Raw genomic sequence first — 54,615 nt, forward strand, 5'->3', positions numbered from 1 at the left:
CATCGTATGATGAGGGAAAGGTCTATCGGCACCAGCTGGACAATGGCCTGGTCATTCTCACGATGGAGCGGCACGTTGCCCCCCTCATCTACCATCAGCTCACCTACCGCGTGGGTTCGCGGAATGAACGCCTCGGCATCACCGGGATATCGCACGTCGTGGAACATATGATGTTCAAGGGGACGCCGGCATACGGCAAGGGCAAAGCTTCCCGTGCGATCACCGACAATGCCGGCGTGTTCAACGCGTTCACGGCGAACGACATGACCAGCTACTATGAGTACCTGCCTGCCAACCGGATCGGCCTGGCCATGGAGATCGAGTCAGACCGGATGCAGAATGCCATCTTCGATTCCACGGAATTCGCTTCCGAACTCGAAGTGATCAAGCAGGAACGCCGGATGCGCACGGAGAGCTCTGCACAGGGTGTGATGGCGGAGGCGATGAACAGCGTGGCATACCAGAGCCACCCGAACCGCGACCCGATCATCGGGTGGCCGGCGGACCTGAGCAGGATGACGCGTGCGGAAGCGTTCACGTACTATCGCACCTTCTATACGCCGAACAATGCGTTCCTGGTCCTTGTGGGCGATTTTGCCACGGATGAGATCGTCGCGATGGCGAAGAAGTACTACGGCAGGATCCCGCGGGGGCCGGCGGTCCCGGCAACGTGGGGCGTCGATCAGCCCCAACGTGTGCGAAAGACCTTCACGCTGCAGCACAGCGATGTGTCCTCGCCGTCACTCCGCATGGCGTTCCACGTTCCGACGTACGCCGATACCGATGCGGCACCGCTCCGGCTGGCCGGCATGATCCTCTGTGAGCGAAGCCGCGATGCGCGGCTCCACAAACGCCTCATCGAGCAGGCGAAGATCGCCACAGGGGCGGCCGGCGGTATGGGCATGACGAAAGATCCCGGTCTGTTTTCGATCAGCGTCAGTGTGCTGCCGGACAGCAATGTGGATCGTGCCGAAGCGATGGTGTGGGAGGAGATCGAGAAGATGCAGCGGGAGCCGGTGAACGGCCATGAACTCCAGAAGGTGAAGAACCGCTACCGTTTCACACAGGTCACGGAGTACGTGAAGAACCCGGATATCGGCACCCGCCTGAGCAGGTACGAAGCGTTCTTCGGATGGGATCTGTATGATGTGTTCGACGCAAGGATCAAAGGTGTGGCGCCGTCGCAGATCCAGGATGTGATGACCAAGTACTTCCAGCGGAACCAGGTCACCGTCGGTTTCCTGCAACCCAAACCCGGCGCGAAGAAGCCTGTCAGAAAAGCGGCACAGGAAGGGGAGGAGGGGGCTGATGGCACCGTTCCCGATCCCGGCTGGCAGGAGGTCTGGAACTACCTCAACCCTCCCCCGGCAGTCCGGCTGGCAACTCCCCTCCCGGTAGCGGATGACTTCGTGAGGCCCAGGCCGATCGCCCCCCAGGTGCACCGGATGCAACTGGACAACGGGATCCCGGTGTACGTCATCGAGAATCATCTCACCCCGGCGGTATTCATCGGCGGGTTGATCGAGACGGGGAACATGCCGGAAGCCAACCCGGGCGGCAAACCCGGCATCGGCACGCTGCTCACGGATGCCATGAACCGGGGCACGACATCGCGCACGTATGAGGAACTCACCGGCCGGATGGCGTTCCTGCCGTTCAGTTTCACGGTCGCGGGAACATCGCGCAGCTTTTCCTTTCAGGGATATGCCCTGAATGAGAATGCCGCCGAGATGATGGAGACCGGTTTCGATGTGGTGACGCAACCCGGATTGAGGGCTGGCGATATCGAATATCTGCGGCATCGTCATATGATCTCCGCCCGCGACAGGTTCAAAAAGACCGGTATGGCCGCATTCTACCATATGTTCAACGCCCTGTTCGCCGGCCATCCATATGCGGAAACCAACAGCACCGAAGCCTCCCTCCGCAGCATCACGCGGGAGGACCTTGCGGACCTCCACGCGAAGTACTTCCGGCCCGACCGGACGACCCTGGTGGTGATGGGCGACATGCCGGCCGCGGCACTGCGTGACCTGGCGAACAAGAATTTCGGCGCCTGGCAGGCCCATGGGTCCCCACCTCCCGTGCACCTGGTCCCCCCGGTGGCAGAATTGACAGGCAACGAGATCACTGCTTTTCCGGAGAAGGACTACACCGAGTGCACCATCAATATCGGGTTCGCACCTGTCAATACCGTGCTGCCGGACGAGCGCGAGGGCATTGCCATGCTGAATTCGATCCTCGCTTCCAGCGCGCTGACCTCGCGTATCGGCGTGGAACTGCGGGACAAGCAGGGACTGATCTACGGCCTGAAGAGCGAGGTCTGGTGTCCGTCCGGAACGATCGGCTACTGGAAGATGAATACCAAGACCGGCCCCAAGAACGTTGAACGCGTCATCACCGGCATCTTTGCGGAGATCAGGAAGCTGTTCGCCGGCGGATTGAAACCGGAAGAGATCGAAGCGGCACGGAACCGGCAGCTGGGACTGTTGCCGATGATCGTTGAAACGCCGGATGACGTCGCAACACAGGTCTTCACGATGCTCAGGGAGAAGCAGCCGTTGGATATGTTCGACCGGAAGGCAGACCGGCTGAACGCGGTGACGGGTGAGGACCTGATGCGCATCGCACGGAAGTATCTGACCCTGAACAGGTTCCGGATCGTCGTGGATGGACCCATCGATCAGACAACATTGGATGCGATCAAAGCGAAGTTGTGACCCGGGCGGTTCGAGCGGGGGGATGCCCGCCCAACGATGCACATGAAAGGACAAAGGACGCATGGCAACAAAGTGGAAGTACCGTAATCCCATCAGGACCGGGTTTCAGATCCTCATCCTGGCCCTCATCGGCTATGTCGCCGTCCGCCCGCTCTTTGGCGGCGGGTACGTGGCGGATTTTGAGGCGTACTGCCCGTTCGGCGGGCTCTCGTCCCTGGCGAGTTATCTGAACATTGGTTCGATGTCGTGTACGATGAATGAAGTGCAGATCGCCGTGGGCCTCGGCCTGCTGCTCGGGGTGGTCCTGATAGGGAAGTTGTTCTGCAGCTATCTGTGTCCCATCGGTTCGGTCACCGAATGGCTTGGCCTGCTGGGCGAGAAGCTGAAGATCCGGCGGGAGATCCCGGCGAAGGTGGACCGTCCGCTGCGCGCCCTCAAGTACGTGCTCCTGTTCCTCACCATCTACTTCACCATGACCTCGAGCGAGCTCTTCTGCAAGGAGTTCGAACCGTATTTTGCTGTGGCGAACCTGTTCAAGAACACAGACATCAATCTGCTCTATGCGATCCTGGCGACCGTCATCACCATTAGCGGGACGGTTGTCTACCGCCTGTTCTGGTGCAAGTATCTCTGTCCGCTGGGCGCGCTGAGCAACATCTTTCTGAATGTCGTCCCCGTCGCGGCTCTGATCGCCGTGTTCGTCGTGGCGAACCTGCTGGGTGCCGGTATCGGGTACGTCTGGCTGCTGGCCGGGATCGTCCTTGTTGGCGCCCTCACCGAAGTGGTCAAGCTCCGCAGCTACATTCTTCCGTTGCCGAAGATCGAACGGGTTGCAGAGGTATGCACGGACTGCGGACTCTGCGATGACAAGTGTCCACAGGGCATTGAGATCTCATCGTATACTGCCGTCCGCCATTCAGACTGCAACCTGTGTATGGATTGTGTCTACGCGTGTCCGATGAAGAACGCGTTGACGATCTCACGGCGGCAGCGTTCCTGGATGAAGTATCTCGCGCCCGCGTCGGTGGTGCTGCTCGTTGGCCTGAGCCTGGGTGCCTCATCGTATTTCGAACTCACGACCGTCACGGAGCGGTGGGGGGGGATCGATTCCCTCGCAACGGTCAGGACGTTCGAGATGTCGGGTCTCAAGAACGTGAAGTGCTACGGCAGTGCGATGTCCGTGAAGCAGAAACTCGCGACCGTGCATGGCATCTATGGACTTGACGCGTATGCCAGCTCGCATTCCGTCCGTGTGTACTACAACCCGGAAGAGATCAGCGAAGCCGGGGTGCGGGCATCGTTGTTCACGCCGACGCGGCAGAAGGTGCGGGAGCTCAAGGGAGCCATCCCCGATTCCCTCGCGGTGATGGAGATCGGGATCAATAAGCTGTTCGATCTGATCGATTTCAACAATCTGGTCTACGCGCTACGCGACAAACCGGGTGTCTATGGTTTTGAAACGCGGTATGGCGAACCCGTGATGACGACGATCTTCTACGATCCCTCCAAACTGGACCGCCAGGGCATCCGTGGGCTCATCGAGGCGGACGAGATCACGGTGAAGAAGCCGACCGGCGAGGAGAAGTTGTCGCTTCCGTTCATCTGCGAGGACGAAGGGACGGAGGCGGGTTTCATCGGGATCCCTGACTACCGCAAGCGGATCTTCCGCCCGTACGATCGTGAGTTCAACGATTATGAGACCTACACGCCAGCCCGGTTGAAGGTATGGGTCTTCCCGATGCCCGAGGCTGATGCGGCGCCGTTGCGCCGCTATCTCGGTTCGCTGTCAAGCCATCTGTCGGCCGACAGTGGCATCGTGCGGCTGTCCACGCGCTATCTGGATGTTCCTTCCGGTCTCGTGTACTTCGATCCGGGGAAGACGAGTGGAGAGAAGATCGCGGCGGCACTGACGAAGCCGGAGTTGACCGTCTTCCGTAATGAGACTGAGACGGAGTCCTTCGCGAACCCGTTCCATCTTACGACGGAAGGGAAGGTTGTCGAGGCCGAACAGCTGGAGGAACAGGAGTAGGGGAGCGGCAAGGGAGAGGGACGACGGAGAACGGGGGAGGGTGGTATGCCACCTTCCCCCGTTTTTCATTTTTCTTTCAACACCCCCGGACGTGTGTCTGCGGGCCCGGCAATTCCGGCCCGACCTCGGTCATCGTGTTCGCGCTGTCCACGAAGACCACGGTGGGGCGGAAGGTGGCAACCTGTGATTCGGGGACGTCAGCGAAGGCGGCGATGATCACGAGGTCGCCGGGGCCAGCAAGATGTGCGGCGGCGCCGTTGACGCAGATCGACCGTTCGCCTTCCTCGCCGAGGATGGCATAGGTCTCAAACCGTGTCCCACGGGTGACGTTCCAGACGTGCACTGCCTCGTATTCGGCGATGCCGGAGATACGGAGGAGGTCAGGAGGGATGGTGATGCTTCCCTCGTAGTGGAGGTTCGCTTCGGTGACCGTGGCGCGGTGGATCTTGGCCCGGAGCATTCTGCGGTACGTTTCGTTCATCAGCCTCTCAACACGCTCCGTTCTGGCGGAGTTCCCGGCGGCGCCGGGGCCCTCCTCCGTCGGCGACAGAGCCCCTGATCAGTTCGCCATGGCCCGCAGGGTGAAGCGGGGGACGACGACATAGAATAATTCCCCGTTGGGGCGGCGCATCAGGTAGGTCCCTTCCATCGTTCCTTCGAACGTGTCCAGGACGCAATAACTGTTGTACTCGTGTGCCTTGCCCGGATGGATCACCGGCTGCTGGCCCACCACTCCTTCGCCTTCCACTTCGCGCAGGGCCTCGACCGCATTCCGGATGAACCAGTGGCGCCGGAGAAGCTGCACGGGCTGGGTGCTGTTGTTCTCGATCCGGATGAAATAGGCGAAGACGAATTTCTTGCCGATGACATCCGACTGTCCGTCGAGATAGATCGGACGGACCGAGATGGTGATGCGCTCGGTGGTTGCTTCATACGGCTGCATGGAAAACAGGTGTTCCATCGGGTTGCCCGTGTGATGTCAGATGCGGATGTCGATCATCGGCGGGATCGCGCTGGTGATCGCCCGCGCGAACCTGTCGTACATGGTGGTTCTCCGGTGCTGCCTGCTCTGCAGCTGCCGCACTTCCGTTCCCTTCCCGCGCTCCTGGCGGTCGTCGATGATCGTGACCGTGAAGACCTTCATCATCTGACGGCCGGAAGAAGAATACCCTCCAGCAAACGACGGTCCTGGTGTGGAGACCGGGAGCATAGTCACCTGAATGTGTAACAGCCTGGAATGGCGGGGAGTTCACAACGTGTCACCAGAAAGATACAACTCCGAAGGACGAAACACAACAGAAAGCAATCGAAATTGAAGGCGTGTGCGCTGTGTCACGTTTTGTGATGGGTGAAGGCTCGTGCATTTTCGCACGGTGACGTCGGTCAGGGTGCGACGGCGACCTCCACCGGGACGGGGGAGAGTGTTGCCGCAAGGTGCTGTGGGAGGATCTCGACAAGGAACCCTCGTTTACCACCATTGATGAACAGGCGGGGCAGAGCAAGGATGGTGCTCTCGGCGTACACCTGCAGTCGCGTACGTGTCCCGAACGGACTCACACCACCGACCATGTACCCCGTCAGCCTCGTCACCGTGGCCGGATCGCATGGTTCCACACGCTTCGCACCGATCGCCCGGGCAAGCTGCTTGGTCGATACCTCCCGGTCGCCGTGCATGAGCACCACGAGGGGCTTCCGTTCTTCGGTCTGCATGACCAGGGTCTTGATCACACAGTGCTCGTCCACCCCCAACGACGCTGATGCATGGGCGGTGCCCCCATGCTCTTCGAATGGATACAGGTGTGGCGTGTGCGGGATCTTCAGATCGCGCAGCATGCGTATCGCTGTCGTGACAGGAACGTCGGTGCCAGCCATGGTCAGCGCATGATAGGTGATGATTCCGGAGAAAGGACGCCGGTACGGAGGACCTCCTGGATCCGGTAGAGCCCGAGTTTCCGTGCCCGGAGGAAGCCCGACCAGGCAAGCCCGGCGAAGATGCCGTCCCGCAGTTTGTCGAAGATCCACTCGTCCGCGAAATCCGGATCCTCCTGACGGATGCCTGCCCCGATCTCCTGGAGCCATCGCCGGTTGAACTTCTCCTGCGATCCGAGTGCGGGGGTCATGATGATCGGCAAACCGAGTGCGGCGTAGAAGGAGAGTTCGCTCGGCTTCGTCCAGAGGATGTCCGTTTCCTTGAGGGTCTCCGAAAACCGGGTGAAGTATTCGTCGAGGGTGTCCGCGAAGATCACCTGAAGTCCGGGTGCGCCGGGCGCATGGGCATCCTTCACGGCATAGAAGTAATCGCGTACTTCCGGCCGCGTCCCTGCCAGAAGGTTCAACCGGAGTCCGCCTGCCTTGATGCGGTTCCGGAGGCTTGCAACGATGCGTGCGCCGATCTCTTTCTGTGCCCCCGCGCCGCCCACGGCGAACGTGATCGTCAGAATGTGATGGGGGTCTGCCTTGCAGTTCTCCGGCCCGAGGTAGTGCTCGAGGTTCCGGTCATGCATCGGCCAGAAGCGCGACGCAGGGTCGAGCGCCCGCAGCCTCCGCCCCAGTATGCTCCGGAGTGCGGTCATGTCGCGTCCGCCGACCAATTCGTCGGGGAGGGGGAACCCGGTGAGGAGGATGCGATCTTCCGGGACGCCATACGCGCGGAGGCGGCGTGCGGCCTTGCCGCAGGGCGCAAAGTAGACGATGCGGCTCTTCCACGGCTGCGCGGCGACCCACACCCGGTTCAGATCCGCATCGCAGATGATACAGAATATCCGGTGGTCCGTTCTGGAATCCACGGCGATGGCGGGAGCAAAGAAGGATGTGACCACCGGGAGCTTTCGTGCTCCGATCCTTTCCAGCATCCCCTGGCAGAGCCCCTTGTCCACCAGCGACGTGAGCAGTTGCACCTGGAAGGTCCGGTGCGACAGATTGCGCATCGGGTATAAGGAAGGGATCCGCAGCAGGCTGTCGAGAAGGCTGAAGATCGGTTTACCGATCACCGGTATGCCGTGCGCGCGCGAGAGGCCTTCGTAGGCCATGAGCATGCGCGACCACAGCCGTCGTTCGGTTCGCGACGCGGCATCATTGCGGCCGACCGTCATGATGCCTCCCTCCGCGATGCCACGGAGCGGATAGACCGCGCGCTGGTGGCCATAGCCCATATCGGCGGCCACTACCCATGCGCGGCCGGGCGTATCCTCCTGGTTTGGAGTCCCTTCGCTCATTTCTTCTCGTAGGCCTGGTTGCGGATCATTCGTGTCATATCGTAGGGCGCCGGCTCTCCACCGAGGTACGTGTGGAACCAGTCGAGGTGTGCATTATAATAGAAGGGCATCGACTTCACCGCACCCGGCCAGTGCCCATCGTTCTTGAACACGATGAGGCGCGACGGAACACGGCGTCGTTGCAGGTCGGTGAAGAATTCCAGGCTCTGGGTGTACGACACCCGGTAATCGCGCTCACCGGTGATGACGAGGCAGGGGGTTGCGAAGTCCTTGACAAAATTGTTCGGCGACCACCGCTGATACAGCGGTGACTCCCAGGGGAGCCCTCCGAGGTCGTACTCGGGGAACCAGAGTTCCTCGGTGGTGCCGTGCATGGCCTTCAGGTTGTAGACCCCCATCATCGACGCGAGTGCCTTGAAGCGCGTGGTGTGCCCTTCGAGCCACATCATCATGTAGCCACCATAGGACCAGCCCATGGCGCCCATCCTGTCCGCATCCACGTACGACAGTCGCGCGAGCGAGTCACTCACCGCCATCACGTCCTCATACACCTTGCCGCCCCAGTCCTTCGAGATCGCCGCGGTGAAATCCTGTCCGTAGCCCGTGGAGCCGTGCGGGTTCGGGAATGCGACGACATACCCGGACCCGGGATAGACCTGCCAGTCGCCACGGAACGCATCGGCCCACTGACTCTGCGGCCCGCCATGGACATTCAGGATGAGCGGGTACTTCTTCGTGGGATCGAAATTGTGGGGCTTCACCACGAACGTGTGGATCTTCCTTCCGGTCGGCGAGGGGATCCAGAGTTCCTCGGCCGGGCGGATGTCCACTTCTTCCTCGATCGCCTTGTTGAATGTGGTCAGTCTCTTCGGATTCTTGCCGTCTGTGCCGCAGGCCCAGAGCTCGGGCGGTGCACCGATCGCGCGGCGGACGAATGCGATCCGGTCGCCCGTGGGAGCAATGGCATAGCTATCGATGGTCTTCACATCGATCACCTGCTTGTACGCGCCCGACGCCACGTCCAGCCGGTACAAGGGTACATGCCCCTGCACCTCGGCGGTGAAGAACAGGCTCTTGCTGTCGGGTGCCCACTGTACATCGACGACCCAGTTGTCGAAGTCGTCGGCCTTCCGGGTGATCGCTCCCGTGGCGCGATCGATCACCGCGATCGCAAAACGGTCAGCTTCATATCCTGGAACACTCTGGGTGCGGAACGCGATGCTCTTGCCATCCGGGGAATAGGATGGGTCGCCGTCATATGCCCGGTTCGCTGCGGTGATGTTCTTCAGAGGGCCGCCGCCGGTGGGAACCACCCACAGGTCCTTGTTGGTCGTTTCGGCTTCGAACTTCTCATGGTTCGCTACGAAGCACACTTCCTTGCCGTCGGGGGAGTAGGTGAATCCGGTGCCGCCCAACGCGAACGTCGGCGCGTCATGCGTGCCGGGCGTGAGATCGGTGTAGGTCTTTGCTTCCACATGGAACGCAAGGAGATGCGAGGTCTTCCCTTCTTTCCAGGAGGTCCAGTGACGATAGAGAAGGCCGTCCGCCATATATGCCTGCAGCGGTCCGGTTTCCGCGGACTTCGCCGTGGCCTTGTTACAGCTATCGCTCGCTCCGCAATCCGGGTACACATCGCTCGCGAACAGGATCTGTGTGCCATCCGGGGACCAGATCGGATCGCCGACGCCGGCCGAGAACTCCGTGAGCTGACGCGGTTCGCCGCCGCCGACAGGGAGAGCCCACGCCTGCGCGCCGTTCTTCCTGGTGGAGACGAAGAGCAATGTCGTTCCATCCGGTGACCATCGGGGATGGTTATCCGATGCGGGATCGTTGGTCATCCGGCGCAACCCCGAGCCATCGGTCCGGATAAGGTAGATCTCGCTGTTCGTGGTCCCCTTCGCAAGGTCGCTCTCCCGTACCACGAAAGCGATCTGGCTGCCGTTCGGCGAGAATTGTGGGTCTTCGATCCCTTTGAGGCGGTAGAGGTCCGCGATGGCAAATGGCTTCCTTTGCCCGGGGGCCGGGGCAACGAGAATGATGATCGCGATACAGGCTGCTGCGAAGCGGCGCATACGATATCCTTCACACAATGGCACAGAAGAGAGTCTATGGTTCTTCGTACGGGTGAAAACTTACGCAACCGGGGCTACAATAGCAATCGCTTGAAAGTCATACAATTCCTCTCGATATTTCCCCATGGAACCACTCATGAACGCTCTTCCCGCCCCCCGCGCAGTCGTGGACTGCGCCTCTTTCCGCCACAACCTCGAAGCGGTCCGTTCGTACATCGGCCCGCGCGTACGTATCATGGCGGTCATCAAGGCCAATGGTTATGGCCATGGGATGCTCCATCTCGCTCGCGAAGCGGGAGCGTGGGGGATCACCGATTTCGGCGTGGCCCGTGTCCATGAGGGGTTGGAGCTCCGGTCGGCCGGCTATGGCCAGCGCATTCTCGTGTTCGAATCTCCCGCCAGGGATGCGCTTCGCGATGCGATCGCACAGGATCTGACGTTGACCGTGACGGAGCCCGCGATCCTCGATGTGATCGAGGAGGAGGTGCGGCGCATGGGGAAGCGAGCCGTTGTGCAGGTCAAGGTCGACACCGGTATGGGGCGATTGGGCCTCCCCGCTGAATATGCAATGGAGCTGGTCCTCCGTGCGGCGCGCTCGCACCACGTGACGCTCTCGGGAGTGTACAGTCATTTCGCGACGAGCGAGGACGCCGACCAGGCATTCGCTCTACAGCAGCTCGAGCGATTCTCGTCGTTTCTGGAGGGTGTGCGGCGTGCGGGCATCGAGGTTCCCGAGCGGCACATGGCGAACAGCGGTGCGATCATGACCCTGCCGGGATCCTATTTTGACATGGTGCGACCGGGGATCATGCTGTACGGATATCCGCCCGGGCACCGTATGCCGGAGCGTTATCCCGTGCAGCCCGCGCTCTCATTGGTTTCACGCGTGGCATTTTTGAAAGATGTGCCTTCCGGGACATCGATCTCCTACGGGAGGCGGTATTTTACAGGAGGGCCGGCCCGGATCGCCACGGTACCGATGGGGTACGGGGACGGATATTCGCGGCTTTTAACGGGCAAGGCAGAGGTGATCATACGGGGTGGGCGGTATCCTGTGATCGGGACGATCTGTATGGACCAACTTATGGTCAATGTGAGCGGGAATGCGCAGATCGCCGTCGGCGATGACGTGATCTTTCTGGGGGTGAGTGGAGGGGAGCGCATCACGGCCTGGGACGTGGCTTCGCATACCGGGACGATCCCGTACGAGACCACCTGTGCGTTGACGCCCCGGGTGCCTCGACTATACCAAAGTTGCGTGTAAGCAGGGCATGTTGTACATTACCTCAACGCCGGCTTCGTGCCGGGAGTCGTGATCTTTTCATCAGCAGGAGACAAGACGTATGCGGAGAATCGTGGCGGTGTGTGTGATCGCAGGGATGATGCTGTCTGCAGTGGTGCCGCTTGCGGCCCAGCAGCAGGGAGCTCCGAAACAAGCGAAGAAGCCTGCCGTGCAGCAGGTCGCAGACTCGTATGTGTGCCCGATGCACCCCGAAGAGACCTCGGCGAAGGCCGGGAAGTGCTCGAAGTGCGGCATGGCTCTCGAAAAGAAGGCTGTGAAGCCGGCACAGGTGAAGAAGGACAAGATGAAAAAGGACAAATGCGGCGGGTGTGAAGAGAACTGCGGGGGCAACTAGTTCCAATCCCCACGACCGTACAAGGTACGACCATGACGATCCTCGTAGTGGATGATGAGCCTGAATACCGGCTCGTGCTCAAGAACGTTCTTGTGAGCGAAGGGTACACTGTGCTCGTCGCCGAGAATGGCGAGGACGGGTTCACGAAGTTGTCACAGAACCCGGTCGATCTGGTCATCTCCGATATTTATATGCCGGTCCTGGACGGCATCCGGTTCCACCGCAAGGTGCGGTCGACGCCGGAGTTCACCAATGTCCCGTTCCTGTTCGTGTCTGCATTCGACGATCAGCACACGCTGGATGCCGTCCAGAATCCGCGCACCGAAGGATTCCTTCGCAAGGCGCGACCCGTGAGTGAACTGAAGGAATGGATCCAGTATCTCACGACGCCGGAAGAGAAGCGCTCCAAGATGCCTCCGGGTGGGGCGCGCTCCCGCCTCAATGATCAGCTCCGTCGCTCTCGCTGAGCGGTCTCCGTTCTCACCAGGATCTCCACCACCACTAACTGACCGTAACAGTCTATGCCTGACACTATTCGTACGCCCGCGACACTTGTGACCGGAGCGAACGGCGAGATGGGGCACGGCCTTATCGAACGCCTGTCCGCTGCCGGTGGCCACCACATCATTGCCATGGATGTCCGCCCCATTGATGACGACCTGAAAGCCCACTGCGGCACCACGCTGGTGGGCGATATCCTGGATTCGCGTCTGCTCGAGCGCCTGGCCAGCGAATATCAGATCCGCACGATCTTCCATCTCGCCGCGCTGCTCTCGACGCGCGCCGAATTCACACCCGAAGCGGCGCACCGCGTGAACGTTGAAGGCACCATGTTCCTGCTCAAGCTCGCCATCGAACAATCGCGCTGGCAGGGTGCGCCGGTGCAGTTCCTTTTTCCCAGTTCGATCGCCGTCTACGGCCTCCCATCGGTGGCGCAGAAGCGTGCGGCAGGGCGGGTGCGGGAGAATGAATGGACGACGCCTGTGACGATGTACGGATGCAATAAATTGTATTGCGAGCACCTCGGCCGGTATTACTCGCACCACTACCGTCAGCTTGCGGCGGATGCCGAAAAGGCCGGCGTGGATTTCCGCTCCATCCGATTCCCGGGTTTGATCAGCGCCGAGACGGTTCCGAGCGGGGGGACGAGCGACTATGCCCCCGAGATGCTCCACGCCGCAGCCCAGGGAAAGCCGTACGCCTGTTTCGTGCGCGAGGATGTCCGGATCCCGTTCATGGCAATGCCGGATGCCATCACCGCCATGCTGCGGCTCCAGCAGGCCCCGGTATCGTCGCTCACACAGTCCGTGTATAACATCACCAGTTTCAGCCCCTCCGCCGGCGAGATCCGCGATATCGTCCTGTCGGCGTTCCCCGGCGCGTCGATCGCGTTCCTGCCCGATGACAAGCGGCAGGCGATCGTCGATTCCTGGCCGGAGGATGTCAATGATGAGGCCGCACGCCGCGATTGGGGGTTGTCACCGGCCTACGACCAGAAGCGGGCGTTCGAAGAATATTTGATCCCGACCATCCGGCGCCGGTACAGCAAGTGATGGCCGCACGCCACCGTCATCGATCGCGTATCGCCCTCGCCTGCTGCATCAGTGCGCTGCTGTGCGGGTGGGCCATGCCTGCCGCTGCCGGGTCACCACCGGCGGATTCCCTCGCGCGTTTGCTTCTCCGCGCGGGGTTGACCGGGAACAATGCCTACACGCTCCTCGCGGAACTGACCACCACGTGCGGGCCGCGGTTGAGCGGATCGCCGGGTGCGGCGAAGGCGGTAGCATTGACCGCTGCGATGATGCGCAGGTATGGGTTCGTGAACGTGCGTGCCGAGTCGGTGATGGTGCCGCACTGGGTGCGTGGTTCGACCGAGGAAGCGTTCCTCATCGAGGCTGATGGCCATCGGCGTACGCTCGCCGTCGCAGCTCTCGGCGGGAGCATCGGAACGCCCCGCACCGGCATCAGCGCCGCTCTCCTTGAAGTGCGTTCGTTCAACGAGTTGCGTGCCGCAGGGTCCCGTGCAGCAGGGAAGATCGTCTTCTTCAATCGCCCCATGGATCCCGCCCTCCTGAATACCTTCGCCGGGTATGGTGGTGCGGTGGATCAACGGGCCGCGGGCGCCATCGAAGCGGCGCGCGCCGGAGCGGTCGGCGTGATCGTCCGATCGGTGACGCTTGCCCACGACAATGTGCCGCACACGGGATCGATGTCGTACGCCGATGGCGTCGCGAAGATCCCTGCCGTTGCCATCGGGGTCCGGGATGCGGACCTTCTGAGCGCTGCGGCCGCACGCGACCCGGAGGTGCGGGTGAAGCTCCGCCTGTCGTGTGAGACCCTTCCTGATGCCCCTTCTGCGAACGTGATGGGGGAACTGCGCGGAACGGAACACCCCGAGGACGTGATCGTCATCGGCGGACACCTGGATTGCTGGGATAAAGGCGTCGGTGCCCACGATGATGGTTCCGGATGCGTGCAGGCGATCGAAGCGCTGCGGCTTCTCAAGGAACTCGGGATCATGCCGAAGCGGACGATCCGCGCCGTCATGTTCATGAATGAAGAGAACGGCTCACGCGGCGGCCCGGCGTATGCCGCACACCCGCATCGTGCTTCGGAACACCATGTTGCCGCCATTGAAGCGGACCGTGGCGGATTCACGCCGCGGGGATTCACGGTCCAGGCAGACAGCGCAACCGTGGAACGCGTGAAGCGGTGGGCCCCGGTCCTGGACCTTGTCGGTGCGGGACAGATCTCCGCCGGCCACGCCGGCGTGGATGTCTCGCCGATCGTGAACGCAGGTGCGGTTGGCTTCGGGCTTGTGGTGGACCATCACCGCTATTTCGATCTCCATCATTCGGCGAACGATACGCTTCAGGCCGTGCACCCGCGTGAACTCGAACTCGGAGCGATCGCCGGAGCACTGCTGGTGTATCTGCTATCGGAAGAGGGATTGTAAACCGGAGGGGATACGGATCAACGACCATCCATCACGGTGATCAGCAGGACCGGGCTCGCACTCCTGGTCTTCGTCGGTCTCGCCGGCGCGTTCCCGTCTGCCGTGAACTGGGGCGGTCACTTCTGGGGATTCCTGCCGCTTCCCGTCCCGATCGTCCTCGGCATCCTCATGGCATCAGCGTTGCTTCCCGCGGTGCAGGACGGGGTGCTGGCCTTCCTGCAACGATGCGGTGTGCTCTTCTCTTCACAGACACGCCTGCGGGCGATGCTCCTGTGGGTGGTCCTGTGTGCTGCAGCGGGAGTGTTGTTCTGGGCCTTCCGTCAGCGGACGTTCTTCCTTGGCGATGGGTATCTGGTTTTGCGTACGCTTCCCGTCGCGGTCGCATCCGGCGATATCCCGGCTTCATTTCCGACCGCACCCTTCACCGGCCTTCTCGCCGCCTTCCTGTTCCAGGTATCCCGGTCGATCGGTGCCGCGGATCCCGCGCTCGCCGCATGGCAGGCTCTTTCGATCCTTTCCGGCATGGCTGCAGTCCCCGTTGTGTGGACCCTCACACGGCCTCTCGCAGCCGATGCACGCGAACGCCTTGCGCTGTCGGTGCTCATCGGGGGAAGCGGGGCCGCGATGCTCTTCTTTGGTTATGTGGAAACCTACGCGCCCGCCTTTGTGATGCTGCTCGCCTTCATCGCGGCGGCGCAGCGTGTCCGTGAAGGGCATGGTTCCCTTCTCACCCTCTCGGTGCTCTTTGTGGTCCTCGTCTTCCTCCATGTCGGCATGGCGCTCTTTGCACCCGTCCTGCTGTTGCTCCTGGGAGGTGCCGCACGCGGGAAACGGTGGAAGGATCTTGCGGTGGCGGTTCTCGGGTCCGCTGTTGCTGCCGCACTCATTCTTGTGCTGTTGTCGTACTCGCCCGCCCGGCTCCTGGCGACGTTCCTGAGAGACGGGGGATCGTTCCTCCCCCTGCGCGGGACCGATGGGTGGAACGAGAGCTACACGCTCTTCTCCCTCTGGCACTGGATCGATCTGTTGAACCTGCACCTGCTGGTGTCACCGTTCGCGCTCGTCCTCGCCGGCGGGCTCTTTGCTGGCGCCCTCGTACCAGCCCGCTATCGTCCGCCCGGCACGTTCTTCTGGATCGTGGTCGCAGGACCCCCGGTGCTCTGGCTGTTCCTGAATAATTTCGAATTGGGACTGAGCAGGGATTGGGACCTCGCCGCGCCCTGCGCAGCGGTGATCGGGCTCGGCGGACTAGCCGGCTGGCTCGCGATGATGGGGCCGTCGGAGACCCGCACACGGGGTGTTGTGGTCATGGCCCTCATCACGGTGGTGCATACGGCGGGATGGGTCGGTGTGAATGCCCGCGGGGAAGGTTCTCTGCTCAGGTTCGATGCTCTTCTGGACTTCCGCGCCATATCGCCGCGGGCCATGGCGATCGCGTATGAAGAGGTCGGCGACTACCGGCGCGAGCGCCGGGATGTACACGGGGCCGTCGACGCATTCGCCCGGATGGTCGTCCTTGATTCCACGAATGCCCGCCGGTGGACGGTGCTCGCGAACGCCGAGGCGATCGCTGGCAATGGGCCGGCCGCGCGCATCGCGTATGAGAAGGCGATCGCGTGGGGAAGCGTTGATCCTGAAACCCATACCAACCTTGCGATCGTGTTGTTCGCCGGGGGCGATGTGGATGCGGCGCTCGGCCGTATCCGCACAGCCGTGGCTCTCGACACTCTCGATGCTACCGCAGTGTACACGTACGGCCAGATGCTTTTCGAAGGGAAGCGGGATATGCAAGGAGCCCTCCCATGGTTCGAACGGGCCCTGCACCTCGATCCGAGAAACCACCACGCGCGATCATACGCGGACCGCTGCCGTGCGGCACTCGGCGTCGCTTCCCCCCCACCACCAGGCGAACCAGCGCAATGAACGACCCTGTCTCGGTTCTGATCATCGATGACGATCACGATTTCCTCGCGAGCATGGTGGCGCTCCTCGGTCCCCTCGGCTACCACGTGACAACCGCCAGGGACGGCCAGGAAGGCTGGGCCAAGATCGTATCCGACAAACCCGACGTGCTGCTGATGGATTGGGTGCTGCCGGATACCGATGGTGTTGCCCTGATCCGGCGCATGCGCGCATCGGCGGAACACCGTGAGCGCTACGTTATCATGGTCACGGGCCGGAGTGGCAAAGAGGACCTCATCCGTGGCATGGATGAGGGGGCGAATGATTACCTCCCCAAGCCCTTCTATAATGAGGAACTGCTCGTCCGGATCCGCGTGGGGATCAGGAACAAGAAGCTGGAAGAGGAACTTGCGCAGCAGGTCCGGCGTGCCACCGTCCTGGAAATGGCCGGCTCTCTCGCTCACGAGATAGGCAATCCGCTCAGTGCGATCACGCTCCTTCACGCAAAACTCTCGCGGGACGCGCGACTGGCATCCATGCCCGACATCGGCCGGGACCTGGCCGCCCTGAAGAATGAACTGAGCCGCATCGAGGCGCTCGTGCGGAAAGCGCAGCATATCACCACCGTCAGTTCAAAGCCCTACGCCGGTGACCTGCAGATCATCGATCTGAACAACGGATCGGCGGGACCCTCTTCCTGACCCCCGGAAAACGCCACTGTCCCGGGTATCATGGTTGACCCCTTTCCGGTTATCCCGGCATCTTATCTACAGATCATCCCGCTGTGCGGGTCACACGAACAGCCAGAATCACGAGGGACCGATGGAATTCCTTACGATGCAGTCGTTCAAGGAAAAGATCTTCGATTTCGAGAAGAGCAAAGAGTGGAAATACGAAGGCGAACTCCCCTGTATCATCGATTTTTACGCGGATTGGTGCGGGCCGTGCAAGATGGTAGCGCCGATCCTGGAGGAGCTCTCGAAGGAGTATGCCGGTAAGATCAACGTCTACAAGATCGATACCGAAAAAGAGCAGGAACTGGCCTCCATATTTGGCATTCGAAGCATTCCGTCCCTGCTGTTCGTCCCCAAGGACGGCCAGCCGCAGATGGCAATGGGTGCCCTCCCAAAGGAGGCATTCAAGGATGCGATCGGTTCTGTGCTGGGTGTGAATCCACCGCTCGTGACTGTCTGACATCGTGGATCTGTGACCCTGCGGGCAGCCCGGAGAAGCGCAACGCCGACCCGGGCCTGCCCGTTCTTGTTTTCTGCCATGCTTCCTGCTCCTTCGCCGGCGCCCTGCCTGAGCCTTCCTCCGCTGTGCCTCCCTCCGCTTCGCGAACATTGAGGATTCCTCGCGATTTTGCTATCTTGAAGCGTCACACCACCACAGGCCCCGTCATTCATGAATAGTGCAAGGAGACATGCTGTGACCACCCTCCGATTTCTCTCTGTTGGTTTCATGGTTCTTGCGTTGTCGATGCTCTCCGGTTGCGGTGCATCCAGGACCGTCACCCGCGTCGAGCCCGATGAGCAGATCGACCTGAGCGGCGACTGGAACGATACGGATTCGCGCCTCGTTGCGGAAGAGATGATCAAGGATGTGCTGGCCCGGCCGTGGTTGGGCGAATTCAAAGGCGACAAGAAACGCACGCCGGTGGTCATCGTCGGGACCGTCCGCAACCGGACGTCCGAGCACATCGCCACGACCGCGTTCATCAAGAACCTCGAACGTGAGCTGATCAACTCCGGCCGTGTGGACTTCGTGGCGAACAAGGAAGAGCGTCAGGAAGTGCGCGATGAGCGGACCGACCAGCAGGAATTCTCCTCGGCCGAATCGCTGAAGAAATTCCAGCAGGAGACCGGAGCGGATTTCATGCTGCGCGGCGACATCACCAGCATCATCGATGCCGAAGGCGGGCAGCAGGTGAAGTACTACCAGGTCAACCTCGAGCTCGTCAACATCGAGACGAACCGGAAAGCATGGATCGGCGAGAAGAAGCTGAAGAAGCTCGTGTCGCAGAGCGGCAGCAAGTTCTGACGATCGCATGTCTCCGCATCCGATCATGATGGGCACGCTGCGGCTTGCCGCCGCGGCGTGTTCGCTGCTTCTTGCCTCGTGTGCTGCGCCGACGGCGTTCTACCGCGATGTCGATGCCGGCATGGCCGCCGGGAAATACGGCGAGGCGATCGAGACGGTGCGCTCGCACCGGGAGGCCTATGGAGAGAAGAGCAGCGTTCTCTATGGCCTGGATATGGGGGCGCTGCATCACTACGCCGGCAACCCCGATTCATCGTCGGCGTACCTCCTTGCCGCCGAACGCGAGATCGGTGATCTCTACACGAAGAGCGTGTCGGCGGAGGCGCTGGCATTCGTCCTCAATGACAACGTGCTGCCATACGACGGCGAGGATTTTGAACGGGTCCTGGTGAACGTGTTCCTTGCCCTGAACTTCGCCGCGAAGGGCCTGCCCGACGAAGCGCTGGTGGAAGCGCGCAAGGTGGACCTGAAGCTGAAGGAGTATGCCCGTCAGTACGAAGGCAAGAACGCCTATCAGGAGGACGCGTTCGCGCGGTATCTCTCCGGCATCCTGTATGAATCCACCGGCGAGATCAACGACGCGTTCATTGCGTATACGAAGGCGTACGAAGGGTACGGGATGTATGCGAAGACGTTCGGCACGCCTCTGCCCCGCATGGTGCTCGATGACCTGGTGCGCACCGCGGGGATGCTGACCTTCACCGAGCAGGCCGAGAGGTACCGTGAACTCGGTGGGGCGCCGTTCGACCGTACCATGGCCGCGCAGGGGAGCCTCGTGGTGATCGCGTATGCCGGCCGGGGCCCTGTGAAGATCGAAGAACGCCCGAGCGTGTCCATTGCCGATGAACACGGCACCCTCCATACGTTCCAGATCGCCCTTCCGAAATTCGTTCCGCGTTTCCGGGGGAACCGGACATACGACATCCGCGTGCACCGGGCGGAGGATTCGAGTGAGGCGGCATCGGCGCGTACGGTGCTTGCCGAGGATGTGACCGCGATCGCGGGAAAGGTGCTGGAAGACCGGTTGGGATTGATCTATCTGAAGAGCGGCGGGCGGGCGCTGCTGAAGTTCCTTGCGGCGGAAAAGGCCAAGAGTGCGGTCAAGAAGAAGAGTGGCGACGATGGGGCATCGGAGACCAGCGGCGACCGGTTGACGAATTTCCTCTCGAGCCTGGCCATCGATCTTGTTGTCGGTGCAACAGAATCGGCGGATGTCCGGACCTGGCGGACCCTGCCGGCACAGTTTCAGATCGCGCGCGTCTTTCTCCCTCCGGGTACATATGCGGTCCGCGCATCCGCCGATGATGGCGGGTACCGCATCACACAGGACTCCGTGCAGATACGTGCCGGAAAATCTACTTTCGTTCTACTGGATGACCTACGGTGACCCATGGAAACAACTGCCTCATCGGATGATGTCTACAGAGTGATCTACACGGATCACTATGACCCCAGCAGTGTCCTCGGTATGCATGTGGTCAAGGTCAAGGGGAAGACCGCGGTCTCCGTCCGCGCCTTCATCCCCGACGCTGAGAAGGTGTCGATCGTCCCCGATGCCGGTGTACAGGGGGTCGCGGAGACCGAGTTGCGCCGTATCCACGCGGATGGATTCTACGAGGCGGTCATACCCGGCGCGACGGCGGTGTTCCCGTACCGCATCCGGAAGATCACCAAAGACGGGAATGAAGAGATCTTCCATGATTCGTATTCGTTCCTGCCCCTGGTCACGGACCTCGACCAGTATCTCTTCAATGCCGGCACCCACCATCGCGCCTATGAGAAGCTCGGAGCCCATCTTTCGGAGGTCAATGGCGTTGGCGGTATCCATTTTGCCGTGTGGGCGCCCGGCGCGCGCAGTGTGAGCGTGATCGGCGATTTCAATAATTGGGACCGCCGCTCGCATGCCATGCGGGTCCTGGGGTCCTCGGGGATCTGGGAGATCTTCATTCCCGGACTGCCGGAAGGTGTCCTGTACAAGTATCAGGTCAAGACGCAAACGGGGTATATCATGGACAAGACCGACCCGTATGCGTTCGAAATGGAAGTGCGCCCCCGCACTGCCGCCCGCGTGAACCTCCTCGGTGGGTACACGTGGAATGACGCATCATGGCTCACCGATCGGAGCAAAGGCCTCGCGATCCACGGGCCCATGTCGGTGTATGAAGTGCATCCAGGATCATGGCAGCGCGGCGAAGGGAATACCTGGTTGAGTTACCGCGCTATGGCCGAACGGCTCATTCCGTACGTGAAGTCGATGGGATTCACGCACATCGAGTTGATGCCCATCATGGAGCACCCCTTCGATGGGTCATGGGGCTACCAGGTCACGGGGTATTTTGCGCCGACCAGCAGGTTCGGTACGCCGCAGGACTTCATGTGGTTCGTGGATCGCTGCCATCAGGAGGGGATCGGCGTCCTTCTGGATTGGGTCCCGGCACATTTCCCTCAGGACACGCATGCGCTGGCGGTCTTCGATGGCACGCATTTGTACGAGCATGCAGATCCGCGGAAGGGGCTGCATCAGGATTGGGGGACCTTCATCTTCAATTATGGGCGCCTCGAAGTGCGCAACTTCCTGCTGAGCAATGCGCTGTTCTGGGTCGATCGGTACCATATCGACGGCCTCCGCATCGATGCGGTGGCCTCCATGTTGTATCTGGACTATTCGCGCAAAGAAGGGGAGTGGATCCCGAACAAGAACGGCGGACGGGAGAATCTGGAAGCGATCGAATTCCTCAAAGAATTGAACCATCTCATCCACGACTATTACCCCGGCGTGCTCACTATTGCGGAAGAATCCACCGCCTGGCCGGGCGTCACTGCACCCGTGCAGTCGGGTGGGCTGGGCTTCGACCTGAAATGGAACATGGGGTGGATGCACGACATCCTCGAGTACTTTTCGTTCGATCCGGTGCACCGCTCGTATCATCACAACAATCTGACGTTCGCGCTCTTGTATGCTTTCAGCGAGCGCTTCATGCTGCCGTTATCGCACGACGAGGTGGTGCACGGCAAGCGCTCGCTCCTCAGCAAGATGCCGGGCGATCTCTGGCAGAAGTGCGCCAACCTCCGCCTCCTGTACGGATTCATGACCGCGTTCCCGGGCAAGAAGCTGCTCTTCATGGGCGCGGAATTCGGCCAGTGGGACGAGTGGAACCCGGACCATAGCCTGGACTGGCATCTGCTGCAACATGATACCCACCAGGGGATCCAGTCGTGGCTCCAGGACCTGCACCAGGTCTACCGGACGCGGCGGGCGTTGTTCGCGGACGATTTCAATTATACCGGGTTCTCCTGGTTGGAATTCACGGACAGCGCGGCAAGTGTGATCGCATTCGAGCGGCATGCGTACGATCCTGCGGACAACCTCACGATCGTGTGCAATTTCACTCCGGTCGTCCGGTCGGGATACCGCGTGGGCGTGCCGGAGGGAGGCTACTATAAGGAGATCCTGAACAGCGATTCCGCACGGTATGGGGGGAGCAATCAGGGCAATCTGGGGGGGGTCTATGCAGAGCAAACGGCCTACCAGGATCGTCCCTGGTCGGTCTCGCTTACTCTTCCACCTCTGGGGGTCCTGATCCTGAGCAAGGAAGGGTAACACGTTCGCGGCCGATGGAACCGGGTCGCCTCTGCGGGGTGTTAGAAGAGGGTACCCATCATAACCGGAGTGGTCCTTTACGTGAAGCGAGTTGCATTGATCGGATCCGGGTTCGGCGGACTGGCGGAAGCCATCCGCCTGCAAGCCCGGGGCTACGAGGTCACCATCTTTGAAAAGCGCGCAAAGGTCGGTGGCCGGGCCTATCAGCTCGTGAAGAACGGGTATACCTTCGATATGGGGCCGTCGCTGATCACCGCGCCCTTCATCATCGAGCGCGTGTTCCATGCCGCCGGCCGGCGCATGAGCGACTACCTGGATATCCTTCCCCTCGACCCGTTCTACCGGATCTACTTCCATGACAAGACCTTTATGGATTACTCCGGTGACCCGGTCCGGATGAAGCAGGAGATGGCGAAGTTCGATCCTGCGGATGCCGGGAACTACGACCGCTTCTTTCAGGATGTGCGCGGGATCTATGATGCCGTGATCACCGACGGTTTGGGATCCAGGCCATTCGATTCCTGGTCCTCATTCCTGAAGTTCGTCCCCCGTGCGATCGGACTGGGCGGGATGCTTCCCGTCTACAGCTACGTCAGCAAGTACTTCCGGCACGAGCATAACCGCTTCGCATTCTCGTTCCATCCGCTCTTCATCGGCGGCTCGCCGTTCCGCGCGCCCAGCATCTATATCATGATCCCGTACCTCGAGCGCGAAGCGGGTGTGTGGTTCTCCCGCGGCGGGATGTACAGCCTGGTACAGGCATTCGAAAAACTGTTCCTGGAACTCGGCGGTACGATCAGGACGAATGCTGAGGTGCAGGAGATCGTCGTCCGTGACGGCGCGGCACGAGGCGTGCGTGTCGGTGGCGAAGTCCATGATGCCGACATCGTTGTATCGAACGGCGATGTGCCGTGGGTGTACAAGAACCTCATCGCGCCCGAACACCGGACGCACCGGTGGACCGACCGGGCGATCGACAAGCTGCACATCTCCATGAGCGTGTTCCTGCTGTACATCGGCGTCCGGAAGAAGTATCCGCAACTGAAGCACCATACGCTGATCATCAGCAAGCGGTACCGGGAGCTGGTGAAGGATATCTTCGAAAAGAAGACACTCCCCGACGATTTCTCGATGTATCTGCATGTGCCGACGCGGACCGATCCATCGATGGCCCCCGAGGGAGCCGAGAGCATTTATCTGCTCGTGCCGGTGCCGCATCTGGGAGCGTCGATCGACTGGGCGTCGACCGCAGGGCCCTTCCGTGAGCGGATCCTCACGTTCCTGGAAGAAGAGTTCGGACTCGAGGATTTCCGCTCAAATATCGATGTTTTGGAGACGTTCACGCCTGTGGATTTCAAAGAACAACTAAATGCCCATCTCGGGAACGCTTTTAGCATCGAACCGCGTTTAACACAGAGCGCGATCTTCCGGCCTCATAATAGAAGCGAAGAGGTCCGGGGTCTGTATTTTGTTGGAGCGGGGACGCATCCGGGAGGCGGGGTTCCGGGCGTGTTGCTTGGGGCTGAGGCGACTGAAGTCTGTATCGTCGAGGACAACAAGAGCTGATTTTTTTTGCCCCGGAACCAGAAACGAAGAATTCGTCAATAACAACCGAACCATATGCGCCCCAAAACGATGCACAAAACCGTGATATCCACGATCGACGTGGCACGATTGTTCAATGTCACGGAAACGACCGTGAAGCGCTGGGCGGATGACGGAATGCTCCGGTGCCAGAAAACGCCGGGTGGCCACAGGAAATTCCAGATCAGGAATGTCATCGAGTTCGCAGAGAAGAACAATTTCGAACCCACCGGCGTCCTCACGCTCCCGGGGCATGAAGGACAGGATGAGCGTGTGCAGATGGGGATCCTCAAGCGCGATTTTGCCACGCTCGTGCAGACCTTCGTTGAAAAAGCGCTTTCGCCGGACCGCTCCGATCTCTACATCTTCTTCTCCTATCTCTACGAACACCGCATCGCACTCTGGGAGATCTATGATCTCATCCTCCGGCCCGGCATGTACGAGATCGGCGAGCGCTGGAAACGCGGCGAGATCGGCGTCAGTCAGGAGCACCGCGCGTCGTACGAGACACTGGACGCGCTCGCAAAACTGCAGAACGAGATCCTGGTCAAACCCGCCACCGGCGATGCCGTGGTCTTCGCCTGTCTCGGTGACGAACTCCATGAGATCGGCCTCCGCTGCGCAGCGAATCTGTTCGAATCAGAGGGCTGGCAGACGCATTACCTGGGTGCACGGACGCCCGCCGATGCGGTGATCCTTGCGGCGCAGGAGCTGCGGCCAACGGTGGTCGCGCTTTCCATCACCCATGACCATGTCCACGATCAGCTCATGCACGATATCCGCGAGATCGCCGATGCGGTTGCGAAGATGGGGATCCGCCTGATCATCGGCGGCTCCGGCGTGCCCGTTGCCCTGCATCCTGAAGTATGGCACGACGGTGTGTTGAATTCTTCGCGCGAACTGGCGACGTTCATCGATGCCTGTGCGGCCGACCGCCGTGCACGCCGTTCGGAACAGGTGGGCTGACATGGAAGGCACCGCCCTCCATACCGTCGACCATGCGCGCGCGATCACGCGCCGGTACGCGCGGACGTTCTATTTCGCGTCGCACGTCCTGCCGCAGGACAAACGGGATGCAGCGTACGTGGTGTATGCCTTCTGCCGTTATGCGGACAATCTCACGGATGTGCACCGGGAAGATACCGAACGGATCCCTGATGCGGAACGGCAGATCGCCCGACTCCGGGAGGAGCTTGATGCGGTCTATGCCGGCGCCGACGTCCCGACCAGGTGGATCGCGCTGCGTGAGGTCGTCAGGACCTACAGCATCCCCCGCCTGTATTTTGATGAGTTGCTCACGGGTGTGGCGATGGACCTGACGCCGCGCAGGTTCGAGACCTGGGCCGATCTCGAGGTCTACTGCTATCGCGTGGCATCGGTCGTGGGGCTGATCATGACGCGTATCTTCGGGGCCACGACTGCGGCGGCGCTCCACCATGCAGCCCAACTCGGGACGGCGATGCAGCTCACCAATATCCTTCGCGATATCGGCGAAGACCTCCGGATGGGCCGCGTCTACCTTCCGCAGGAAGATCTGCGCGCGCATGGCGTGACGGAAGAGATGCTCGGTGCCGGCAGGGTCACGCCGGCCATCCGTGCGCTGATCCAATTCCAGATCGCGCGCGCCCGTACGCTCTATGCCGATGCGGATCCGGGGATCCCGATGATCCCCGACGACGGGTCCCGGTTCAGCACGCAGTTGATGAGAACCCTGTACAGCCGCATCCTCGATGCCATCGAGAAGAATGCCTACGATGTCTTCTCGCAGCGTGCACACGTCCGGCCGGGGATGAAATTGCGCCTTGCCGTTGTACTGATGCTCCGGTCCTTCGTGGGCCGCACGTCGCGTCCTGTCCGTGTCGCCTCCCGCGGAAGCATGGTGACACATCCTGATGCACATTCGCTGGGCCGCCCCGGGGGCGGCCGGTGAACTCAATTTTACCGGAGACCACTATGGCAATGCCGCTTCGTACACCGGCTCTCGAAGAGTCGCTCCCCCTGCTGATCGACCGTATGCTGCAAGAGTCTGTCAGCCAGGTCGAGCCTGCGTCGCTGCGGGAGATCCTGACCGAGGCCGTCGCCGGAGGAAAGCGCATCCGGCCCGTATTGACTGCACTTGCCTGCGAGGCCGCCGGCGGAGATGACAAGGATGCAGTGATCGCCGGTGCAGCATTGGAACTGCTTCACGTATCGTCGCTCGTGCATGACGATATCATGGATAATGCGCCGACACGGCGCGGCAGGCCCACGGTCGTGGCGACGCACGGGGTGGGAGTGGCGATCCTCGCCGGCGATGCACTGGTGGCCCTGTCGTTCCGCCTCATCCAATCGCTCTCCAGCGCACGGAAAACAGAGGTGCAGCAGACCCTGACGACTGCGTTCCTTGGCCTCTGTGAGGGGCAGTATGCCGACATTTGCAGTGAGACGGCGGCAGCGGGCGATCCCTACTCGCACTACTGGATGGTCGAGCGCAAAACGGCGAGATTGCTCGAGGCCTGCACCCGCACGGGTGCCGTGTTGGCCGGTGCTGCACCCAAGACCGTCCAGGCACTCGGAAAATTCGGACTTTCCCTTGGCCTTGCGTACCAGGCGATGGATGATCTTCTGGATGTCATCGGCACCGCCGACCAGACCGGGAAGACGGTCGGGCTTGACGCCAGGAACGGCCGGCGTACCTATCTCAGTCTTGCCGGCAGCACGATGGACAGGGCGCAACAGATCCATGCGATGGTCGAAGGGTACACCAACGAGGCGTGTGCGGCCCTCGATGTGGTCCCGTTCTCGCCGGCGCGTTCCCGGCTGCATGAGCTTGCGCATGGCCTGGTCCACCGGAGATCCTGACCGTGACCCGTTCGCCTTCATATGGAAGGGTCATTGTGTGGTTCCGTCGCGCGTTACGGACGGATGATAACCCTGCACTCTGGCACGCCGTTCAGGATGCCGCATCGGTGGTTCCGCTCGTTACCGATCCCGCTTCCCTGGAACGTGATGCACGGATAGAGCGCGCACTCCGATCGATCGGCGTCCCGTTCCTGCGATTCCCGGAGCGTGTTCTCCGCGGTGCATACGATGTTATGACAGGCAGCAAAACGCCGTTCCGTGTCTATACTCCGTACAAGAACGCATGGATGAACGGCACCGATGATATCGCGCCCGCGGTGCATGCCCCGCGCCACATCGCGCCCGTTCCCATTGCGGACGGCACAACGGACCTGCAGCGCCTCGGTTGGCCGGCCGCGGGTGGAGGGGCATCGAAGGATGCCATCACGCGGCTCCGGTCGTTCATCGCCTCGGGGGCCGGTCAGTACGACACACGCCGCGATCTTCCCGGGGTTGACGGGACGTCGCGGTTGTCGCCGTATCTTTCTGTCGGCGCGGTGTCCATCCGGCGTGTCTTTCATGCGGCACGTGAAGCCCGCGCAGAGGCATCGGCAGGTGCCCGCAAAGGGTTCGACACGTTCATCAATGAACTTGTCTGGCGCGAGTTCTATTATCAGATACTCACGCACTTTCCTCATGTGATGACTGCCCCGTTCCGTCAGGAGTTCGCCGGGATCCCCTGGAGTACGGACGAGAAGAGCTTTCAGCGGTGGACGGACGGCACCACCGGCTACCCGATCGTTGATGCCGCCATGCGTCAGCTCCGCAACGAAGGATGGATGCACAACCGGGCGCGGATGATCGTCGCCTCCTTCCTGACGAAGGACCTCCACATCAACTGGCAATGGGGAGAGCAGTACTTCTTCACCGTACTGAGGGACGCGGACCATGCGTCGAACAACGGCGGATGGCAATGGACCGCGGGGACCGGTACGGATGCATCGCCCTGGTTCCGCATTTTCAACCCGGTCCTGCAAGGGAAGAAGTTCGATCCCGCCGGCGCGTATGTGCGGCGGTATGTTCCCGAACTTGCGCGGTTCCCGGAGGCCGCGGTCCATGAGCCCTGGAATGCCAACAGACAGGAACAGGAAGCAGCCGGCTGCGTGATCGGGCGGGACTATCCGTCCCCCATGGTGGACCATGCGGAGGCGCGGGTACGGACGATGGCGATCTACCGTATCCCCGGCGGAGCGGCGGCAACACCTCCGCCATCATTGGTTCGCACACGAACGAACGTCTGACAGAAGAGGCCCACTATGCGTTTTGTCGCTATCATGCTCGCCACCTTCATGGTCATGGAAGGGGTTTCGTACGTGGCGCACCGTTTTGTGTACCACGGGTTCCTCTGGATCCTGCACAAGAGCCACCACACGCCTCGAAAAGGGGTCTTTGAACTGAACGATCTGTTCCCCGCGTTCTTCTCCGTGATCGCCATCGTCTTCATGTGGTATTCCTACGGCCATCCGGAGCGGAGCGACATCTTCGCTGCGACACTCGGGGTGACGCTCTACGGGGTCATCTATAGTACGATCCATGATCTGTACGTCCATCGCCGGGCAAAACTGCCTTCGCTCAACATCCCGTACCTGCAGCAGGTGAAGAAGGCACACATGGTGCACCATATGACCGGAACCGAGCCGTACGGACTCCTCGTCTTCTTTACGCCCAGGCATGTGCGGGATGCGGCACCCGACGAGCCCGTGGACGCGACGGCCCGATGATCTCCGTGAGTGCACATCCATGACCGTGCTGACCGGTCTCATCGGCACGCTGGCCATCCTAAACGGTTTCACGCTGGATGCGAGCGGGTCCGGCGGGGTCACACTCGCTATGCCACCGGACTCCGCCCGTGCACTGTTCCGGGAGATCAGCGTGCTCGAGCGCTTCATGCCGGGTGTCGCCGGCATCTCGGCGAGGGAGGATGGGTCGTTCAACTACCTCACCGCCCGCGAGATACCGTTCTCCGGAGAAATGAGGACGGACTTCATTGTCCGCTGTACCGTTGATGCCGCGGGCAGCGTGACGTATCAATCGCCCGACAGCGCGGCGCGCAACTGGATGCGGTTCCGGTTCACCTTCGCGGCGGCAGACCATGACATGACCGACGTCCGGATGTCCCTTCGTGTGCGGCTGGTGCGTGAAAGTGGCACCGAGATCCATCTCCTCGCCCCCGTGCTGGGCGAAGAATTCTTGAGCGAACGTATGGAGAGTGATATCACCGACATGCTGGGAACATTCGTGGAACGATTGGAAGACGCCGCTCCCGGCCAGCTGGCAGGAAGGAAGGAGAACTGATGCACGCTGAGTATCTTCTTGTGCTGGGGGCCATCCTGTTCTTCCCCCTGCTCCTGAGCATCATCCTGCGGCTGCGCATGTACACGCACTACCGATCGCTCCTGAAGGCGATGGCGGTCGTCTGCCTCGTGTTCTGGACATGGGATGTGCTTGTGACAGCACGGGGCCATTGGTCATTCAATCCATCGTACGTGATGGGCTGGGACCTGCTCGGGATGCCGGTAGAAGAATGGCTCTTCTTTCCCGTGCTGGTGTTCGTCTCTGTGTTCACCTATGAAGCCGTGCGGAAGGTGTGGAAGGGCCTATGAAAGAGTATACCCTCCTGGCCTTTGCCGCTGCGTTGGGTTCCGTCGTGCTGGACCGGGTTCTGGCGACCCATATCCTTGTCCAGCGCCGCTTCTGGGTGGCACTGGCGATCATGTTCTTTTTCAAGATCCCCTCCAATGGGTATCTTACCTGGAGGCCCATCGTTCTGTATGATCCATCGTATTTTCTGGGTATCCGTCTCGGGACGATCCCCGTGGAAGATTTCTTCTACGGCTTTGGCCTCATAACGCTGTCGCTCGTCCTGTGGGAGTACTTTGTGCGGAAGGAAGGACATCATGACGTTTGATCATGTCGCAGTGAATGTGCAGGACATCGCCCGTTCGGTGGAGTGGTATGTTGCCGCGACAGGGGCACGGGTCCTGTATCAGGACGAGTCGTGGGCGATGCTCGATGCAGGAGGGGTGAAGATCGCGCTGACCCTTCCGCACCAACACCCCGCTCATGTGGCGTTCGATATCGGGCCTGAACCATCGGAGGAATTCATGAAGAAGGGGCGGGTCCACCGCGATGGCAGTATCTCACGGTATGTCGTCGACCCCGACGGCAACGCCATCGAGTGGATCCATTATCCACAGAAGGGAGCCGGGGCGTGAACGTCCATGTACTCCGCCGCGCGCAGACCATCGCGCGCCCGCTGGACATCGTCTTTCCGTTCTTTGCGCGACCGGAGAACCTCGAACGCATCTCGCCGCAGGATATCGGCTTCACGATCCTGACGCCGGGGCCTATCGAGATGAAAGCCGGAACGCTCATCGACTACACGATCCGGGTGATGGGTGTGCCTTTGCGGTGGACGACACTGATCACCACGTATGATCCACCGCGGTCCTTCGTTGACGAACAGATCCGCGGCCCGTACGCCTTCTGGCATCACCGGCACGTGTTCCGGGAGACCGACGATGGTACCGAGATCCTCGATGAGGTGCACTATGCTTTGTATGGCGGCCTCCTGGCACCCCTCATCCATCGTTTGTTCGTTCGGAAGCAGTTGGACAAGATCTTTGATCATCGGGCGCGCATCATTGCGCGCGAATTCATGGGTGAAGGGGCAAAGGTGGGATCATGAAGGTCGTCATTGCAGGGGCCACGGGATTCATCGGGCGCTCGTTGGTCCGTCATCTCTCTGCACGGGGTGATGCGGTCGTGGTGCTCTCCCGGAGCGGGAGCGTGCGTTCCGGGATATTCCCGGAGGGGGTCCGGGTGGTGCGGTGGGATGGGACCCGCCAGGGGGTGTGGAGCGGGGAGCTGGATGGTGCAGATGCCGTTGTGAACCTGGCGGGTGCATCGATCGGAGGCGGTCGGTGGACGGCCGCCCGGAAGGAACTTCTGATCCGCAGCCGTACCGATCCGACCAATGCGTTGGTGCAGGCGTGTCTCTCGGCAGTTCGCCCGCCCGGGGTATTCCTGAACGCCTCCGCCGTTGGCTACTATCATCACGAGGGTGATGCACCGGTCACCGAGCAGGATCCCCCCGGAATCGGATTTCTCTCCGATGTCGCGCAACTGTGGGAGGGTGCGGCGCGTGGCGCGGCATCGAGAGGGATCAGGCTGGTCATCGCACGTATCGGAGTGGTGATCGGCAAAGGGGGAGGCGCGTTGGAACGAATGCTGTTGCCGTTCCGGCTCTTCGTGGGTGGGCCGCTCGGATCCGGGAAGCAGTGGTTCCCATGGGTGCATGTGGATGATGTCGTCGGCGCCATGGTGTTCATGCTCGATACCGCGTCCATGACAGGCCCGGTGAATGTGGTTGCACCCGAGCCCGTGACGATGGCTGCATTCTCCAAACGGCTCGGAGGGGCCCTCCACAGGCCCTCCTGGCTTTCCGTTCCTGCGTTCGCGTTGCGCGTACTGCTCGGTGAAATGTCCGTCATCATCCTTGGAGGGAGGCCGGTCGTCCCTCTTAAATTGTTGGAATCCGGCTATGGGTTCCTCCGTCCACGCCTGGATCAAGCGCTGCGGTCGGCCGTGTAGGCCGACCGTTCACCGCCTCTCTACACTTTCTCCCCTTTTTTCGCTATATTCCTTCATTCAAATCTCGTTCCCCTGTCCCTTGCCATGCCAGAGCGTTAGCCGGGTCGCACGTGCACCCGGTCCTGTCGTGATACTGTTCTGCCGACTGTGATCGCTTTGAGATAGAACTATGAGTACTGAACACCCTACACCGCGCGGGCGATTGCTCGCTGAGTTTCCCGCACCCCCACGGGGGGCCTGGAGAGCAGCAGCCGAGGCCCTCCTCAAAGGCACCCCCTTCGACAAAAAAATGCCCACCCGGACACATGAGGGGATCGTCCTTCAGCCCCTCTACGACCGCTCGGGGGCAAACGGTGTACAAGCCGGTTCAGATCCCGGTGTGCCCGGGGAATTTCCTTTCCGACGCGGTTCCGATGCAGTGGCCGGTCCGTGTACGCCCTGGCTCATCGCACAGGAGCTCACCTACCCGACGTATGAAGAACTCAATGCCGCCCTCCGGCATGACCTGGAGCGGGGCCAGAATGCGGTCGTTGTGACGCTCGACCGCGCATCCCGGGTCGGGGAGGATCCGGATCTTGCTCCTCCCGAGACCGTGGGGAGCGGGGGGGCGTCCATTGCCTCCATCGCCGGATTCGGAAAAGCGCTGCATGGCATCGACCTCGCAGCACATCCCATCTTCATTGAAGCAGGGTGCGCCGGACCCCAGTACCTCGCGATCGCCGTGGCTCATCTGAAACGTCTGAAGCAACCGGCATCGGCGTTGCGTGGCTGCATCGGCAGCGATCCGCTCGGGACTCTCGCCCGCGAGGGGGCCATCCCGTACGCGGCCGATGTGATCTACGATGAGATGGCGGTTGCCGCGGAATGGGCGGAGAAGTTCGCCCCGGGGATCCGCACTGCCGCGGTGGCGACGCGCCCCTATACGGACGGCGGGGCGTCGGCGGTGGAAGAGGTTGCGATCGCCCTCGCGACCGGAGCGGCATACATGCGTGCGCTCGTGACCCGGGGCGTTCACGCGGAAGTGGCGGCCTCTCAGATCTGGTTCTCCTTCAACCTCGGCCCTCAGTTCTTCATGGAGATCGCCAAACTCCGCGCCGCGCGGATGGCCTGGGCGCATGTGGCCGCGGCGTTCGGGGTGCCGCGGGCCGGGTGCGGGATGCATCTGCACGTGCGCACATCATCGTATGATATGTCCAGTATCGACCCCTACGTGAACATGCTCCGTGCAACCACGGAAGCGATGAGCGGTGCCATCGGGGGATGTCAGACCATGCATGTCGCTCCGTTCGACGACGTGATCCGGCAGCCCGATGAATTCTCGCGGCGCATCGCCAGGAATGTCCAGGTGTTGCTGCAGGAGGAATCGTATCTCCACCGCGTCGCTGACCCCGCCGGAGGGTCGTGGTTGGTGGAGTCACTCACCGAAGAGATCGCTTCGGCGGCGTGGAAGCTTTTTCAGGAGATCGAGGCAGAGGGCGGCGTCCAGGATGCACTCATCAAGGGGTCCGTTCAACAGCGGATCGCCGCCACCGCCGCGAAGCGTGCGGAAGCGGTGGCAGGGCGCAAGGATGTCGTGGTCGGCGTCACGACGTATGCCAACACCGGCGAGGTTCCCCTGGAAACGCGCAGGGAAGACCTCGAGACGATCCGCGCGCGCAGGGCAGAGACGCTGCGTGTGCTCCGGACCATGCCGGACCGTGCCGAGGAGACGGCGGTGAAGGAGCGGCTGTCCCGTATCCTGGAGACGGGCCGCGACTCCATCATGAACGCCCTGATCGATGCTGCCGGGCAGGGTGCAACGATCGGTGAGATGGGGCGTGCATGGCGGGCCCGCCGGGCCGGCGATCCCATCACCGCTCCTGCGATCCAGGCGCATCGTCGCGCCGTAGGCTATGAGATGCTTCGGGCCGCAACGCATGCCTATGCGCGGAGGACGGGGGCGGCGCCGATCGCGTTTCTGGCGACGATGGGCCCGCTGGCCCAGCACAAGGCGCGGGCAGAGTTTTCAGCGGACTTCATGGCCGCGGCAGGGTGTGTTGTGCGGATGGGAACCGGGTATGATACGCCAGAGGCGGCGGTGGAAGCGGCGGCCGCAACCGGTGCCCGGGCCGTGGTGCTGTGCTCGACGGATGAGACCTATCCCGCCATTGTCCCTGCATTCTGTTCGCTGATGAAGCAGCGTTTGCCGGAGGTGGTCATCATCCTGGCCGGCTTCCCCCAGGAGCATGTGGAAGCGTTCACGCACGCCGGCGTGCATGAGTTCATCCATGTGCGGTCGGATGTCGTCGGTACACTCGGACGCATTCTCGCCCGTATGGGGGTGACCGCATGAGTACGCTTCCCCGATTCTCTGACATCACGCCGGATTTCTCCGCATCTGCAGCGCCGGCGTCCGGCACACCAACGCCGCTGATCACACCGGAGCAAGCAGATCAGATCTGGAAGACCATGGAGCAGATCCCGGTCGCCCCGCTGTACACGGCCGGGGATCAGGCAGGGCTGGAGCATTTCGACTTCACGGCGGGGATCCCGCTCTTCCTCCGCGGGCCGTACGCGACGATGTACGTGACGCAGCCGTGGACCGTGCGACAGTATGCCGGGTTTTCGACCACGAAGGAGAGCAACGCCTTCTACCACAGGAATCTTGCAGCGGAACAGAAGGGTCTTTCGATCGCCTTTGATCTGGCGACGCACCGTGGCTACGATTCTGACCATCCCCGCGTCGTGGGTGATGTCGGCAAGGCCGGCGTTGCCGTGGACTCGGTGCTCGACATGAAGCTGCTCTTCGCCGGGATCCCGCTCCACCAGATGTCGGTGTCGATGACGATGAACGGCGCAGTGCTTCCGATCATGGCATTCTATATCGTGGCCGCGGAGGAGCAGGGGGTCCGTCCCGATCAGCTGGCCGGCACGATCCAGAACGACATCCTCAAAGAGTACATGGTGCGGAACACGTACATCTATCCCCCCGCCGCATCCATGCGCATCATTGCCGACATCTTCGCGTACTCGTCGGAGAAGATGCCGAAATTCAACAGCATCAGCATCTCCGGTTACCATATGCAGGAGGCCGGTGCGACCGCCGATCTCGAGATGGCCTACACGCTGGCGGATGGTCTGGAGTACGTCCGGACCGGCCTGAAGGCGGGGATCCCGATCGATGCCTTTGCCCCCCGTCTCTCGTTCTTCTGGGGGATCGGGATGAACTACTTCATGGAGATCGCCAAACTCCGCGCAGCGCGCATGCTCTGGGCGAAGTTGATCAAGCAGTTCAACCCGCGCGATCCGAAGTCCATGGCGCTGCGCACACATTCGCAGACCTCCGGCTGGAGCCTCACCGAGCAGGACCCGTTCAACAACGTCGCGCGCACCTGCATCGAGGCCATGGCCGCGGTGCTCGGGCATACACAGTCGCTCCACACCAATTCGCTCGATGAAGCGATCGCGCTCCCGACGGATTTCTCCGCACGCATCGCGCGCAATACGCAGTTGTACCTGCAGCATGAAACGGGCATCACGCGCGTGATCGATCCCTGGGGCGGTTCGTACTATGTCGAGGCGTTGACCGATGCCCTGATGCGCCGCGCATGGGCCCATATCGAAGAGGTTGAATCGCTGGGCGGCATGGCGCAGGCCATCTCCACCGGCATCCCGAAGATGCGGATCGAAGAGGCCGCGGCACGGCGCCAGGCACGGATCGATTCCGGCGCCGATGCGATCGTCGGGCTCAACCTCCACCGCCTGGCGAAGGAGGATCCGATCGAGATCCTCGAAGTGGACAATACCGCGGTGCGCGAGGCGCAGATCCGCCGGCTGGCGGAACTCCGCGCAGGACGGGATGAGGCGGCGGTGACTGCGGCCTTGCATGCCCTTGCGCATTCTGCCCGCTCGGGTGAAGGCAACCTGCTTGCTCTCGCGGTGGACGCAGCGCGGCTGCGTGCCAGCCTGGGTGAGATCTCTGACGCCCTCGAGAAGGTCTGGGGACGCCATACCGCGGTCATCAAAACTATCTCCGGCGTGTACAGCAGCGAGTTCGCCATGAACAAGGACGTGGAAGAGGTGCGGGCCCTCACCGATGCGTTCGCACGGAAGGATGGCCGCCGGCCGCGTATCCTCATCGCCAAGATGGGACAGGACGGGCACGACCGCGGTGCAAAAGTGATCGCCACGGCGTTCGCCGATCTGGGGTTCGATGTGGATGTCGGCCCGCTCTTCCAGACCCCCGAAGAGACGGCACGGCAGGCAGTGGAGAACGATGTGCACTTTGTCGGCATGAGTTCGCTCGCAGGCGGACACAAAACGCTTCTCCCGCAGCTTGTGGCAGCGCTCACGGCGCTCGGCCGCGGCGACATCCTCGTTGTGGCCGGAGGCGTCATCCCCGCGCAGGATTATGATTTCCTCCGGGCGAACGGAGCGGCCGCGATCTTCGGTCCGGGTACGGTGATACCGGTGGCCGCGCGTACCATGCTCGAGCGATGGGAGAGCGGCGCACACCGATGACCGACACAGGGCGCACACCGGAGTGGGCCGAACCCGGAACACCGGGCACGTTCGCTTCCACCGTCATGAAGGGGGTGGAAGGCGGACACGACGGACTTCCGGGTGCTGCACCTCCGGTTCCAGGTACCAGCTCTCCCGCGCGTCCGCTTCCGGCGATTGAAGAGTACATCGCAGGCGTGCGGGGGGGTGACCGCGTCATGCTCGCCCGCGCCATCACGCTCATTGAAAGTAACGCTCCCGCGCATGCGGATCCCGCCCGCGAGGTGCTTACCCGTCTTCTTCCTTTCAGCGGCAAGGCGATACGCGTCGGCGTCACCGGTGTGCCCGGTGCCGGGAAGAGCACGTTCATCGAGGCACTGGGCCTCTACCTCACAGGAAAGGGCCATAGGGTCGCCGTCCTTGCCGTTGATCCGAGTTCCAGTATCAGCCGTGGCAGCGTGCTCGGCGACAAGACAAGGATGGAGCGGCTGGCGCGCGATGAGCGCTGCTTCATCCGGCCTTCGCCGTCCGGCGGGAACCTCGGCGGCGTTGCGCGCAAGACCCGCGAGACCATGCTTCTCTGTGAGGCGGCAGGATACGACGTCATACTCGTGGAGACCGTCGGGGTCGGGCAGAGCGAGATCACGGTCCGCTCGATGGTGGATTTCTTCCTCCTGCTGCTGATCACCGGCGCAGGGGACGAGTTGCAGGGGATCAAGAAAGGCGTGATGGAGCTGGCCGACCTCGTGGCGATCAACAAGGCCGATGGGGAGAACCGTACGCGCGCCGAAACCACGCGTGCGGAGTTCGCGCATGCGCTGCATTTTCTCACCCCGGCGACCGAGGGATGGGCGCCTCCCACCCTCACGTGTTCAGCTTTGACGGGGGAGGGCGTTCCGGCGCTCTGGGAGAAGGTGGAAGATTTCCGCGTGCAGACGACCGCCTCCGGCGTGCTCGCGAACCGGCGCAACGATCAACTTCTGGCATGGCTGCACGGGATGGTGGGAGAGCATCTCCGGTCGTTGTTCTATGCACATCCCTCCGTTGCCGGCCGTCTTCCCGCCATGGAGCAGCAGGTCGTTGCCGGGACCATCACCGCCGCTGCCGCGGCACAGGAATTGATCCGCCACTTCGAACAACGTACATGATACAACGACCATGAACCCAACACACATTGAACACATCGGTATCGCCGTCAAAGACCTGCAGTCATCCATAGCGTTCTTCGAAAAACTCCTCGGCACCGCATGCTACGCGGTGGAAGAGGTGGCGGACCAGAAGGTCCGGACGGCGTTCTTCCGTATCGGACAAACGAAGATCGAACTCCTGGAATCCATGACGCCGGATGGCCCGATCGGCAAATTCATTGAAAAGCGGGGAGAGGGTGTGCATCACCTTGCCTTCGCCGTCCCCGATGTTGCGGGCGCATTGCAGGAGGCACAGACTGCAGGACTACAACTGATCGATGCACAACCGCGGAAAGGTGCGGAGGGGCTCACCATCGCCTTTCTCCACCCGAAGTCGACGAACGGCGTTCTCACCGAACTCTGTTCGCACGCCTGATCCGCCGACCCAACGAAGGACAGAACAATGCAAACCGTCAATGACAAGCTGAAGATCCTGAAAGAGAAGAACGCGCACGTCAATCTTGGCGGCGGCGCGGATCGGCTGGAAGCCCAACACAAGGCCGGGAAAATGACCGCCCACGAGCGGCTTCATCTGCTGTATGATAACGGGTTCTACGATGAGCTGTTCCGATTCGTCCAGCACCATTCCACATCGTTCGGACTTGGCGGGAAGGACCTGCCTGCCGACGGGGTGGTGACAGGCCTCGGAGCGGTGCGGGGGCGGCTGGTCTATGGTTCGTCCCAGGATTTCACCGTGATGGGGGGGAGCGTCGGGCTGAAGCACGCATGGAAGATCTGCGAGATCATGGACATGGCGCTGAAAGCCGGCGCACCGTACATCTCGATCAATGACAGCGGCGGCGCACGGATCCAGGAAGGCGTCGATTCCCTGCAGGGGTATGGCCGCATCTTCTATTATAATACCCTCCTGTCCGGTGTCGTGCCGCAGATCTCGATCATCGCGGGCCCCTGTGCCGGTGGCGCGGCCTATTCGCCCGCCCTCATGGATTTCATCGTGATGGTGAAGGGGACCGGACAGATGTTCATCGCCGGGCCGGAGGTGATCAAGGAGGCGACGGGCGAGACCATTTCGGCCGAGGAGCTCGGTGGTGCGTACGCACAGGCGGCGCAGAGCGGGAACGTGCACTTCATCGCACGTGATGATGCGGATGCGATCGAGATCGTGCAAACCCTGCTCAGTTATCTCCCGAACAACAATACCGAAGATCCGCCGTTCCAGGGGACCGGCGACCTCACGATCATCGAGGACGAGGCCCTGAACCAGGTCGTCCCCGACGATCCCCGCGATCCGTACAACATGTTCGATATCCTGCAGATGGTGCTCGATCCCGGGTCGCTCTTCGAGGTCCACGGCCACTATGCGAAGAACATGATCGTCTGCTTCGCCCGCCTCAACGGGCGCGTGGTAGGCGTGGTGGCCAATCAGCCCCTGGAGAAATTCGGGGCCATCGATATCGACGCGTCGGACAAGGCGTCACGGTTCGTCCGGTTCTGCAATGCGTTCAATATCCCGCTCATCACCTTCGTGGACGTCCCCGGATTCCTGCCGGGCGTCGAACAGGAATTCGGTGGCATCATCCGTCACGGCGCGAAGATGCTGTTCTCCTTCTCCGCCGCAACCGTGCCGAAGATCTCGGTCGTGGTGCGCAAGGCGTATGGCGGGGCCTATCTTGCCATGAGTGCCAAGGCACTCGGAGCGGACCGCATCGCTGCATGGCCGACCGCGGAGATCGCGGTGATGGGTGCGGAAGGGGCGGTCAATGTGCTGTACCGCAGCGACATCAAGTCCGCCGCCGATCCGCAGGCACGGCGGAAAGAGTTGATCGAGGCGTATAAGCTCCAGTTCTCGAACCCGTATCAGGCCGCCCAGCAGGGTATGGTCGATGCGGTCATCGAACCGAAGAAGACCCGTGCCTATCTTTCTGTCGCACTGGAATCGTTGCGCAACAAACGTGAACTCAGGCCGCAGAAGAAGCACGGCCTGATCCCCATGTGATACTGAGGAGACCATGACAGATCCTATTGTGGAAGCGTTCCTCCTGCTCGTCGTTGGTATGGCGGCGGTCTTTTCCGCCCTGCTGGTGCTGGCCGGGATGATCCGGCTGTTGAAATGGGGGGACTCGTGGATCAACGCGATGCGCATCAGGAAGTATGCAGACAAGGTAGAGACGCATCAGGTCGACGACGAGGTGAACGACGAGATCGTTGCCGTGATCACGGCAGCGGTCGCGAGCACCATCCGGAAACCTGTCGTCGTCCGGAAGATCCGGTTCCTGGAGAGCGGGGCAGAGCCCGCCTGGGCGGTGACCGGACGGTTGAACATCATGGCATCCCATGCCATCACGAAAAGGAAATCCTGACCATGAAGAAGTTGATGATCACGGTGAACGGCAAACGGTACGAAGTGGACGTGGAAGTGGTCCATGATGATGATGTGATCGAAAACCAGCCGGCGTTCCGTCCGCCGGTGCGGGCAGTCGACAGCTATGTCACCCCGGTGAATGCATCGCTGCCTCCGTCCGTTGCAGCAGGCGGGAAGGGGAAGGCTGGTGCGGCCGATAAGAAATCGCTGACCTCTCCCATCAACGGTGTGATCCTCGAGATCCCCGTGAAAGAGGGGGATACCGTGAAACAGAATGACATTCTGTTCATCCTTGAGGCCATGAAGATGAAGACCAACATCTCCTCGCCGCAGAACGGCAAGATCAAGGTGATCAAGGTCAAGGTGTCGGACAAGATCGAAGCCGGTCAGGTCCTGCTCACCTTTGAATGACAAGTGAGAGACCATGATCGAGAACCTTGAGAAATTCGTTGCCGGGATGGGCTTCTGGTCCCTGACGTGGGGACAGGTGGCCATGCTCGGTGTCGCGTCGTTGCTGATCTACCTCGCGATCAAGAAGGGCTTCGAACCGCTGCTCCTCCTGCCGATCGGCCTGGGTGCGTTCCTGGCGAACCTGCCGGGCAACGGGTTGCTGACCGTGCCGCATGGCAATGAGATCGGCGGGCTCTATTATTATCTGTCGAAGGGCATCGAACTGGAGATCTTCCCGCCGCTGATCTTCCTGGGCATCGGCGCAATGACCGACTTCGGTCCTCTCCTGGCGAATCCCCGTACCTTCCTTCTGGGGGCGGCAGCGCAGTTGGGCGTCTTCATCGCTCTCTTTGCCGCCGTCCTTCTGGGGTTCGATCTGAAGGAAGCCGCCGCGATCGGGATCATCGGAGGGGCGGATGGGCCGACCGCGATCTATCTGACGTTGAAACTCGCGCCGCACCTGCTGGGCCCCATCGCCGTGGCGGCGTATTCGTATATGGCGCTCGTACCGCTCATCCAGCCGCCGATCATGCGGGCGCTGACCACCGACAAGGAACGTGCGGTGGTGATGGAGACGCTGAAGCCCGTGTCGCATAAGATCAAGCTCATCTTCCCGCTGGCGGTCACGGTGATCGGTGTGTTCATCGTTCCCCCGGCGGCACCCTTGCTCGCGATGCTCATGGGCGGCAATCTCCTGCGCGAGAGCGGCGTGGTGGATCGCCTGACGAACATGGCCCAGAACGAGTTGATCAACATTGTCACGTTCTTTCTGGGTACCTGTGTCGGCATGACGATGGGAGCGGAGGTGTTCCTGCGCTGGGAGACCCTCAAGATCATCTCGCTGGGGATCGTGGCCTTCGGGTTCTCCACCGTCGGCGGCGTGCTGTTCGGGAAGCTGATGTACCGGCTCAGTGGCGGCAAGATCAATCCGCTGATCGGCTCGGCAGGCGTGTCCGCCGTGCCGATGGCGGCACGTGTCTCGCACAATGTCGGACAGGAGTACAATCCGCAGAATTACCTCCTGATGCACGCCATGGGGCCGAATGTTGCCGGCGTCATCGGGACGGCCATCGCCGCGGGCGTGTTGCTCGCGATCCTCGGTTAGTCACAAGAAAGGATACGACGTGAATGCTTTGTGGGCAGTGATCCTCGGGATCATTCAGGGATTGACGGAATTTCTTCCCATCAGCAGCACCGCGCATCTGACGATCGCGGGGAAGCTGTTCGGTGTCGTGGATGCTGAAGCACCGGAATCGTGGACCGCGTTCATGGCGGTGATGCAACTCGGGACCATGGCGGCGGTGCTCATCTACTTCCGCACCGATCTCTGGAATGTCGTTGCGGGGATCTTCCGCGACCTGACAGCAGGCACAGCGGGGCGCGGCGAGAGAGGGTGGTCGCAAGAGAGCCGCCTGGGATTCGCGATGGCCCTCGGGACCGTCCCGGTGCTTCTGGTCGGGTACCTCCTCCGCCATATCATCGAAAGCGCGCTGACGAAGAGTACGATGGTGATCGTCGGGAGCCTGGTCTGTCTGGCGGCGCTGTTATGGCTCGCGGAAAAGGTCGCGCGCCATGCGCGCGAGGTCGAAAGTGTGACGTGGAAGGATGCGCTGATCGTTGGCCTCGCGCAGGCGCTCGCGCTCATCCCCGGCTCCTCACGCTCCGGGACCACGATGACGGCAGCGCTGTTCCTCGGGTTCACGCGGTCCGCGGCCGCACGGTTCTCGTTCCTGCTCAGCATCCCGGCGGTGCTGGCAAGCGGACTCTATCAGTTGTACAAGGTCGTAGGCATGCTGCAGAGCGGGGCAGACGTCTTTCACCTCGGAGTGGGGAACCTCGTGATCGCCACCGTGGTCTCGGGCCTTGCAGGGTATGCTGCCATTGCATGGCTGCTGCGCTACCTGATGCGGCACACGACGATGATCTTTGTCTGGTACCGCTTTGCGCTCGGCATCGTTCTCACCCTGCTGCTCATGCAGGGTATCCTGAATTAAGAACTAAGAATTCTTAGTTCTTCATTCTTAATTCGCACCAGCCGCTGGGAGCACCCGGGTCAATGATGGCGACCCTGTGGGCCCAGCGGCTGGTGCGTCTCCACCGGATCCTTGAAGCGCTTCCATCCGCGGAGGCATGAATACAGAAATCCCAGGAACACTACTCCTACCACGATCGCCACATCCATTGTCATGTCCTTCCCATTGGCTCAACAGGCCTAAAGTACGGAGCCGTACGAGCGTACTCCATGCCGGCGGCGTCAAGGTGATCGGCTTCCACATAAGAATCCCGTAAAGAACACAGCAAGGATCAACCACCAGGTCCGCAACCAGGATGCCTTTGCCGGGCCGTGTGCGGACATGGGTGACAGTGTGCGGCGGGTGACACAGGGCACACCGCCGGGGATGCGGATGGTGTATATTGATTCACCGTGTTTCACTGTCAACCCCGGCACGCTAAAAGGAAATGACCGCGATGACTTCGCGTGAAGTGTTCATGCAGATGAAGATCGAGCATTATGTGAAGAAGGGTGAAGAATGTTGTGCCATGGCGCGCTATCCCATTGCCCGCAGAATGCTTGATGCCGCGCTCGCACTCGATCCGCGGCACCCGGCGTCTCTCCTGCTGAAAGAGCGGATCGATGGCGAATTCGGCCAGGTGCTCCGGCATGGTGGCGCCACTGCGGCGGGCCGCGCAGGGCAGAAGGACGACCTGATCGTGGTGGTGGACCAGGATGAACGCCTCCTGACCCACTTTGCCGAAGTGCTGGGCCGCCGCGGATTCCGCTTCGCCGGCGCCGCGACGTATGAGGAGGCCGTGGAGCTCCTTTCCATGGTGATTCCCGATGTCATCGTTTCTGAGATCAATTTCGATACCGGCGCCCGCGGGTTCGATCTCTTCCTGTGGCTGCGTACGAACAGTGCCTTGACCAATGTGCCGTTCCTGTTCCATGCGACCCGTATCGACCGCGACGTCATGATCGCCGGCCGCCGTTTCGGCGTGGATGACTTCCTCGTCAAGCCGGTCGATGGTGAATTGCTCGCCGCGGCGGCAACGACCGTGCTGAACCGCAGGCGCGCTGTACCGATCGCGGTCTGATCTCCTTGCTTTTCGGACGGATTCTCCCTACCATACCCGGGCCGCACAATCCCCCCGGGTATGATAGAACTCGTCGTTAACGAAATCTTCCACAGTATCCAGGGCGAATCCAGCTACGCAGGGCGACCCTGCGTCTTCATCCGCCTCTCTGCGTGCAACCTCCGTTGCACCTGGTGCGATACGGCCTACGCGTTCACCGGAGGGGTGCCTATGGCCCTCGACCGGATCCTTGCCACCGTGGCTTCCTATCAGTGCGATCTTGTCGAAGTGACCGGCGGCGAACCGCTCCTTCAACCAGCATGTCATGACCTGCTCTCCGCCCTGTGCGATGCCGGGTACGAGGTCCTCCTCGAGACCGGTGGAAGCCTGGATATCGGTGCGGTCGATGCGCGCGTGCACAGGATCGTGGACGTGAAATGCCCCGGCAGCGGGATGGCGGACCGGAATCTCTGGTCGAATCTTCCGCTCCTGACATCGCGCGATGAGGTGAAGTTCGTTGTCGCTGACCGGAAGGATTTCGATTGGGCGGTCGACACAGACCGCCGGTTCGGCATCTCCGTACGGTGTCCGTTGCTCTTCTCGCCGGTGTTCGGAACGGTGTCGCCGACCGACCTGGCGGCGTGGATCCTCGAAACCGGCGTCCGCGGGCGGTTGCAGCTCCAGTTGCACAAATATCTCTGGGATCCGCAGCGCAGGGGCGTATGAAGAACTCCGATCATCCGGCCATTGTTCTGGTAAGCGGGGGGATGGATAGCTGCGTGACCACGGCGATCGCGGCGCGCGCGCACACCGGTCTTGCGTTCCTCCATGCGAATTACGGCCAGCGCACCGAAGCACGGGAACTCGCCGCATTCCATGCAATCGCAAAGCACTTCGGCGTCACCCGGACACTCGTCGTCCCGATGGAACATCTTGCTGTGATCGGTGGGTCCAGTCTCACGGATCATACCATCCCGGTCTCGCAGGCAGACCTCACCGCGACGGGCATCCCGACGTCGTACGTCCCGTTCCGCAATGCGAACATCCTTGCCGTCGCGGTAAGCTGGGCGGAAGTGATCGGTGCGCGCTCCATCTACATCGGCGCCGTGGAAGAGGATTCGTCGGGATATCCCGATTGCCGCCGTACATTCTTCGACGCGTATAATGCCATGATCACCACCGGGACCAGGCCCGGATCAGGTATCGCCATCCAGGCCCCGCTCCTGCAGTTGTCCAAAGCAGAGATCGTGAAACGGGGCACCGAACTCGAAGCACCGCTCGCACTCACCTGGTCCTGCTACCAGGCAGAGGATGAGGCCTGCGGTGTGTGCGACAGTTGCGCGCTCCGCCTGCGCGGGTTCCAGCAGGCGGGCATCCCCGACCCGATCCCGTACTCGGTCCGGCCCGATCACCGTCACTAAAGGAGACGCCCATGCAACAGTTCAAAGACAGCATGCTGAAGCTGATCATCGAGACGTCGACGAACCTGCCTCCGGATGCGCGGCGCGCCATCCTGGCCGCGCGTGAGCAGGAGAAGCCGGGAACACAGTCGATGCTGGCACTTGAGACCATCGCCACGAATGTGGATATGGCGTGCGGCGATGCGGCACCGATCTGCCAGGATACCGGGATGCCGACATTCGAGATCAAGACTCCTGTGGGTGCGAACCAGATCGTGATGAAAGCCGCGATACGCGAAGCGATCGCCGAAGCGACGAAACTCGGCAAGCTTCGTCCGAATGCCGTCGATTCGCTCACGGGGAAGAACAGCGGCAACAACCTCGGCGAGGGCGCACCGGTCATCCATTTCGAGCAGTGGGAAAAGGACGAGATCGATGTGCGGCTCCTGCTGAAAGGGGGCGGGTGCGAGAACAAGAACATCCAGTACTCCCTCCCCATGGAACTGCCTCATCTCGGCCGTGCGGACCGCACGATGGACGGGATCCGCAAATGCATCCTCCATGCCGTGTGGCAGGCACAGGGCCATGGGTGTGCGGTCGGTGCGATCGGTGTGGCGATCGGCGGCGACCGGACATCCGGCTATGGCTTTGCGAAGCAGCAATTGTTCCGGTTGCTGGACGACGTGAATCCGAACCCCGAGCTGGCCAGGCTCGAGGCGTACATCATGGAGACGGCGAACGGGCTCGGCATCGGGACGATGGGTTTCGGCGGACAATCCACGCTCATCGGCTGCAAGGTCGGATCGTATCACCGGCTGCCGGCGAGCTTCTTCGTGTCGGTCGCGTATGACTGTTGGGCATTCCGCCGTCTTGGTGTGGTGGTGGATCCGGCCACGGGCGCCATCACGCGGTGGCTCTATCGTGACGACTCTCCGGCGATCACCATGGCGCGCGGTGACGGTCTGCCGCTCACCGGCCGCGAGATCCGTCTCACGCTCCCGCTGAGCGAGACGCAGGTGCGCCAGCTCAAGGTCGGCGACGTGGTCATTCTCGATGGGGCCATGCACACCGGACGCGATGCGCTCCATCATTATCTGATGACCCATGATGCGCCGGTGAACCTCGAGGGGTCGGCGATCTATCATTGTGGTCCCGTGGCGCTGAAGAACGGCGAGATCTGGACGATGGGAGCCGCGGGCCCGACGACAAGCGGACGGGAGGAGCCGTTCCAGGCGGACATCCTCAAGAAATTCAAGGTCCGCGCCGTGATCGGCAAGGGTGGTATGGGGGCGAAGACCCTTGCGGCGCTGCAAGAGGTCGGGGCGGTCTATCTGAACGCCATCGGCGGTGCGGCGCAGTTCTATACCCGGTGCATCACCGGGGTCACGGGAGTGGATTTCCTCGAGTTCGGCACACCCGAAGCCATGTGGCACATCACCGTGAAGGGATTTCCGGCGATCGTGACCATGGACTCCCACGGCAAGAGCCTTCACGCGGACGTCGAACAGGCGTCCGGCAAGGTGCTCGCGACACACGCGGCGCCGGTTCAACTCTAACCTCACAGACCCGCCGCGGGCGGATCGGAGCAGAAGCGTACCATGAGACCTGAAATCAAACTGCATACCGTGCCTTCGATCGGCTGTGTCCAGGATATGGTCGTCCGCTCGTCACGGTACTATGGCGGCAAACTCGCGGTCGAGGACCTCAAGCAAACGCCCATTCCACGGTTGACGTATACGGCGTTGCTGACCCATGTCTTGAAATTCGGGAAGGCGTTGCAGGACCTCGGGCTGCGTGAGGGGAGCCATATCGCCGTCATCGGAGAGAACCGGGTACAGTGGGGGCTGACCTATCTCACCTGCATGTGCTTCGGCCATGTGGTGGTCCCGATCGATCGCAACCTGACGATCAACGACATCCTGAACATCCTCCACGAGTCCGATGCGGTGGCGGTCGTGTACTCGGACGCATTCGAGCCGATCCTCAGCGAGCGGCGCGGGTCGATGAAGAAGTTGAAGTTCTACATCAACATGGACCTGCCGGAAGAACGGGATGGTTCGCTGTCGATGCTGGAACTCATCGAGAACAGCAACGGGCACAGCATCTCGGACCTTCCGGAGATCGATCCGGACAGGATGGCCGAGATCATCTTCACGTCGGGGTCCCTCGGGCGGGCCAAAGGGGTGATGTTGAGCCAGGGGAACCTCGCCGCCAACCTGATGAGCATGGTGCGGATGGTGTTCATTCATCCGGAGGACCGTTTCCTGTCCGTGTTGCCCATGCACCATACCTATGAATGCACCTGCGGCTTTCTCTGTCCGCTGTACACCGGCGCTTCGGTGCATTATGCGCGCTCGTTGAAGACCGTCGTGGACGACCTGCAATCCTCGCATGCCACCATGCTGCTCGGGGTGCCGCTCCTCTTCGACAAGATGTTCAAGCGCATCTACAAGTCGATCCAGGAACGGAAGATCGCTTCGATGGTGATGGGTCCGCTCGTGAAGGTGACCGCGATCCTCGAAAAAGTCGGCTGGAAGAATTGCAAGAAGGCGGTCTTCCGTGAGATCCATGAGAAATTCGGCGGGCACGTCCGCCTTTTCATTGCCGGCGGCGCGGCCACGGATCCGATGGTGGCGAAGGGGTTGCGGGAATTCGGCTTCACCCTGTTGCAGGGATATGGGCTCACGGAGACGTCACCCATCCTTGCGCTCAATCGGCCCGATGCGTTCAAAGATGAGGCGGCGGGGTTGCCGTTGCCCGGCGTGACCCTGCGGATCGACCAGCCGAACGCCGAGGGCGTGGGCGAGATCTGGGCGAAGGGGCCGAACGTGATGCTCGGGTATTACAAGAACGATGAGCTGACGCAGCAGGTGAAGGAAGGGGAGTGGTTCAAGACCGGCGATCTCGGGTTCCGGGATGAGGACGATTTCCTGCACATCGCCGGCCGGAAAAAGAACGTGATCATTTCGCGCCGGGGTGAGAACGTCTATCCCGAGGAACTGGAGGACCTGCTGCACCGGAGCGCGTACGTTCTTGAATCGATGGTGTATGGCGAACCGGACGAGAAGCATGATGAGATCATCGCGGCGCTGATCGTGCCCGATGCCGAGGCGTTCATTGAATATGCGGAGACGCGTGGTGTGCAGATCACGGATGCATTGATCCGGGAGGTGATCGCGGAGGAGGTTGCGAAAGTGAATGCCGAGGTGGCCGCATTCAAGCAGATCCGGAAGTTCTATGTCCGCGACCACGAGTTTGAAAAGACGACGACGCAGAAGGTGAAGCGGTATCTCGTGCACAAGTAGTGGTGCATAGTTTTGTGCATCTGTGCATGGATGTATCCTATGTCTACACAGTGGTGCCACCTCATGCCGCAAAATCGCGCGCGTTCGCGGTTCGCCCATGGCGTGATTTTTGCATACTCTTTCGTTGCCGATGCCTCAGTGGAGGTCGGCAGGACGACAGAAAGGGGATGGTGCCATGACAAGCAACGGTGTAGCGGGTGGTGCGATGCAGACCTTTTCCGCAGTTCCGCCTGAACGTGTTTCCGAACACACGACGGTCAAGACCGTAAAGGCGCAGCTGCCGGAACAGAAGGTAGAGGATGCCCGCGTGAATGAACCTGCACGGCAGATACCGGCGCAGGTGTACAACAGTCACGGCGAGGTGATCCCCAGTCCCTCAAGTCCGGAAACGGACAGAACCGCCTGACCGGCGGAATATCAACCTCTCACGGCGGCTCGTACATGCGGGCCGCCGTTTTTATTTTCCGCCGTTCCGTCCGGGTACCGGCGGTTCTTCGGGTTGACATTCCTGAGCATTCTGTTTATATTGGGGTACATTTTACGCGTCACCAGCGCTGTACTTCTCACTAACCCTCTCACCTCGCGGTATCCGGAGGTCCTGATTCATGCTCACCGAGTTTGGTCGGGTTCTGCTATTCATTCTCGTAGGAGCGGTGTTCGTCGCCCTCGGTCTGGTCACAGCCTGGTTGTTGCGCCCCTCCCGCCCCTATCCCAGCAAGAATTCAACGTATGAATGCGGCGAAACACCGGTCGGCGATACCCGCATCCGGTTCAATATCCGGTTCTACGTCATTGCCCTCATCTTCGTGATCTTCGATGTGGAGGTCGTCTTCCTGTTCCCCTGGGCCCTGGTCTATAGGTCTCTGGGCTGGTTCGCCTTCGTCGAAATGCTGGTGTTCCTTTCGATCCTGATCGCCGGCTACGCGTATGTCTGGAGGAATGGGGATCTGGATTGGGACCGCCCGGCACCGCGCATCCCGCGGTATGAGCGCGGGTTCGGGGTCCGCGAGACGCCTCTCACTGAAGAAGAACTAGTGGTATAACGGAACGACGATGGGACTTCTGGATCAGCGTTTTGAGAACGGCAATGTGGTCATCACATCCGTCGATACTCTCCTCGCCTGGGCGCGCCTCTCGTCCGTGTGGCCCATGCAGTTCGGGCTGGCGTGCTGCGCCATTGAAATGATGGCCACCGGCGCTTCGCACTACGACCTCGACCGCTTCGGCACCTTCTTCCGCGGGTCACCCCGGCAGTCCGATGCCATGATCGTGGCAGGGACCGTCACCCTGAAGATGGCGACACGCATCAAGACCCTCTACGATCAGATGGCCGAGCCGCGGTATGTCATCTCCATGGGGAGCTGCTCCAACTGCGGCGGCCCCTACTGGGAACATGGGTACCACGTCCTCAAAGGCGTGGACCGCATCATCCCGGTGGACGTCTACATCCCGGGGTGTCCGCCCCGGCCGGAGGCGTTGCTCGAAGGTCTTCTCAAACTGAAGGAGAAGATCCGTAACGAACGCCTGATCATCAAGAAGCCGGCGTGACGATCAGCCCATCCACGTATCCGCAAAGACCATGATCCCCCAAGAATTCTTCGACCTGCTCAAGTCCACCTTCGGTGATGCGATCCTGGAAGCGAAACTGGACGGCGTGTTCGATCCGTTCATCACCGTCGCCCCGGACCGTATGCCCGAGGTCGGCCGCTTCCTGCGCGACAACGAGAAGACGCTCTGCGACAGCCTGATGTGTCTCAGCGGCGTGGACCTGACCAAAGGGAAGCTCGGCGTGGTATATCACCTCCACTCCACCAAGTTCAATCACAAGATCGTCCTGAAGGCCACCGTCACGGTCGAACAACCGCACGTGGGGTCCGTCGAAGCGGTCTGGAAGACGGCCAACTGGCATGAGCGCGAAGCCTACGATATGTTCGGGATCGTGTTCGACGGCCACCCTGACCTGCGCCGCATCCTGATGCCCGATGATTGGGATGGGTATCCGCTCCGCAAGGACTATCAGGTCCCCGAGTTCTACAATGGCATGAAGGTACCGTACTAATGGACGTTATCGTGACCGACGTTGAGAAGGGACGCCGTCCCTCAACCGTCCCCGGACTCGGGCGCCAGCTCCGTTCGGAAGAGATGGTCATCAGCATGGGCCCCCAGCATCCTTCCACCCACGGCGTGCTCCGTCTGGAGCTCGTGGTGGATGGCGAGATCGTGGTGGATGTGATCCCGCACATCGGCTATCTGCACCGGTGCTTCGAGAAGCACTGCGAGCACATGTCCAACTACCAGCAGATCGTGCCGTACACCGACCGCATGGACTACGTCGCGGCGATGAGCAGTGAGTTCGGCTATGTCGTGGCGATGGAGAAGATGCTCAAGATCCAGGTGCCGGAGCGTGTCGAGGTCATCCGCGTGATCATGGCGGAGTTCTCACGCATCGTCAGCCATCAGATCGCGATCGGGACGTATGGCCTGGACATCGGCGCGTTCACCCCGTTCCTGTTCTGCATGCGCGACCGCGAGCACATCCTGGACATCATCGAGGAGACCTGCGGCGCCCGGCTGCTGTACAATTATAACTGGATCGGCGGCCTCTCGCACGACGTGAAGCCTGATTTTCAACAGAAGGTCCGCGAGTTCTGCACGTACTTCAAGCCGAACATCGTCGAATTGAACAACCTGCTGTCCTTCAACAAGATCTTCGTGGAACGCACGGCCAATGTCGGCGTGCTGCCCGCCGAGGTGGCGATCAACTACGGCGCGAGCGGACCGGTACTCCGGGGTTCGGGTGTGGCATGGGACCTCCGGAAGAACGATCCCTATTCGATCTACGACCGGTTCGACTTCGATATCCCGGTCGGTACCGGCGAACGCGGGAAGGTGGGTGATTGCTGGGACCGGTACATGGTGCGTGCGCGGGAGATGGAACAGAGCGTGCGGATCATCGAGCAGGCCGTGGAGATGCTTCCGGCAGGCGACGTGCAGTCCGCGATCCCCAAACGCATCCGTCCCGAGGCCGGCGAGATCTACGTCCGCACCGAGACCCCGAAGGGTGAATTGGGGTATTACATCATTGCGGACGGCACGGCGAGTCCGGCGCGCGTGAAGGTGCGCCCGCCGTGTTTCGTGAACCTCTCCGCGCTGCCGTCGATGTGCCGCGGATCGATGATCGCCGATGTGGTGGCGATCCTGGGGAGCATCGATATCGTCCTCGGCGAAGTCGACCGTTAACAACGAGCTCTGAACTGCGGGCATTGATCATCTATGAAAACTGAACTGCTCAACCTCATCTCCAACGAGGTGCTGGTGTACACCCTGATGGCGGTGGTGCCGCTGCTCTTTGTGATCCCGTTCGCGCTGTTCGCCGTGTGGTGGGAACGCAAGATCTCGGCGCACATGCAGGACCGTCTCGGCCCGATGCTCACCGGTGGGTGGCATGGCTGGGCGCAGACGATCGCGGACATCGCCAAGCTGATCCAGAAGGAAGACATCATCCCGACGGCGGCGGACCGGAAACTGTTCGTCCTCGCACCGTATGTGGTGTTCGTCGGATCGTATGCGGCCTATGCCGCGATCCCGTTCGCAGCGGCGTATGTCGGCGCGGAGATCAATGTCGGGTTGTTCTATATCATCTCGATCTCGTCGCTCGTCGTGATCGGCCTGCTGATGGCGGGTTGGGCATCCAACAACAAATGGTCGTTGTATGGTTCGCTCCGTTCGGCCGCACAGATCATCAGCTATGAGATCCCCGTCGCCCTGGCGCTCCTGGCCGCGGTGATGGTGGCGGGCACCTTCGACATGCAGGAGATCAACCGCCTGCAGTCCGGCTCGATCCTCGACTGGTTCATCTTCCAGAAATTCCCCTTCCTGTTCCTCGCGGGCATCATCTACTTCGTGGCCTCGCTGGCAGAAGTGAACCGCACGCCGTTCGATCTCCCGGAATCGGAATCCGAGCTCGTGGGCGGGTATCACACGGAGTACGGCGGGATGCGCTTCGCGCTGTTGTTCCTTTCGGAATATGCCAACATGTTCGCGGTCAGCGCGATCCTGGTGACCCTGTTCTTCGGCGGCTGGGGGAGCCCGTTCGGGACGTTCCTCTCCGGTGCATGGTACTTCGATCTCAGCTGGTTCGTGCTGAAGAGCATGGTGGTGATCTTTGTTCAGATGTGGCTTCGCTGGACCCTTCCGCGCCTGCGCGTGGACCAGCTCATGTATGTGGGATGGAAGGTGTTGATCCCGTTCTCGTTCGTGATCATCCTGGGCATTGGTGCCTGGGTGCTTGCGGCCGGACACTAAACGTCACCGGCGCCGCCGCGAACGCGGCGGGGCCTGACATGTGCAACGAATGGACCTGAAGTAATGAGCAGGTATTTCCGCAATATCTGGGACGGCGTTTGGACCGTTCTGATCGGCATGAAGATCACGTGGGCCCATCTCTTTACACGGGCCGTCACGATCCAGTATCCGGCCGTGAAGGTGAAGCTCCCCGAGCGCGCCCGCAACCGTCTGTATGTGAACATGGACGACTGCATCGGGTGCGACCAGTGCTCGATGGCGTGCCCGGTGAACTGCATCACGATCGAAACGATCAAATCCACGCCCGATGTGGACCTCGGCCTCACGTCGGTGGGAACGAAGAAGCGGTTGTACGTTCCGCGGTTCGACATCGACATCGCCAAGTGCTGCTACTGCGGCCTGTGCGTTGCGCCGTGTCCGACCGAGTGCATCACCATGACGGATGTGTACGAGTTTTCCGAGTTCGACCGTCAGGCCCTCATGTATAACTTCGCGACCATGACCACGCAGGACATCGATGCTGCGAAGTCACGGCTTGCGGCCTATGACAAAGAGCAGGCGGCGAAGAAGGCCGCTGCGGCCGCGGCTGCGGCTGCAGCGAAGGCTGCGGCACCCGCGCCTGCAACGGCGGCAGCTCCCGCCGCCGCCCCGGCAGGTCCATCTCTACCGTTGGCTGTACCGCCGGCCGCACCGCCAGCAGCTCCGCCGGCCACACCGCCGGCACCGCCACAGCAAGAAACCAACTCCTGACCCCTATGGATACGTTCGACATCATCTTTTACGTCTTTGCGGCCGTCACGATCGTTTCCGCGTTCGTCGTGGTGTTCACGAAGAACATCATGTACGCGGCCTTCTCGCTGCTCTTCACGTTCATCGGGGTCGCGGCCCTCTACGTGCTGCTGCACGCGGATTTCCTCGCCGTGACCCAGATCCTGATCTACGTCGGCGGCATCCTCGTGCTGCTCCTGTTCGGCGTGATGTTGACGAACAACGTGGTGAGTGTGGACATCAAGACCGGCACGCTGAACACGATCCCGGCGCTGGTCGGCGCGGCCGTCATGGCAGGCTCGCTCGCCGCGGTGTTCTACATGACCTGGAGCACCGTGGTCGAGCCGGCGACGGCCCCGACCGCGACCACGCGCGCGATCGGCGAACTCCTGATGACCGGGTATGCACTGCCCTTCGAGGTGGCGTCGGTGGTACTCCTTGCAGCTCTGATCGGCGCCGCGCTGATGGCACGCCGCACTCGTAAACCGTAACCCGGACCCAGACCCATGCAGACATCCCTTGTCAACGGTGTGCTCGCCTGGTTGCCGAATGTGCAACTCGCGCACTTTTTGATCGTCAGCGCCATCCTCTTCGCCCTCGGGCTCTACGGCATCGTCACCCGCCGGAACGCCATCATGGTGCTGATGGGGGTGGAGCTGATCCTCAACGCGGCGAATATCAACCTGATCGCATTCTCACGCTACGGCGGCCTGCACCCGTCCGGCCCCGCGCTCGACGGCCAGGTGGCGGCGATCTTCGTGATCATCCTCGCCGCTGCCGAAGCTGCCATCGCTCTGGCGATCGTCCTCAACATCTACAACCGGTTCCAGACCGTGAATGTGGATGAAGTGAGCTCCCTGAAAGAATGATGAACGACGAAGGAAGAAGGAACAATTCAGATGTCGTCTGATACGCTGGTCATACTCTCCCTCGCCGTCCTCCTGCTGCCCCTGGCCGGGTTCGTGCTGATGATGTTCTTCGGCAAGAAACTCCCCCGGCAGGGCGACTGGCTCGAGACGGGCATCATCACCATCGCCCTGGGGATCGCGCTCTACGTGCTCTACCAGAAGATGACCACCTTTGCGGGTGAGGTCGGCTCCCTCCGCTTCACGTGGGTCGACTTCCATGAGGTCCCCGGCATCGGGCCGCTGAAGATCGTGCTCGGCTTTGCCATGGATAACCTCGCCGCGATCATGATGGCCGTCGTGATGATCATCAGTACCCTGGTCCACTTCTTCTCGATCGGGTACATGCACGACGATGTACGGTACAGCCGGTACTTCGGCTATCTGGGCATCTTCACCTTCTCGATGCTCGTGATCGTGCTTGCGGACAACCTCTTCCTGCTCTATGTAGGATGGGAACTGGTGGGCCTGAGTTCGTATCTGCTCATCGGCCACTGGTACGAGAAGAAGAGCGCAAGCAATGCCGCCATGAAGGCGTTCATCACCAACCGCATCGGCGATGTCGGGTTCTTTGTCGGCATGGCGATCATGTTCACGACGTTCCATACCTTCGGGCTGAAAGAGATCTTCGCCGGGCTCCAGTCCGGAGAGATGCCGCTGGGGAGCGAGTCGTGGTTGACCGCCGCCGGCGTCCTGATCTTCTGCGGTGCGATCGGCAAGTCCGCCCAGTTCCCGTTGCATGTGTGGCTCCCCGACGCCATGGAAGGCCCGACCCCGGTCAGCGCCCTCATCCATGCCGCCACCATGGTCGCCGCCGGCGTGTATCTCGTGGCGCGTGTGTTCCCGCTCCTCACCGCCGATGCGCTGATGGTGATCGCGTACATCGGGCTCACCACCGCGTTCATCTCCGCGACGATCGCCATCGCGCAGAACGATATCAAGAAGGTGCTCGCGTATTCCACGATCAGCCAGCTCGGCTATATGGTCATGGGCCTCGGCGTCGGTGCGTACACCTACGGGTTCATGCACCTCGTCACGCATGCGATGTTCAAGGCCGGCCTCTTCCTCGGCTCCGGCTCGGTGATCCATGCCATGCACGGTGCGATGCACCACCAGCATGACCACCATACCGATCCGCAGGACATCCGGAACATGGGCGGCCTCCGTGCGAAGATGCCGGTCACGTTCTGGG

The 54,615-nt window shown here is 61.4% G+C and carries 55 protein-coding genes (1 of these 55 cut by a window edge); 49 read left to right on the forward strand and 6 right to left on the reverse strand.

Annotated features, from left to right (window positions below; all coding sequences use genetic code 11):
- Positions 1-2,720 carry the 3' portion of an insulinase family protein gene (locus IPI01_18585; protein ID MBK7259765.1) on the forward strand. The gene continues 67 nt to the left of window position 1, outside the view, so the window shows 2,720 of its 2,787 coding nt (coding positions 68-2,787); its start codon lies beyond the left edge, outside the window; the stop codon is at positions 2,718-2,720.
- Between the two features lie 61 nt (positions 2,721-2,781).
- Entirely contained in the window at positions 2,782-4,749 is a 1,968-nt protein-coding gene (locus IPI01_18590) for a 4Fe-4S binding protein (GenBank protein MBK7259766.1), read from the forward strand.
- A gap of 76 nt (positions 4,750-4,825) precedes the next feature.
- Here the strand turns inward: IPI01_18590 and IPI01_18595 are convergent, their stop codons facing one another.
- The 6 genes from IPI01_18595 to IPI01_18620 form a co-directional block, all read right to left on the reverse strand.
- Entirely contained in the window at positions 4,826-5,230 is a 405-nt protein-coding gene (locus IPI01_18595) for an aspartate 1-decarboxylase (GenBank protein MBK7259767.1), read from the reverse strand.
- Positions 5,231-5,308: 78 nt separating this feature from the next.
- Complete coding sequence (apaG, locus tag IPI01_18600; protein ID MBK7259768.1) at positions 5,309-5,692, reverse strand: Co2+/Mg2+ efflux protein ApaG; 384 nt, start codon at positions 5,690-5,692, stop codon at positions 5,309-5,311.
- A 36-nt stretch (positions 5,693-5,728) separates the two neighbouring features.
- A complete protein-coding gene (locus IPI01_18605) occupies positions 5,729-5,959 on the reverse strand; it encodes a hypothetical protein (protein ID MBK7259769.1) in 231 nt (76 codons plus the stop codon).
- Between the two features lie 173 nt (positions 5,960-6,132).
- Complete coding sequence (ybaK, locus tag IPI01_18610) at positions 6,133-6,621, reverse strand: Cys-tRNA(Pro) deacylase (protein MBK7259770.1); 489 nt, start codon at positions 6,619-6,621, stop codon at positions 6,133-6,135.
- A gap of 2 nt (positions 6,622-6,623) precedes the next feature.
- Positions 6,624-7,964: a hypothetical protein gene (locus tag IPI01_18615; protein ID MBK7259771.1), complete on the reverse strand. Its 1,341-nt coding sequence runs from the start codon at positions 7,962-7,964 to the stop codon at positions 6,624-6,626.
- Positions 7,961-10,036 carry a S9 family peptidase gene (locus tag IPI01_18620; GenBank protein MBK7259772.1) on the reverse strand — a complete coding sequence of 692 codons (2,076 nt, stop codon included), beginning with the start codon at positions 10,034-10,036 and terminating at the stop codon, positions 7,961-7,963. Before IPI01_18620 ends, IPI01_18615 begins: the two co-directional genes overlap by 4 nt.
- Before the next feature lie 136 nt (positions 10,037-10,172).
- On the opposite strand from IPI01_18620, the gene alr reads away from it, so the two are divergent.
- From alr to IPI01_18855, 47 genes are all read left to right on the forward strand, one after another.
- Positions 10,173-11,300 carry an alanine racemase gene (gene alr, locus IPI01_18625; protein MBK7259773.1) on the forward strand — a complete coding sequence of 376 codons (1,128 nt, stop codon included), beginning with the start codon at positions 10,173-10,175 and terminating at the stop codon, positions 11,298-11,300.
- Positions 11,301-11,379: 79 nt separating this feature from the next.
- Entirely contained in the window at positions 11,380-11,673 is a 294-nt protein-coding gene (locus IPI01_18630; GenBank protein ID MBK7259774.1) for a hypothetical protein, read from the forward strand.
- Between the two features lie 32 nt (positions 11,674-11,705).
- A complete protein-coding gene (locus IPI01_18635) occupies positions 11,706-12,140 on the forward strand; it encodes a response regulator (GenBank protein MBK7259775.1) in 435 nt (144 codons plus the stop codon).
- Positions 12,141-12,194: 54 nt separating this feature from the next.
- A complete protein-coding gene (locus IPI01_18640) occupies positions 12,195-13,226 on the forward strand; it encodes an NAD-dependent epimerase/dehydratase family protein (protein ID MBK7259776.1) in 1,032 nt (343 codons plus the stop codon).
- On the forward strand, positions 13,226-14,629 hold the full coding sequence (locus tag IPI01_18645) for a M20/M25/M40 family metallo-hydrolase (protein MBK7259777.1): 1,404 nt from the start codon (positions 13,226-13,228) through the stop codon (positions 14,627-14,629). Before IPI01_18640 ends, IPI01_18645 begins: the two co-directional genes overlap by 1 nt.
- 36 nt (positions 14,630-14,665) lie before the next feature.
- Positions 14,666-16,552 (forward strand): hypothetical protein, encoded by a 1,887-nt coding sequence (locus IPI01_18650; protein ID MBK7259778.1) that lies wholly within the window; start codon positions 14,666-14,668, stop codon positions 16,550-16,552.
- A complete protein-coding gene (locus tag IPI01_18655; GenBank protein MBK7259779.1) occupies positions 16,549-17,232 on the forward strand; it encodes a response regulator transcription factor in 684 nt (227 codons plus the stop codon). The genes IPI01_18650 and IPI01_18655 overlap by 4 nt, the downstream gene beginning before the upstream one ends.
- Positions 17,233-17,353: 121 nt before the next feature.
- Positions 17,354-17,725 (forward strand): thioredoxin, encoded by a 372-nt coding sequence (trxA, locus tag IPI01_18660; protein ID MBK7259780.1) that lies wholly within the window; start codon positions 17,354-17,356, stop codon positions 17,723-17,725.
- A gap of 210 nt (positions 17,726-17,935) precedes the next feature.
- Entirely contained in the window at positions 17,936-18,571 is a 636-nt protein-coding gene (locus IPI01_18665) for a penicillin-binding protein activator LpoB (protein ID MBK7259781.1), read from the forward strand.
- A gap of 7 nt (positions 18,572-18,578) precedes the next feature.
- Positions 18,579-19,958 (forward strand): hypothetical protein, encoded by a 1,380-nt coding sequence (locus IPI01_18670; protein MBK7259782.1) that lies wholly within the window; start codon positions 18,579-18,581, stop codon positions 19,956-19,958.
- A 3-nt stretch (positions 19,959-19,961) separates the two neighbouring features.
- On the forward strand, positions 19,962-22,172 hold the full coding sequence (gene glgB, locus IPI01_18675) for a 1,4-alpha-glucan branching protein GlgB (GenBank protein ID MBK7259783.1): 2,211 nt from the start codon (positions 19,962-19,964) through the stop codon (positions 22,170-22,172).
- Positions 22,173-22,253: 81 nt separating this feature from the next.
- A complete protein-coding gene (gene crtI, locus IPI01_18680; GenBank protein MBK7259784.1) occupies positions 22,254-23,738 on the forward strand; it encodes a phytoene desaturase in 1,485 nt (494 codons plus the stop codon).
- Positions 23,739-23,819: 81 nt separating this feature from the next.
- Positions 23,820-24,722 carry a cobalamin-dependent protein gene (locus IPI01_18685; GenBank protein ID MBK7259785.1) on the forward strand — a complete coding sequence of 301 codons (903 nt, stop codon included), beginning with the start codon at positions 23,820-23,822 and terminating at the stop codon, positions 24,720-24,722.
- A gap of 1 nt (position 24,723) precedes the next feature.
- A complete protein-coding gene (locus IPI01_18690) occupies positions 24,724-25,686 on the forward strand; it encodes a phytoene/squalene synthase family protein (protein ID MBK7259786.1) in 963 nt (320 codons plus the stop codon).
- A 23-nt stretch (positions 25,687-25,709) separates the two neighbouring features.
- Positions 25,710-26,597: a polyprenyl synthetase family protein gene (locus IPI01_18695; GenBank protein MBK7259787.1), complete on the forward strand. Its 888-nt coding sequence runs from the start codon at positions 25,710-25,712 to the stop codon at positions 26,595-26,597.
- Positions 26,598-26,629: 32 nt separating this feature from the next.
- A complete protein-coding gene (locus IPI01_18700; GenBank protein ID MBK7259788.1) occupies positions 26,630-27,877 on the forward strand; it encodes a deoxyribodipyrimidine photo-lyase in 1,248 nt (415 codons plus the stop codon).
- A gap of 15 nt (positions 27,878-27,892) precedes the next feature.
- Positions 27,893-28,357: a hypothetical protein gene (locus IPI01_18705; GenBank protein ID MBK7259789.1), complete on the forward strand. Its 465-nt coding sequence runs from the start codon at positions 27,893-27,895 to the stop codon at positions 28,355-28,357.
- A gap of 19 nt (positions 28,358-28,376) precedes the next feature.
- Positions 28,377-28,931, forward strand: a complete 555-nt coding sequence (locus IPI01_18710; GenBank protein MBK7259790.1) for an SRPBCC family protein — start codon at positions 28,377-28,379, stop codon at positions 28,929-28,931.
- Complete coding sequence (locus IPI01_18715) at positions 28,931-29,239, forward strand: lycopene cyclase domain-containing protein (protein ID MBK7259791.1); 309 nt, start codon at positions 28,931-28,933, stop codon at positions 29,237-29,239. The genes IPI01_18710 and IPI01_18715 overlap by 1 nt, the downstream gene beginning before the upstream one ends.
- A complete protein-coding gene (locus IPI01_18720; GenBank protein ID MBK7259792.1) occupies positions 29,236-29,544 on the forward strand; it encodes a lycopene cyclase domain-containing protein in 309 nt (102 codons plus the stop codon). The genes IPI01_18715 and IPI01_18720 overlap by 4 nt, the downstream gene beginning before the upstream one ends.
- Complete coding sequence (locus IPI01_18725; GenBank protein MBK7259793.1) at positions 29,534-29,851, forward strand: VOC family protein; 318 nt, start codon at positions 29,534-29,536, stop codon at positions 29,849-29,851. The genes IPI01_18720 and IPI01_18725 overlap by 11 nt, the downstream gene beginning before the upstream one ends.
- The gene (locus IPI01_18730) at positions 29,848-30,324 is read left to right on the forward strand and encodes an SRPBCC family protein (GenBank protein ID MBK7259794.1); all 477 of its coding nucleotides are present in this window, start codon (positions 29,848-29,850) and stop codon (positions 30,322-30,324) included. Before IPI01_18725 ends, IPI01_18730 begins: the two co-directional genes overlap by 4 nt.
- Positions 30,321-31,229 (forward strand): TIGR01777 family protein, encoded by a 909-nt coding sequence (locus tag IPI01_18735; GenBank protein MBK7259795.1) that lies wholly within the window; start codon positions 30,321-30,323, stop codon positions 31,227-31,229. Before IPI01_18730 ends, IPI01_18735 begins: the two co-directional genes overlap by 4 nt.
- A 289-nt stretch (positions 31,230-31,518) precedes the next feature.
- Positions 31,519-33,561 (forward strand): acyl-CoA mutase large subunit family protein, encoded by a 2,043-nt coding sequence (locus tag IPI01_18740; GenBank protein MBK7259796.1) that lies wholly within the window; start codon positions 31,519-31,521, stop codon positions 33,559-33,561.
- Positions 33,558-35,729 (forward strand): methylmalonyl-CoA mutase, encoded by a 2,172-nt coding sequence (scpA, locus tag IPI01_18745; protein MBK7259797.1) that lies wholly within the window; start codon positions 33,558-33,560, stop codon positions 35,727-35,729. The genes IPI01_18740 and scpA overlap by 4 nt, the downstream gene beginning before the upstream one ends.
- On the forward strand, positions 35,726-36,856 hold the full coding sequence (meaB, locus tag IPI01_18750) for a methylmalonyl Co-A mutase-associated GTPase MeaB (GenBank protein ID MBK7259798.1): 1,131 nt from the start codon (positions 35,726-35,728) through the stop codon (positions 36,854-36,856). The genes scpA and meaB overlap by 4 nt, the downstream gene beginning before the upstream one ends.
- 10 nt (positions 36,857-36,866) lie before the next feature.
- Entirely contained in the window at positions 36,867-37,271 is a 405-nt protein-coding gene (mce, locus tag IPI01_18755; GenBank protein ID MBK7259799.1) for a methylmalonyl-CoA epimerase, read from the forward strand.
- Positions 37,272-37,298: 27 nt separating this feature from the next.
- Complete coding sequence (locus IPI01_18760; GenBank protein ID MBK7259800.1) at positions 37,299-38,852, forward strand: acyl-CoA carboxylase subunit beta; 1,554 nt, start codon at positions 37,299-37,301, stop codon at positions 38,850-38,852.
- A gap of 13 nt (positions 38,853-38,865) precedes the next feature.
- Entirely contained in the window at positions 38,866-39,216 is a 351-nt protein-coding gene (locus tag IPI01_18765; protein ID MBK7259801.1) for an OadG family protein, read from the forward strand.
- A gap of 2 nt (positions 39,217-39,218) precedes the next feature.
- A complete protein-coding gene (locus IPI01_18770; protein ID MBK7259802.1) occupies positions 39,219-39,629 on the forward strand; it encodes an acetyl-CoA carboxylase biotin carboxyl carrier protein subunit in 411 nt (136 codons plus the stop codon).
- Positions 39,630-39,642: 13 nt separating this feature from the next.
- Positions 39,643-40,773, forward strand: coding sequence for a sodium ion-translocating decarboxylase subunit beta (locus IPI01_18775; GenBank protein ID MBK7259803.1), 1,131 nt, complete (start codon positions 39,643-39,645; stop codon positions 40,771-40,773).
- A gap of 19 nt (positions 40,774-40,792) precedes the next feature.
- Positions 40,793-41,662: an undecaprenyl-diphosphatase UppP gene (uppP, locus tag IPI01_18780; protein ID MBK7259804.1), complete on the forward strand. Its 870-nt coding sequence runs from the start codon at positions 40,793-40,795 to the stop codon at positions 41,660-41,662.
- Between the two features lie 475 nt (positions 41,663-42,137).
- Positions 42,138-42,761 carry a response regulator gene (locus tag IPI01_18785; GenBank protein ID MBK7259805.1) on the forward strand — a complete coding sequence of 208 codons (624 nt, stop codon included), beginning with the start codon at positions 42,138-42,140 and terminating at the stop codon, positions 42,759-42,761.
- Positions 42,762-42,821: 60 nt separating this feature from the next.
- Entirely contained in the window at positions 42,822-43,466 is a 645-nt protein-coding gene (locus IPI01_18790) for a radical SAM protein (GenBank protein ID MBK7259806.1), read from the forward strand.
- Positions 43,463-44,161 (forward strand): 7-cyano-7-deazaguanine synthase QueC, encoded by a 699-nt coding sequence (gene queC, locus IPI01_18795; protein MBK7259807.1) that lies wholly within the window; start codon positions 43,463-43,465, stop codon positions 44,159-44,161. The genes IPI01_18790 and queC overlap by 4 nt, the downstream gene beginning before the upstream one ends.
- 11 nt (positions 44,162-44,172) lie before the next feature.
- Entirely contained in the window at positions 44,173-45,696 is a 1,524-nt protein-coding gene (locus tag IPI01_18800) for a fumarate hydratase (GenBank protein ID MBK7259808.1), read from the forward strand.
- Between the two features lie 42 nt (positions 45,697-45,738).
- Positions 45,739-47,445: an AMP-binding protein gene (locus tag IPI01_18805; protein ID MBK7259809.1), complete on the forward strand. Its 1,707-nt coding sequence runs from the start codon at positions 45,739-45,741 to the stop codon at positions 47,443-47,445.
- A gap of 175 nt (positions 47,446-47,620) precedes the next feature.
- Complete coding sequence (locus tag IPI01_18810; GenBank protein MBK7259810.1) at positions 47,621-47,851, forward strand: hypothetical protein; 231 nt, start codon at positions 47,621-47,623, stop codon at positions 47,849-47,851.
- A 199-nt stretch (positions 47,852-48,050) separates the two neighbouring features.
- Positions 48,051-48,488 (forward strand): NADH-quinone oxidoreductase subunit A, encoded by a 438-nt coding sequence (locus IPI01_18815; protein MBK7259811.1) that lies wholly within the window; start codon positions 48,051-48,053, stop codon positions 48,486-48,488.
- Positions 48,489-48,498: 10 nt separating this feature from the next.
- Positions 48,499-48,993 (forward strand): NADH-quinone oxidoreductase subunit NuoB, encoded by a 495-nt coding sequence (nuoB, locus tag IPI01_18820; protein ID MBK7259812.1) that lies wholly within the window; start codon positions 48,499-48,501, stop codon positions 48,991-48,993.
- A gap of 31 nt (positions 48,994-49,024) precedes the next feature.
- A complete protein-coding gene (locus IPI01_18825) occupies positions 49,025-49,504 on the forward strand; it encodes an NADH-quinone oxidoreductase subunit C (GenBank protein ID MBK7259813.1) in 480 nt (159 codons plus the stop codon).
- Between the two features lie 83 nt (positions 49,505-49,587).
- Positions 49,588-50,685, forward strand: a complete 1,098-nt coding sequence (locus IPI01_18830; protein ID MBK7259814.1) for an NADH-quinone oxidoreductase subunit D — start codon at positions 49,588-49,590, stop codon at positions 50,683-50,685.
- 33 nt (positions 50,686-50,718) lie between these two features.
- Complete coding sequence (gene nuoH, locus IPI01_18835; GenBank protein MBK7259815.1) at positions 50,719-51,750, forward strand: NADH-quinone oxidoreductase subunit NuoH; 1,032 nt, start codon at positions 50,719-50,721, stop codon at positions 51,748-51,750.
- Between the two features lie 63 nt (positions 51,751-51,813).
- On the forward strand, positions 51,814-52,500 hold the full coding sequence (locus tag IPI01_18840; GenBank protein MBK7259816.1) for an NADH-quinone oxidoreductase subunit I: 687 nt from the start codon (positions 51,814-51,816) through the stop codon (positions 52,498-52,500).
- 5 nt (positions 52,501-52,505) lie between these two features.
- Entirely contained in the window at positions 52,506-53,009 is a 504-nt protein-coding gene (locus tag IPI01_18845; protein ID MBK7259817.1) for an NADH-quinone oxidoreductase subunit J, read from the forward strand.
- A 60-nt stretch (positions 53,010-53,069) separates the two neighbouring features.
- Positions 53,070-53,387, forward strand: coding sequence for an NADH-quinone oxidoreductase subunit NuoK (gene nuoK, locus IPI01_18850; protein ID MBK7259818.1), 318 nt, complete (start codon positions 53,070-53,072; stop codon positions 53,385-53,387).
- Between the two features lie 30 nt (positions 53,388-53,417).
- The coding region (locus tag IPI01_18855; GenBank protein MBK7259819.1) for an NADH-quinone oxidoreductase subunit L at positions 53,418-54,615 on the forward strand (1,198 nt) is incomplete at its 3' end.

The sequence above is a fragment of the Ignavibacteriota bacterium genome (assembly GCA_016707525.1).
GTDB lineage: Bacteria > Bacteroidota > Ignavibacteria > UBA10030 > UBA6906 > JAGDMK01.

Excerpts from the sequence above, each read along its gene's own strand:
- IPI01_18590 (MBK7259766.1), top strand. The coding sequence starts at position 2,782 with ATGGCAACAAAGTGGAAGTACCGTAATCCCATCAGGACCGGGTTTCAG.
- IPI01_18595 (MBK7259767.1), bottom strand. The coding sequence starts at position 5,230 with ATGAACGAAACGTACCGCAGAATGCTCCGGGCCAAGATCCACCGCGCC.
- apaG (MBK7259768.1), bottom strand. The coding sequence starts at position 5,692 with ATGCAGCCGTATGAAGCAACCACCGAGCGCATCACCATCTCGGTCCGT.
- IPI01_18605 (MBK7259769.1), bottom strand. The coding sequence starts at position 5,959 with ATGCTCCCGGTCTCCACACCAGGACCGTCGTTTGCTGGAGGGTATTCT.
- ybaK (MBK7259770.1), bottom strand. The coding sequence starts at position 6,621 with ATGGCTGGCACCGACGTTCCTGTCACGACAGCGATACGCATGCTGCGC.
- IPI01_18615 (MBK7259771.1), bottom strand. The coding sequence starts at position 7,964 with ATGAGCGAAGGGACTCCAAACCAGGAGGATACGCCCGGCCGCGCATGG.
- IPI01_18620 (MBK7259772.1), bottom strand. The coding sequence starts at position 10,036 with ATGCGCCGCTTCGCAGCAGCCTGTATCGCGATCATCATTCTCGTTGCC.
- alr (MBK7259773.1), top strand. The coding sequence starts at position 10,173 with ATGAACGCTCTTCCCGCCCCCCGCGCAGTCGTGGACTGCGCCTCTTTC.
- IPI01_18630 (MBK7259774.1), top strand. The coding sequence starts at position 11,380 with ATGCGGAGAATCGTGGCGGTGTGTGTGATCGCAGGGATGATGCTGTCT.
- IPI01_18635 (MBK7259775.1), top strand. The coding sequence starts at position 11,706 with ATGACGATCCTCGTAGTGGATGATGAGCCTGAATACCGGCTCGTGCTC.
- IPI01_18640 (MBK7259776.1), top strand. The coding sequence starts at position 12,195 with ATGCCTGACACTATTCGTACGCCCGCGACACTTGTGACCGGAGCGAAC.
- IPI01_18645 (MBK7259777.1), top strand. The coding sequence starts at position 13,226 with ATGGCCGCACGCCACCGTCATCGATCGCGTATCGCCCTCGCCTGCTGC.
- IPI01_18655 (MBK7259779.1), top strand. The coding sequence starts at position 16,549 with ATGAACGACCCTGTCTCGGTTCTGATCATCGATGACGATCACGATTTC.
- trxA (MBK7259780.1), top strand. The coding sequence starts at position 17,354 with ATGGAATTCCTTACGATGCAGTCGTTCAAGGAAAAGATCTTCGATTTC.
- IPI01_18665 (MBK7259781.1), top strand. The coding sequence starts at position 17,936 with ATGAATAGTGCAAGGAGACATGCTGTGACCACCCTCCGATTTCTCTCT.
- IPI01_18670 (MBK7259782.1), top strand. The coding sequence starts at position 18,579 with ATGTCTCCGCATCCGATCATGATGGGCACGCTGCGGCTTGCCGCCGCG.
- glgB (MBK7259783.1), top strand. The coding sequence starts at position 19,962 with ATGGAAACAACTGCCTCATCGGATGATGTCTACAGAGTGATCTACACG.
- IPI01_18690 (MBK7259786.1), top strand. The coding sequence starts at position 24,724 with ATGGAAGGCACCGCCCTCCATACCGTCGACCATGCGCGCGCGATCACG.
- IPI01_18695 (MBK7259787.1), top strand. The coding sequence starts at position 25,710 with ATGGCAATGCCGCTTCGTACACCGGCTCTCGAAGAGTCGCTCCCCCTG.
- IPI01_18705 (MBK7259789.1), top strand. The coding sequence starts at position 27,893 with ATGCGTTTTGTCGCTATCATGCTCGCCACCTTCATGGTCATGGAAGGG.
- IPI01_18710 (MBK7259790.1), top strand. The coding sequence starts at position 28,377 with ATGACCGTGCTGACCGGTCTCATCGGCACGCTGGCCATCCTAAACGGT.
- IPI01_18715 (MBK7259791.1), top strand. The coding sequence starts at position 28,931 with ATGCACGCTGAGTATCTTCTTGTGCTGGGGGCCATCCTGTTCTTCCCC.
- IPI01_18720 (MBK7259792.1), top strand. The coding sequence starts at position 29,236 with ATGAAAGAGTATACCCTCCTGGCCTTTGCCGCTGCGTTGGGTTCCGTC.
- IPI01_18725 (MBK7259793.1), top strand. The coding sequence starts at position 29,534 with ATGACGTTTGATCATGTCGCAGTGAATGTGCAGGACATCGCCCGTTCG.
- IPI01_18735 (MBK7259795.1), top strand. The coding sequence starts at position 30,321 with ATGAAGGTCGTCATTGCAGGGGCCACGGGATTCATCGGGCGCTCGTTG.
- IPI01_18740 (MBK7259796.1), top strand. The coding sequence starts at position 31,519 with ATGCCCACCCGGACACATGAGGGGATCGTCCTTCAGCCCCTCTACGAC.
- scpA (MBK7259797.1), top strand. The coding sequence starts at position 33,558 with ATGAGTACGCTTCCCCGATTCTCTGACATCACGCCGGATTTCTCCGCA.
- meaB (MBK7259798.1), top strand. The coding sequence starts at position 35,726 with ATGACCGACACAGGGCGCACACCGGAGTGGGCCGAACCCGGAACACCG.
- mce (MBK7259799.1), top strand. The coding sequence starts at position 36,867 with ATGAACCCAACACACATTGAACACATCGGTATCGCCGTCAAAGACCTG.
- IPI01_18760 (MBK7259800.1), top strand. The coding sequence starts at position 37,299 with ATGCAAACCGTCAATGACAAGCTGAAGATCCTGAAAGAGAAGAACGCG.
- IPI01_18765 (MBK7259801.1), top strand. The coding sequence starts at position 38,866 with ATGACAGATCCTATTGTGGAAGCGTTCCTCCTGCTCGTCGTTGGTATG.
- IPI01_18770 (MBK7259802.1), top strand. The coding sequence starts at position 39,219 with ATGAAGAAGTTGATGATCACGGTGAACGGCAAACGGTACGAAGTGGAC.
- IPI01_18775 (MBK7259803.1), top strand. The coding sequence starts at position 39,643 with ATGATCGAGAACCTTGAGAAATTCGTTGCCGGGATGGGCTTCTGGTCC.
- IPI01_18785 (MBK7259805.1), top strand. The coding sequence starts at position 42,138 with ATGACTTCGCGTGAAGTGTTCATGCAGATGAAGATCGAGCATTATGTG.
- IPI01_18790 (MBK7259806.1), top strand. The coding sequence starts at position 42,822 with ATGATAGAACTCGTCGTTAACGAAATCTTCCACAGTATCCAGGGCGAA.
- queC (MBK7259807.1), top strand. The coding sequence starts at position 43,463 with ATGAAGAACTCCGATCATCCGGCCATTGTTCTGGTAAGCGGGGGGATG.
- IPI01_18800 (MBK7259808.1), top strand. The coding sequence starts at position 44,173 with ATGCAACAGTTCAAAGACAGCATGCTGAAGCTGATCATCGAGACGTCG.
- IPI01_18805 (MBK7259809.1), top strand. The coding sequence starts at position 45,739 with ATGAGACCTGAAATCAAACTGCATACCGTGCCTTCGATCGGCTGTGTC.
- IPI01_18810 (MBK7259810.1), top strand. The coding sequence starts at position 47,621 with ATGACAAGCAACGGTGTAGCGGGTGGTGCGATGCAGACCTTTTCCGCA.
- IPI01_18815 (MBK7259811.1), top strand. The coding sequence starts at position 48,051 with ATGCTCACCGAGTTTGGTCGGGTTCTGCTATTCATTCTCGTAGGAGCG.
- nuoB (MBK7259812.1), top strand. The coding sequence starts at position 48,499 with ATGGGACTTCTGGATCAGCGTTTTGAGAACGGCAATGTGGTCATCACA.
- IPI01_18825 (MBK7259813.1), top strand. The coding sequence starts at position 49,025 with ATGATCCCCCAAGAATTCTTCGACCTGCTCAAGTCCACCTTCGGTGAT.
- IPI01_18830 (MBK7259814.1), top strand. The coding sequence starts at position 49,588 with ATGGTCATCAGCATGGGCCCCCAGCATCCTTCCACCCACGGCGTGCTC.
- nuoH (MBK7259815.1), top strand. The coding sequence starts at position 50,719 with ATGAAAACTGAACTGCTCAACCTCATCTCCAACGAGGTGCTGGTGTAC.
- IPI01_18840 (MBK7259816.1), top strand. The coding sequence starts at position 51,814 with ATGAGCAGGTATTTCCGCAATATCTGGGACGGCGTTTGGACCGTTCTG.
- IPI01_18845 (MBK7259817.1), top strand. The coding sequence starts at position 52,506 with ATGGATACGTTCGACATCATCTTTTACGTCTTTGCGGCCGTCACGATC.